The 55751-nt window shown below is 58.4% G+C and carries 58 protein-coding genes and 2 riboswitches (2 of these 60 only partly in view); of the genes, 30 read left to right on the top strand and 28 right to left on the bottom strand.

Translation table 11 applies throughout. The features are described 5' to 3' along the window. Positions 1-482, bottom strand: the 5' end (the start) of a protein-coding gene (gene cobW / locus AC0IXS_RS26350; RefSeq protein ID WP_057409016.1) for a cobalamin biosynthesis protein CobW. Its footprint begins 580 nt before the window's first position; only the first 482 of its 1062 coding nucleotides appear in the window; its start codon is at positions 480-482; its stop codon lies off the left edge, out of view. Positions 483-592: 110 nt separating this feature from the next. Beyond that, a riboswitch (cobalamin riboswitch) is annotated at positions 593-816 on the bottom strand. A 58-nt stretch (positions 817-874) separates the two neighbouring features. Beyond that, a riboswitch (cobalamin riboswitch) is annotated at positions 875-1085 on the top strand. Between the two features lie 101 nt (positions 1086-1186). Between cobW and AC0IXS_RS26345 the strand changes: the two genes are divergently transcribed. Genes AC0IXS_RS26345 through cobM form a run of 4 tightly spaced genes read left to right on the top strand, consistent with a single transcriptional unit; the run spans position 1187 to position 3310 of the window. Then, on the top strand, positions 1187-1372 hold the full coding sequence (locus AC0IXS_RS26345) for a CbtB domain-containing protein (RefSeq protein WP_057409015.1): 186 nt from the start codon (positions 1187-1189) through the stop codon (positions 1370-1372). A 10-nt stretch (positions 1373-1382) separates the two neighbouring features. Then, the gene (locus tag AC0IXS_RS26340; RefSeq protein WP_122668226.1) at positions 1383-2105 is read left to right on the top strand and encodes a CbtA family protein; all 723 of its coding nucleotides are present in this window, start codon (positions 1383-1385) and stop codon (positions 2103-2105) included. Continuing rightward, on the top strand, positions 2083-2532 hold the full coding sequence (locus AC0IXS_RS26335; RefSeq protein WP_122668225.1) for a cobalamin biosynthesis protein: 450 nt from the start codon (positions 2083-2085) through the stop codon (positions 2530-2532). The genes AC0IXS_RS26340 and AC0IXS_RS26335 overlap by 23 nt, the downstream gene beginning before the upstream one ends. A 31-nt stretch (positions 2533-2563) precedes the next feature. Beyond that, positions 2564-3310 (top strand): precorrin-4 C(11)-methyltransferase, encoded by a 747-nt coding sequence (cobM, locus tag AC0IXS_RS26330; RefSeq protein ID WP_122668224.1) that lies wholly within the window; start codon positions 2564-2566, stop codon positions 3308-3310. Here cobM and AC0IXS_RS26325 read toward each other — a convergent pair. The 3 genes from AC0IXS_RS26325 to AC0IXS_RS26315 form a co-directional block, all read right to left on the bottom strand. Then, a complete protein-coding gene (locus AC0IXS_RS26325) occupies positions 3300-3569 on the bottom strand; it encodes a hypothetical protein (RefSeq protein ID WP_122668223.1) in 270 nt (89 codons plus the stop codon). The genes cobM and AC0IXS_RS26325 overlap by 11 nt on opposite strands. A gap of 164 nt (positions 3570-3733) precedes the next feature. Further along, entirely contained in the window at positions 3734-4573 is an 840-nt protein-coding gene (locus tag AC0IXS_RS26320) for a TauD/TfdA dioxygenase family protein (RefSeq protein ID WP_471826095.1), read from the bottom strand. A gap of 98 nt (positions 4574-4671) precedes the next feature. Continuing rightward, positions 4672-5838 (bottom strand): DUF2314 domain-containing protein, encoded by a 1167-nt coding sequence (locus AC0IXS_RS26315; RefSeq protein ID WP_122668221.1) that lies wholly within the window; start codon positions 5836-5838, stop codon positions 4672-4674. A gap of 180 nt (positions 5839-6018) precedes the next feature. Between AC0IXS_RS26315 and AC0IXS_RS26310 the strand changes: the two genes are divergently transcribed. Further along, on the top strand, positions 6019-6477 hold the full coding sequence (locus AC0IXS_RS26310) for a metallophosphoesterase family protein (RefSeq protein ID WP_057409009.1): 459 nt from the start codon (positions 6019-6021) through the stop codon (positions 6475-6477). A 31-nt stretch (positions 6478-6508) separates the two neighbouring features. Here the strand turns inward: AC0IXS_RS26310 and AC0IXS_RS26305 are convergent, their stop codons facing one another. From AC0IXS_RS26305 to AC0IXS_RS26295, 3 genes are all read right to left on the bottom strand, one after another. Then, complete coding sequence (locus AC0IXS_RS26305; protein WP_471826092.1) at positions 6509-6967, bottom strand: GNAT family N-acetyltransferase; 459 nt, start codon at positions 6965-6967, stop codon at positions 6509-6511. Between the two features lie 169 nt (positions 6968-7136). After that, complete coding sequence (locus AC0IXS_RS26300) at positions 7137-7841, bottom strand: DUF2971 domain-containing protein (RefSeq protein ID WP_471826090.1); 705 nt, start codon at positions 7839-7841, stop codon at positions 7137-7139. A gap of 344 nt (positions 7842-8185) precedes the next feature. Continuing rightward, positions 8186-10252, bottom strand: a complete 2067-nt coding sequence (locus tag AC0IXS_RS26295; protein ID WP_471826088.1) for a P-loop ATPase, Sll1717 family — start codon at positions 10250-10252, stop codon at positions 8186-8188. Between the two features lie 318 nt (positions 10253-10570). Here AC0IXS_RS26295 and AC0IXS_RS26290 point away from each other — a divergent pair, with 318 nt between their 5' ends. Then, complete coding sequence (locus AC0IXS_RS26290; protein ID WP_057408994.1) at positions 10571-11146, top strand: GNAT family N-acetyltransferase; 576 nt, start codon at positions 10571-10573, stop codon at positions 11144-11146. A gap of 107 nt (positions 11147-11253) precedes the next feature. On the opposite strand, the gene AC0IXS_RS26285 is transcribed toward AC0IXS_RS26290, so the two are convergent. From AC0IXS_RS26285 to AC0IXS_RS26275, 3 genes are all read right to left on the bottom strand, one after another. After that, positions 11254-11526 (bottom strand): hypothetical protein, encoded by a 273-nt coding sequence (locus AC0IXS_RS26285; protein WP_004886613.1) that lies wholly within the window; start codon positions 11524-11526, stop codon positions 11254-11256. A 157-nt stretch (positions 11527-11683) separates the two neighbouring features. Then, positions 11684-13252 (bottom strand): TerC family protein, encoded by a 1569-nt coding sequence (locus AC0IXS_RS26280; RefSeq protein WP_057408993.1) that lies wholly within the window; start codon positions 13250-13252, stop codon positions 11684-11686. Positions 13253-13701: 449 nt separating this feature from the next. Continuing rightward, the gene (locus AC0IXS_RS26275) at positions 13702-13887 is read right to left on the bottom strand and encodes a hypothetical protein (protein WP_191957444.1); all 186 of its coding nucleotides are present in this window, start codon (positions 13885-13887) and stop codon (positions 13702-13704) included. Here AC0IXS_RS26275 and AC0IXS_RS26270 point away from each other — a divergent pair. From AC0IXS_RS26270 to AC0IXS_RS26250, 5 genes are all read left to right on the top strand, one after another. Next, the gene (locus AC0IXS_RS26270; protein WP_057408992.1) at positions 13886-14164 is read left to right on the top strand and encodes a hypothetical protein; all 279 of its coding nucleotides are present in this window, start codon (positions 13886-13888) and stop codon (positions 14162-14164) included. The genes AC0IXS_RS26275 and AC0IXS_RS26270 overlap by 2 nt on opposite strands. Positions 14165-14283: 119 nt before the next feature. After that, complete coding sequence (locus tag AC0IXS_RS26265; RefSeq protein ID WP_137203080.1) at positions 14284-14625, top strand: FKBP-type peptidyl-prolyl cis-trans isomerase; 342 nt, start codon at positions 14284-14286, stop codon at positions 14623-14625. A gap of 129 nt (positions 14626-14754) precedes the next feature. Next, positions 14755-14982, top strand: a complete 228-nt coding sequence (locus tag AC0IXS_RS26260) for a hypothetical protein (protein ID WP_004886622.1) — start codon at positions 14755-14757, stop codon at positions 14980-14982. Between the two features lie 57 nt (positions 14983-15039). Further along, complete coding sequence (locus AC0IXS_RS26255) at positions 15040-15738, top strand: YoaK family protein (protein ID WP_191954408.1); 699 nt, start codon at positions 15040-15042, stop codon at positions 15736-15738. Between the two features lie 48 nt (positions 15739-15786). Then, on the top strand, positions 15787-16749 hold the full coding sequence (locus tag AC0IXS_RS26250) for a class I SAM-dependent methyltransferase (RefSeq protein WP_069144074.1): 963 nt from the start codon (positions 15787-15789) through the stop codon (positions 16747-16749). Between the two features lie 36 nt (positions 16750-16785). Here the strand turns inward: AC0IXS_RS26250 and AC0IXS_RS26245 are convergent, their stop codons facing one another. Both AC0IXS_RS26245 and AC0IXS_RS26240 read right to left on the bottom strand, forming a co-directional pair. Beyond that, a complete protein-coding gene (locus AC0IXS_RS26245; protein ID WP_122689959.1) occupies positions 16786-18405 on the bottom strand; it encodes a methyl-accepting chemotaxis protein in 1620 nt (539 codons plus the stop codon). Positions 18406-18645: 240 nt separating this feature from the next. After that, positions 18646-19485 carry an IclR family transcriptional regulator gene (locus AC0IXS_RS26240; RefSeq protein WP_137203146.1) on the bottom strand — a complete coding sequence of 280 codons (840 nt, stop codon included), beginning with the start codon at positions 19483-19485 and terminating at the stop codon, positions 18646-18648. Between the two features lie 241 nt (positions 19486-19726). On the opposite strand from AC0IXS_RS26240, the gene AC0IXS_RS26235 reads away from it, so the two are divergent. The 9 genes from AC0IXS_RS26235 (at position 19727) to moaA (ending at position 29750) form a co-directional block, all read left to right on the top strand. After that, positions 19727-20755: an ABC transporter ATP-binding protein gene (locus tag AC0IXS_RS26235; RefSeq protein ID WP_471826084.1), complete on the top strand. Its 1029-nt coding sequence runs from the start codon at positions 19727-19729 to the stop codon at positions 20753-20755. Continuing rightward, a complete protein-coding gene (locus tag AC0IXS_RS26230; RefSeq protein ID WP_122574355.1) occupies positions 20752-21624 on the top strand; it encodes an ABC transporter permease in 873 nt (290 codons plus the stop codon). The genes AC0IXS_RS26235 and AC0IXS_RS26230 overlap by 4 nt, the downstream gene beginning before the upstream one ends. A 3-nt stretch (positions 21625-21627) precedes the next feature. Next, a complete protein-coding gene (locus AC0IXS_RS26225) occupies positions 21628-22422 on the top strand; it encodes an ABC transporter permease (protein ID WP_057408987.1) in 795 nt (264 codons plus the stop codon). Between the two features lie 21 nt (positions 22423-22443). After that, the gene (locus AC0IXS_RS26220) at positions 22444-22752 is read left to right on the top strand and encodes a (2Fe-2S)-binding protein (RefSeq protein ID WP_122416513.1); all 309 of its coding nucleotides are present in this window, start codon (positions 22444-22446) and stop codon (positions 22750-22752) included. After that, positions 22749-24110, top strand: a complete 1362-nt coding sequence (locus AC0IXS_RS26215; RefSeq protein WP_471826081.1) for an FAD/NAD(P)-dependent oxidoreductase — start codon at positions 22749-22751, stop codon at positions 24108-24110. The genes AC0IXS_RS26220 and AC0IXS_RS26215 overlap by 4 nt, the downstream gene beginning before the upstream one ends. Beyond that, positions 24107-25324: an NAD(P)/FAD-dependent oxidoreductase gene (locus AC0IXS_RS26210; RefSeq protein ID WP_449121412.1), complete on the top strand. Its 1218-nt coding sequence runs from the start codon at positions 24107-24109 to the stop codon at positions 25322-25324. The genes AC0IXS_RS26215 and AC0IXS_RS26210 overlap by 4 nt, the downstream gene beginning before the upstream one ends. Next, positions 25321-26373 carry an ABC transporter substrate-binding protein gene (locus AC0IXS_RS26205; protein WP_029242751.1) on the top strand — a complete coding sequence of 351 codons (1053 nt, stop codon included), beginning with the start codon at positions 25321-25323 and terminating at the stop codon, positions 26371-26373. The genes AC0IXS_RS26210 and AC0IXS_RS26205 overlap by 4 nt, the downstream gene beginning before the upstream one ends. Before the next feature lie 791 nt (positions 26374-27164). Next, positions 27165-28517, top strand: a complete 1353-nt coding sequence (locus AC0IXS_RS26200; RefSeq protein WP_471826078.1) for a cation:proton antiporter — start codon at positions 27165-27167, stop codon at positions 28515-28517. Between the two features lie 234 nt (positions 28518-28751). After that, positions 28752-29750, top strand: a complete 999-nt coding sequence (gene moaA / locus AC0IXS_RS26195) for a GTP 3',8-cyclase MoaA (RefSeq protein ID WP_057409225.1) — start codon at positions 28752-28754, stop codon at positions 29748-29750. Between the two features lie 13 nt (positions 29751-29763). Here moaA and AC0IXS_RS26190 read toward each other — a convergent pair whose 3' ends face one another. The 8 genes from AC0IXS_RS26190 to AC0IXS_RS26155 all read right to left on the bottom strand — a co-directional run bounded on the left by AC0IXS_RS26190 (position 29764) and on the right by AC0IXS_RS26155 (position 37365). After that, positions 29764-30303: a DUF3833 domain-containing protein gene (locus tag AC0IXS_RS26190; protein ID WP_471826076.1), complete on the bottom strand. Its 540-nt coding sequence runs from the start codon at positions 30301-30303 to the stop codon at positions 29764-29766. 17 nt (positions 30304-30320) lie between these two features. Continuing rightward, positions 30321-30842: a chalcone isomerase family protein gene (locus AC0IXS_RS26185; protein ID WP_025996100.1), complete on the bottom strand. Its 522-nt coding sequence runs from the start codon at positions 30840-30842 to the stop codon at positions 30321-30323. A 537-nt stretch (positions 30843-31379) separates the two neighbouring features. Further along, a complete protein-coding gene (locus AC0IXS_RS26180; protein WP_057409223.1) occupies positions 31380-31697 on the bottom strand; it encodes a hypothetical protein in 318 nt (105 codons plus the stop codon). A gap of 520 nt (positions 31698-32217) precedes the next feature. Continuing rightward, positions 32218-32847 (bottom strand): isochorismate family cysteine hydrolase YcaC, encoded by a 630-nt coding sequence (gene ycaC, locus AC0IXS_RS26175; protein ID WP_004885305.1) that lies wholly within the window; start codon positions 32845-32847, stop codon positions 32218-32220. A gap of 69 nt (positions 32848-32916) precedes the next feature. Then, positions 32917-34755 (bottom strand): amidohydrolase, encoded by a 1839-nt coding sequence (locus AC0IXS_RS26170; RefSeq protein WP_029242745.1) that lies wholly within the window; start codon positions 34753-34755, stop codon positions 32917-32919. Positions 34756-34900: 145 nt separating this feature from the next. Beyond that, positions 34901-35527: an antibiotic biosynthesis monooxygenase gene (locus AC0IXS_RS26165; protein WP_029242744.1), complete on the bottom strand. Its 627-nt coding sequence runs from the start codon at positions 35525-35527 to the stop codon at positions 34901-34903. Positions 35528-35662: 135 nt separating this feature from the next. Further along, a complete protein-coding gene (locus AC0IXS_RS26160; RefSeq protein WP_004885300.1) occupies positions 35663-36589 on the bottom strand; it encodes a LysR substrate-binding domain-containing protein in 927 nt (308 codons plus the stop codon). 257 nt (positions 36590-36846) lie between these two features. Continuing rightward, positions 36847-37365: a DUF4823 domain-containing protein gene (locus AC0IXS_RS26155; protein ID WP_137203068.1), complete on the bottom strand. Its 519-nt coding sequence runs from the start codon at positions 37363-37365 to the stop codon at positions 36847-36849. A 157-nt stretch (positions 37366-37522) separates the two neighbouring features. On the opposite strand from AC0IXS_RS26155, the gene AC0IXS_RS26150 reads away from it, so the two are divergent. Then, positions 37523-37945, top strand: a complete 423-nt coding sequence (locus AC0IXS_RS26150; protein ID WP_122574350.1) for a GFA family protein — start codon at positions 37523-37525, stop codon at positions 37943-37945. On the opposite strand, the gene poxB is transcribed toward AC0IXS_RS26150, so the two are convergent. The 3 genes from poxB to AC0IXS_RS26135 form a co-directional block, all read right to left on the bottom strand. Further along, positions 37942-39660 (bottom strand): ubiquinone-dependent pyruvate dehydrogenase, encoded by a 1719-nt coding sequence (poxB, locus tag AC0IXS_RS26145; protein WP_471826072.1) that lies wholly within the window; start codon positions 39658-39660, stop codon positions 37942-37944. The two genes, AC0IXS_RS26150 and poxB, sit on opposite strands and share 4 nt — an antisense overlap. Before the next feature lie 260 nt (positions 39661-39920). Further along, positions 39921-41810, bottom strand: coding sequence for a penicillin-binding protein 2 (gene mrdA, locus AC0IXS_RS26140; protein WP_471826070.1), 1890 nt, complete (start codon positions 41808-41810; stop codon positions 39921-39923). A 135-nt stretch (positions 41811-41945) separates the two neighbouring features. Then, the gene (locus AC0IXS_RS26135) at positions 41946-42386 is read right to left on the bottom strand and encodes a winged helix-turn-helix transcriptional regulator (RefSeq protein WP_122668201.1); all 441 of its coding nucleotides are present in this window, start codon (positions 42384-42386) and stop codon (positions 41946-41948) included. Between the two features lie 87 nt (positions 42387-42473). On the opposite strand from AC0IXS_RS26135, the gene AC0IXS_RS26130 reads away from it, so the two are divergent. From AC0IXS_RS26130 to AC0IXS_RS26120, 3 genes are all read left to right on the top strand, one after another. Then, positions 42474-43331 (top strand): SDR family oxidoreductase, encoded by an 858-nt coding sequence (locus tag AC0IXS_RS26130; protein ID WP_471826068.1) that lies wholly within the window; start codon positions 42474-42476, stop codon positions 43329-43331. 97 nt (positions 43332-43428) lie between these two features. Beyond that, complete coding sequence (locus tag AC0IXS_RS26125; protein WP_004885291.1) at positions 43429-43737, top strand: RcnB family protein; 309 nt, start codon at positions 43429-43431, stop codon at positions 43735-43737. 118 nt (positions 43738-43855) lie between these two features. Next, on the top strand, positions 43856-44677 hold the full coding sequence (locus tag AC0IXS_RS26120) for a helix-turn-helix transcriptional regulator (protein ID WP_057409216.1): 822 nt from the start codon (positions 43856-43858) through the stop codon (positions 44675-44677). Positions 44678-44687: 10 nt separating this feature from the next. Here the strand turns inward: AC0IXS_RS26120 and AC0IXS_RS26115 are convergent, their stop codons facing one another. Continuing rightward, the gene (locus AC0IXS_RS26115; RefSeq protein WP_057409215.1) at positions 44688-45272 is read right to left on the bottom strand and encodes a LysE family translocator; all 585 of its coding nucleotides are present in this window, start codon (positions 45270-45272) and stop codon (positions 44688-44690) included. A 199-nt stretch (positions 45273-45471) separates the two neighbouring features. Here AC0IXS_RS26115 and AC0IXS_RS26110 point away from each other — a divergent pair, with 199 nt between their 5' ends. The 3 genes from AC0IXS_RS26110 (at position 45472) to AC0IXS_RS26100 (ending at position 46552) form a co-directional block, all read left to right on the top strand. Then, positions 45472-45966 carry a hypothetical protein gene (locus AC0IXS_RS26110; RefSeq protein WP_057409214.1) on the top strand — a complete coding sequence of 165 codons (495 nt, stop codon included), beginning with the start codon at positions 45472-45474 and terminating at the stop codon, positions 45964-45966. Positions 45967-46029: 63 nt separating this feature from the next. Further along, positions 46030-46233 (top strand): hypothetical protein, encoded by a 204-nt coding sequence (locus tag AC0IXS_RS26105; protein WP_057409213.1) that lies wholly within the window; start codon positions 46030-46032, stop codon positions 46231-46233. Positions 46234-46354: 121 nt separating this feature from the next. Then, positions 46355-46552, top strand: a complete 198-nt coding sequence (locus AC0IXS_RS26100; RefSeq protein ID WP_004885282.1) for a hypothetical protein — start codon at positions 46355-46357, stop codon at positions 46550-46552. On the opposite strand, the gene AC0IXS_RS26095 is transcribed toward AC0IXS_RS26100, so the two are convergent. Together AC0IXS_RS26095 and AC0IXS_RS26090 are read right to left on the bottom strand one after the other, a co-directional pair. Continuing rightward, the gene (locus AC0IXS_RS26095) at positions 46549-48006 is read right to left on the bottom strand and encodes an MFS transporter (RefSeq protein WP_057409212.1); all 1458 of its coding nucleotides are present in this window, start codon (positions 48004-48006) and stop codon (positions 46549-46551) included. The genes AC0IXS_RS26100 and AC0IXS_RS26095 overlap by 4 nt on opposite strands. A gap of 63 nt (positions 48007-48069) precedes the next feature. After that, entirely contained in the window at positions 48070-49377 is a 1308-nt protein-coding gene (locus AC0IXS_RS26090; RefSeq protein WP_471826303.1) for an Nramp family divalent metal transporter, read from the bottom strand. Between the two features lie 315 nt (positions 49378-49692). On the opposite strand from AC0IXS_RS26090, the gene AC0IXS_RS26085 reads away from it, so the two are divergent. Further along, on the top strand, positions 49693-51111 hold the full coding sequence (locus AC0IXS_RS26085; RefSeq protein ID WP_122668197.1) for an MFS transporter: 1419 nt from the start codon (positions 49693-49695) through the stop codon (positions 51109-51111). 18 nt (positions 51112-51129) lie between these two features. Here the strand turns inward: AC0IXS_RS26085 and AC0IXS_RS26080 are convergent, their stop codons facing one another. Together AC0IXS_RS26080 and norR are read right to left on the bottom strand one after the other, a co-directional pair. Next, on the bottom strand, positions 51130-51354 hold the full coding sequence (locus AC0IXS_RS26080) for a DUF6555 family protein (protein WP_099227863.1): 225 nt from the start codon (positions 51352-51354) through the stop codon (positions 51130-51132). 112 nt (positions 51355-51466) lie between these two features. Continuing rightward, on the bottom strand, positions 51467-53020 hold the full coding sequence (gene norR, locus AC0IXS_RS26075) for a nitric oxide reductase transcriptional regulator NorR (protein WP_471826063.1): 1554 nt from the start codon (positions 53018-53020) through the stop codon (positions 51467-51469). A 359-nt stretch (positions 53021-53379) separates the two neighbouring features. Between norR and AC0IXS_RS26070 the strand changes: the two genes are divergently transcribed. Continuing rightward, complete coding sequence (locus tag AC0IXS_RS26070) at positions 53380-54831, top strand: UbiA family prenyltransferase (protein WP_122668195.1); 1452 nt, start codon at positions 53380-53382, stop codon at positions 54829-54831. Then, positions 54828-55751, top strand: the 5' portion of a protein-coding gene (locus AC0IXS_RS26065) for an FAD-binding oxidoreductase (RefSeq protein WP_057408088.1). The gene runs 393 nt beyond the window's last position; 924 of the gene's 1317 nt are visible here — the first part of the coding sequence; it begins with the start codon at positions 54828-54830; its stop codon lies off the right edge, out of view. The genes AC0IXS_RS26070 and AC0IXS_RS26065 overlap by 4 nt, the downstream gene beginning before the upstream one ends.

Here is a 55751-nt window from a genome sequence, read left to right as displayed (position 1 = left end):
TCAAGCTTGCGCTGGGCATCGACCTGATCCGGGAAGGCCGCAAAAGTGCCCGCCAGTACCGCCGGGCTGTCGACGACAGTGATGACCGCGTCGACCGTGCAGGCGTTACGGATTTCCGGCCACTGGAAAGCCTGAACCAGAGGCTTTGGCAGCGCCAGGCCGCTGGTTTCGATCAGGATGTGATCCAGATCGCCACGACGGGCGACCAGCTCACGCATCACCGGGAAGAACTCTTCCTGAACGGTGCAGCACAGGCAGCCGTTGGCCAGTTCGTAGACACGACCGTTGGCTTCCTCTTCGGTACAGCCGATGGTGCACTGCTTGAGGATTTCGCCGTCGATGCCCAGCTCGCCGAATTCGTTGACGATCACGGCAATGCGACGCCCTTCGGCGTTATCGAGCATGTGCCGCAACAGGGTGGTCTTGCCCGAGCCCAGGAAGCCGGTGACGATGGTGACGGGAAGCTTGGCCAGTGTTTTCATCAGATGCCCTTGTGGCAATGCGGCGGGCAAACAGGACGAGAGCCGCGTGCCACGCACGCGGATCAGATCGCCACCGGATCACCCCGCCCGGTTGTAGTGAGAATTCGCAGGCCTTGGCCCGGTTCGAGGCAGGTCTCCTGGCTTACGGCAGCGCATTGCAGGCTTTCGGGCCTTGCCAACGCGCGCTCATCGCGCCTTCCCGCCGGGGCAGTGGCTGTGCGATGAACATGACCGTTTACAGTTGCGGGGGCAGCTGCGGCATCGACCGCATTCCCGTCTTAGCTGCGCTTGCGCACTGGGCAGCAAGCGAAGAACCTCGAACCGGCAAGGCTACGCAGTGACCGCTGGCAGGTCAATCGCTGAGATTGACGATCCCCCGCGACGCGTGGTCTCCTGTGCGCCTTGTTACGGGTGCCCCTCACGGGGTGAAACGGGAAACCGGTGCGCTCAGATCGTTGAGCAAGTCCGGTGCTGCCCCCGCAACGGTAAGCGAGAGGAAGTCAGATCCACTGTGCTCAGGCATGGGAAGGTGACTTCGAAGGACGGACAGTGCTGTCACGTCCCCTCGCGAGCCCGGAGACCGGCCCGCTACGTTTGCAAATGACACACCCGCGGTGGGCGGGCGCCGTTGAAACCTCTGACGTTCGTCAGCGGGTATCTTTGCGCATGGCCCGCTTTTGCCCAACGTCTCCAGAGGGAACGCCATGACGACCATCAGCAGCAGCCATTCGGCCGCAGCAAGCTCCACCCGCACGCAACGTCTCACCGCCGCCATCAGCGCCGTACTGCTGGGCGCGTGCCTGGTGTACTTTGCAGGGTTCTCGCACATCGCCGCCGTGCACAACGCGGCACACGACACCCGTCACAGCGCTGCCTTCCCTTGTCATTGAGGACAACACAATGTTCAAGCGAATCGCCTCCACCGCAGGCTTCACCGGCCTGCTCGCAGCGCTGCTACTGACCTTGTTGCAAAGCTTCTGGGTCGTCCCGTTGATCCAACAGGCCGAGACTTACGAAAACGCACCTGCCGAACACGAGCATGAACAGGCTGGCGGCGTTGTGGCCGAGCACAGTCATGAACATGATAAAGCCGCCTGGGAGCCGGAAAACGGCTGGCAGCGCGTGCTATCCACCACCGGCGGCAATCTGGTGGTCGCGGTTGGTTTCGCACTGATGCTTGCCGGGCTTTACACCTTGCGCGCACCGGGCAGTCCGCTTCAGGGCGCCGGATGGGGACTGGCCGGTTTCGCCGTCTTCGTGCTGGCCCCAACCCTGGGCCTGCCACCGGAACTGCCGGGCACCGCAGCGGCCGAACTCGGTCAGCGTCAGTTCTGGTGGATTGGCACCGCAGCCTCTACCGCTGCTGGCCTCGCGCTGCTGATCTTCGGTCAGAACCTGCTGCTCAAAGTGCTGGGCGTTGCCATTCTGGTTGCGCCTCATGTGATCGGCGCACCGCAGCCGCTGGTTCATGAGAGTCTCGCGCCTGAAGCACTCGAATCGCAGTTCATCATCGCTTCGCTGCTGACCAATGCCGTGTTCTGGGTAGCATTGGGCCTGATCAGCGCCTGGCTGTTCCGCCGCAACAACGCCGATCTGCAGCATGCCGAACCGTACCCGGCCTGAGCAGACGAACGCCCTGCCCGCTTCTGTCATCGTCGCGGGCCTGGGGTGTCGGCGCGGCTGCTCTGCCCTTCAGTTGCATGAACTGCTGGAGTGCCACCTCAGCGCGCATGGACTCGACATAAGCGACATTACCGCGCTGGCCTCCATCGACCTGAAAAGCGAAGAGCCCGGCCTGCTGGCGCTGGCGCGACAACTGGCCGTGCCACTGGTGTTCTTCAACGCGGCGCAACTGGTGTACTGGGATCTTCACCTCACCCATCGCTCGGCGAATGTGCTGCAACACACCGGCTGCCACGGCGTCGCCGAAGGTTCGGCGCTGGCCCTTGCGGCGCAATTGGGTGATGGCACTGCCGGACTGGTGATCGAACGCCAGAAAAGCACCCACGCTACATTTGCCTTGGCAACCAGCCCCGCAACCGGCGGATAATTCCGACAATGAGTCATTTCAGGAGATTCCCTTGACCGTTTTTTTCATCGGTGCAGGCCCCGGCGACCCGGAGCTGATCACCGTCAAGGGCCAGCGCCTGATTCGCACTTGCCCGGTCATCATCTACGCAGGCTCGCTGGTGCCCATCGCGGTACTTGAGGGCAATCAGGCTATGCAGGTGGTCAACAGCGCCGAGCTGCACCTGGAACAGATCATCGAACTGATCAAGACCGCTCATGCGCAAGGCCAGGACGTGGCACGCGTGCATTCGGGTGATCCAAGCCTGTATGGCGCCATCGGCGAGCAGATCCGTCATTTGCGCGAGCTGGGCATTCCCTTTGAAATCATCCCCGGCGTTACGGCAACGGCGGCCTGCGCGGCGTTGCTCGGCACAGAACTCACCCTGCCGGACATCTCGCAAAGCGTGATCCTGACCCGCTACGCCGACAAGACCTCAATGCCGCCCGGCGAAGAATTGGCCAGCCTTGCTCAGCATCGGGCCACGATGGCGATTCATCTGGGGGTCAACAATCTGCACCGGATCATCGAAGAGCTCATACCGCATTACGGCGCGGACTGCCCGATTGCCGTGGTGCATCGCGCCAGCTGGCCGGATCAGGACTGGGTACAGGGCACGTTGGCGGACATCGAAGAAAAGGTGCAGGCCAAGGGGTTCCGGCGCACCGCACTGATACTGGTAGGACGCGTGCTGGCAAACGATACGTTCAGCGAATCATCACTGTATCGGGCAGGTCATGCCCATCTGTTCAGACCTTAGCGACAGAGCTCGGCAAGCAGCGGGCACCCGCAATGGTGTGGACATAGTCAGACGCGGCCCCGGCATTGCTGAAACGACGCAGGTCGTCCGGTGGCAGCTGACGTGACTGAACTGGCTGTGTACGGACCTTTTCATTCACCTGCGAATCAGGCGTGATATCGCTGCCAAAGTGGGGAAACGGCTCTTGCGCCGCCCAGCCTCCTGCAGCCAGCAACAGCAACACGAACACACCCGCGATGGGTTCCTTGGTACCGCGCATGGATCCGCACATAGGTCTTTCCTCCAGCCGACTGATAACGGCTCGTTACACCAATGACTGGCCGAGCATAAGCGCCCGAATGTCGCGAACATGTGAACGCATGGTGTGAGTCAATGCGTAAATGTACACATGAGTCTATTTTCGAACAACATCACAGTCGGGGCTCATTCAAACGGTTCCTCGCCTTGCAGCTTGGTGCGATGCATCAAACGCCCGCATTCCGGGTCATACGCCTCGGCACGATGCATGGTGCCCGTGTTGTCCCAGATCACCAGATCACCCACCTGCCATTCGTGGCTGTAGCTGAACGAATCACCCGTCGCCCACTCACGCAGTTCGACCAGAATCCGTGCGCTCTCGGCCCGGCTGACGCCCGCCACCTGCTGCGCCGTGCAGCCCAGAATCAGCGACTTACGACCTGAGCGATGCTTCCACACCAGCGGCAGTTCTTTTTCGCCAATGGCCTGCATGACCTTGAGCGTCGCCAGACTCGGCTCGGGATTGTAGTAAAACAGCGACGACCAGGGCGCGTGCACGACACGCATGCCGGCATAGCGCAGCTTGTCCGCCGAAGACAGCGCCTCATAAGCCGCATACGTATTGCAAAACCCGGTATTGCCACCCCAGGTCGCCGTCACCTTGCAGGACAGAAGCGAGGCCAGGATGGGCACATCACTGCTGGTGCCGTCGATGTGCCAATACAGCGAACCCTTCAGATACTCGGCACCCGCCGGGTTCACCTTGGCATCCAGCGTAATTTTGGTGACGTTCTGACCGTCGCTGGCTTCCGCCGAAAACGTGCCCAGCGTGCGAGTGAACGCGATCTGCTCGGCATCACTGAAACCGACTCGCGGAAAAACCAGCACGCCCCGCTGCTCCAGCAAACCGCGAATCTCGTCCGCAAGCTCGCCGCTCAGCAGCTCCTCTTTGGTATTGAGAATCCGGGTGCCGATGACAGGTTTGATCGGCTCGTGAAGCAGACGCGTTTTCGAAGTGGCTAACATGATGCGACCCTCTTCATAAGTGAACCTTACGGTACGCTTTTGATGAGTCGTGCGCAACACCCAGTATTTATAAGTTTTGCCAAGCGATACACCGGGGTTCAGCGTCTGCTCAGATAATCGGCCAACGTCTCTTGAAGAACAAAACCGAGTGCAAGCCATCCCATCAGAGCAATCACGTCCATCGCACGGGATTTGCCCCACATCGGGGTACGCTCCCGGAGTCGGAAATACCAGGGACCGGTGCAGGACACCAGCCCATACCCGAGCAGCATGAACAGCACCGTGAACAGCCACTTGTTCGGAGCCTCCGCACGGAAGCCAGCCCAGACATCCATCAACGGCTTGAAGGCCACAAAATACAGACCACCCAACGCCGCCGCGACCATCCCCAGCCCAATCGGCCACAGCGAGAAACCGGAATACTGCATCGCCCGTTGCAGGTCCGGGCTTTCACTTTCCAGTAACTCGACGAGCCTTGGCCATCCTGCACGTCTGGCCAGCATCAAGGCGCTTTCACCCTGGCTGTTGAGCGCTGAAGCATCTGCGCCCATGTAAAGCAGCGTGATGACAAAGTTGCAGTTTCCGGCGAGCGCCTCGCGATGCAACAACTGCCATCCGCCATCGTCGTAGTCAGACATCAAAGAAGGATCGTCGCGAAGGCCCTGCTCTACTGTGCTCTGAATGTTCAACGCCATCGGATGCTCGGTGCGCTCCAGCGTGTCCAGAGCCTTACCGTCTGCACGGCCATTCAGCGTGCGGGTGAACAGCACCGGCGCCTTGCCATTGGCCGGAGGAACCAGAGCGACCCGCCCTGCCTCGCCAAAATCCAGCCCCCACGCCTGATCATGCTCTGCCCTTTCTTCGGTTGACATGCCAGCTCTCAGCGCATCAATCGTGAAGCCGCCATAGACCTGACCACCACACACGTACATCCAGTCGTTCAAGTGCGCCAGCGGCACCGACACCGGATCGCCCGCACTCAGTCGGCTGACCCAGCGAGGCTCATTCATCAACACACCCGTAAGTGTGTGGCCGTCGAATCCGATATCGGTCACCCACATGTTCTCGACCGAAGGGCCGTCCGGGTCAGTCGAGTCGGTCGCAAACGATATCTTGACCGCCGCCATGTCCAGCGCCTTGACGATGCGCCGTTGCTCCCACGACAGCTCTCTCCAGAGGAACTTGAACGTACGATGAGCACTGGCTACCGCAGCCTTGAAGTCGGCGCTCTCGTCTTCGACGCCATAAATCATCTGTTCCGTCATACGAAGGGTCATTCCTTTAATCGGTTAATACGTGCGGGGAAACTCAAACTCGTCTCAGACGCAACTCGCAGCATCAGCGTTCCGTGGCACCGAGCCTATTTTCTTCAAGATCCAAACTCCAGCAGGCACACCGATCAATTCTCACGGTCATAACCCACTCAACATCGCTGCGAGGACCTCATGAAAATCGGCATCATTTCCGACACCCACGGTTTGCTCCGCCCGGAAGCGGTCGACGCCCTCCAAGGCTGCGAGCAGATCATCCACGCCGGAGACATTGGCAGCGCGGAGATCGTCGAGCAACTCGAGGCCATCGCGCCGCTGCACATTGTGCGTGGCAACAACGACGTGGATTCGCCCTGGGCGAGCGAGATTGCCGATCACCTGATTTTCGAACTAAGCGGCTGGCAGGTATTGCTGGTACACGATATTGCCGATGTGCCGGCGCTGCTTAATGAGCGCACACGGATCGTAGTCACCGGGCATTCGCACAAGCCGCTTATTGAATGGCGCGGGGAGCGGTTGTACATCAACCCCGGCAGTGCGGGACGGCGTCGTTTCAAACTGCCGGTGACCTTGGCGTTGCTCGATGTGCAGGGGTCTTCGCTGGAGCCGCAGCTGATGAGATTACTCGATTAGGCGACTTCAGATGCTTCGGATGCTTCGGCTTTTACAGATCGCGAAACATCAGCCACTGCGCCATACCCCAGGCATCAAAGCGTTCCTGCAAATGCCAGCCACGCTTGGCGTAATACGCTTGCTGATCGTGCGTGTGCAGGCACAACCGGTCTACGCCACTCCGTTTGGCATGGCTGCAAATGCTTTCGATCAACTCAGCTGCAAGTCCCCTACCCCGAGCTTCCGATCTGACGAACACGCACGCTAGCCAAGGTCCGAGCTCTGGTCGGTCAGATAGATCGTTATCGGCAAACGCTGCGCCACCCAGCAACTGCCCGTCCTCGATCGCGATGAGACATTTCCACTCATTGTTGTACTGCCCCTCGGCAAACTCTTCCTCCCAGTCGGCCAGCGATTGCTGCGCGAATTCATAGTTGAACTGCCGATGCAGCCACAGCGCCATCATGTCGCTGTGTTCCATGTGGTCGATGAGCCAGTCCAGGCTGTGCATGAGCGCACCTTATGCTGATTATGTAATGTCAGCCGGCGAAGAGTAGCCATCGCGGGACTTTTACGTGTGTATAGACGCCCCCATCAAACCGAGAGCAAAATAATAGAACATATCGCTTCAGGCAATAAATTAAATCTATGCTCAATAGCAAGCTATTAAGCTCTTTCCGCTATAACATTTCTGCGGTTATCTCTTCGCCACCCACAGTGATAATCCTAGGTATCTTATATAAGGCAGAGCGCGCAACATTACCCTGAAACTTAAGTTTTTTTTCAAAATAAAACTTGAAAGCTTCTATGAGCTCCTCAGGAGCGCGAGGATCCAGCAAAATATCATCAATCAAAAAGTGGGGATCTACGGGGATAGTTAATCCCGACTTAGGTATTTCGCGATTTTCTGAAACAGAATAAAGAGTTGCGCGCCATTCAGTCTCATGTCTAAAAGAATCTCTTTTCATATAAAGCATATCTACCGCTCTAGCGACGGTATAACACTCTTTGAGATCCGCCTCGATTTTTCTAGCCTCTTTCCCCAAGATCAATTTCGTTTTGTAGTCGACAGGCTTCAATCTGTATTTCAAGCCGAGTTTACCCGTTGAACTCCTGATAGTCTCACGCAGTTTAGTAGGTGTGGTGGAAATCCTAACACCCATACCGTTTCCAGAGTAAATGCGCCACATTGCATCCGATATACTGACACGCCCCCAACATTGCGCGAAAATCGCATGATCCATGGGATGTTTCAACATTTGTTCGTAAGGATCATCCCATACACGGGGATTAGCAAAATATAGAGTTTTACTCTCAAAAATCTTGACGACCTTTGTAAAATCCATTATTCGGTAAAGCTTGCGCGGTTCCTTAACGATTGACATTGTACTTCCTTAGAAACTAACACGCCGGTAAGGGCCATTCACAATGGCTTTATTTAAGCATATAACCCTGCATAAAACCAAAACATTAAATTTAATGCCTCAAAAATCTATAATTCTAAAAACCTGCCAAATGAGAGCCTCATACAGATCAAAGATCGCATATAAACACCTCCATTATGATAGCAATATGCTTTCAAGAAGCTGCATAAAAAATACGCTAAAAAGCGCACCCAATTAATCATCTAATGCGAATTATTAAAAAACCAGCCATTTCCACTTATGATACAACCACGACAAAAACCAGCAAGTCAAACACATATTGCCCACACCTTAAGACGTGGTCACTACCTAGCCTTATTAGTCAAATACGTTCTGATATAAAGATCTATCAACTTACTTAGTTGTTTATTGGCCTCATCATGCTTTTGCAAACTCCTCATTTTCGAAAGATGCCGCTCAAGAAATTTATGGGATATTTTTATTATTATCTTATTGTGGTTATCATATATTTCCTTAACCCAACAAAGCCCTCTATGCTTCTCAAGATTATCATTAAAATCCCGATTAATTATGAACGCGAGCCTACCGTATTCTTTGTAAAGATAGCCATTAACCTGCCTATAGTCGGAAGCAGTTAGATCGCGATAATTCTTAACCTCAAAAACAACCTGCCGAGTTTGGTAATCTGTAAGTATTCTTGACCAAACCCCAGAATCCGCAAGGTTGGTAGCCACGATGTCACGTTGCTGAAGACCATTTTTATTAGGATGCAGCTCAATATTAGCTAGGTTTGTTGCGAACAATATCCTAACTGCTTTCAAAGCCCACGCTTCGAAGTCAACAGCGCCCTCCTTTCCTTCTGGAATCTCACTAAGATCTTTTAAAAGAGATCCAATCCTCTGCTTACGTTGTTCTTCAGATACGGAGCTTACTTCGATATCATACTCATCATGAATATCCTCAGCAGCCCGACTACCAATATCAAATTCTTGCACACTTAAGGCAAGCCAGTAGCAAGGATGTATTAGTATCTTTGAACTCTCCGAAAAATCTCGTTCAGGCTCCTTACCATCATGACAAAAAACATATGACGATGACTGTGAATTGTATAACCCTAGAAACCCTATACTATACAATCGCTGAATAACCTGTATCGCCCCCTCCAGAAGAAGTATATCTTGCGCCTTAACTTTAGTAGTAAGCAACGGCGAAGCGATTGCCTTATTTATAATCTCCGCAGCCTCTGAAACCTGGTAATCCGGCTTTTTATTTGAAAACAGAGAAACAAAAAGATCCAACGCAGGAAAAACAGTCTCATACTCTTTAAGCAAATCATTCAACCGATTTTGAGATATTGTATTTGCCGTAGCATTTATATCTTCCATTATTATTTTATCGCGATCTTGAACGAACGCCCGAAGAAAAGCATCATTCAGCAATACTAATATATCCCTAGGTCGATAAAGCGTAAGCTTTAGAGCCTCTCGAAATCCAGTACTAGACTGCAAAGTGTTAGCAGTATAAGCATTCCAGAGCCTAGTATTGTTTTCAATTTTTGAATCAAATGCGGAGCGAACTCTATTACATACCAGGTTAAAAAGGTTGTATTCATCCCAATGCAGACGCAATACCTGCCCTTCAATGTTTCTTGTAAAATCCGGATCCATTTTTGATATTGCGCGATGAATATTATCTCTTACAAATGCAAAAGCAATGACTTTATTCTTTAACACATGCTTTATATCGATAATTGATTGAATAAAGCCATCAACGATGGCAACACCTAAATTGTCTGGCGTATAACCTTCATCAAGCCTGTCGGCAAAAATTACAAATTGATATTTGTTTTTTTCTAGCGACTCTGCGATCGCATCCTCTAACTCATCAAGCTCAAACGCGTCTGACAAGTCAGAGATTCTAGTCGCTGGAGCTTGATCTTTAGTAGCTTCTAATATTGCGATCAGTTTTTTTCTTATCTTCCCACTGATGTTTTGACGTTTTACGCCCCATGTACTCAAGTGCTTTAACGCCACAGGACTGGTTAGATGCCCTTGCAGTTTATAATGACTATTTATTTCGTACAAAATCTCCATATATATAGCGTAACGCCAAGCTAGCTTACTCCCCGCCTTGATATGAAGATAGTTATCACCAAACAAAGTGACGACATCTCTCAATCCTATTATTTGTTCTTCAACAGGAGTGATCGTAAGGGTATGAGTTTTAGGTTTGCTATGCCAGTGTTTCGAAAGCATATGGACAAGCGCGCTTTTTCCGGTCCCACGACGCCCCACTACGATTGATCTATCGTGCGATTCTAATAAGGCTTTGTAATCTGAAGTCTGCCAAAAAGACGCCTCTAACATGGCGTCATGCTCCGCACGGATATCGCCTAGAACGTTCCCTTTCATTTTGCTTTCCCTGCAATATTTTTCTCAAATCTAGCACAGCAAAATTTCACTCTCCAGTAATCTTTATGATTTTGTTCGTCCGACCCATTTAGCAGACATCATCATTTCATATAGATTTAGTTCCTGAAAACACTGCTAGATACATCCAGATTAGGCAAGCAAAATTCGATCCACCGAGGAACCTTTTCAAAGCTCTAAAAATACCATCATACTATTTACAGTTACCTTGTTAATCAGGTACTTGCACCCTCCCCACCCAACGAATAAGGTGCTATCCGTCGCACCAAGCCCACGAAATACGTTTACCAAAGGCCTCCAATGATCCACATCCGCCCCATGACCCCAGACGATTTCGACCACTTCTGGCCGACCTTTCACTCAGTCGTTCAAGCCCGGGAAACCTACGCCTATGACCCGGCGCTGACGTTCGAGCAGGCTCGTGACTTGTGGCTCAAGCTGCCACAGCACACGCTGATTGCGGAAGAGGATGGCAAGGTGTTGGGCAGTTATTACCTGAAGGCGAATGCGGCAGGTCCGGGCAGTCATGTCTGCAACTGTGGCTATATGGTGACGGACGCAGCACGAGGTCGTGGGGTGGCGCGGTTGATGTGTGAGCACTCGCAGCAGTTGGCTCGCGACAGCGGCTTTCTGGCCATGCAGTTCAATTCAGTGGTTGCCACCAATGAAGTGGCGGTCGCGCTGTGGCACAAGCTCGGTTTTGAGACAGTGGGTCGCCTGCCCAAGGCTTATCGGCATGCCCACCTGGGGCTGGTGGATTGTCTGGTGATGTTCAAGTGGCTAGGCGATGCCCCTGAAGTTCAGGAGCCTGCGCGGACCCTGCTGATCGGTCGCAAGAATATCGAGTCTGTCGTGTCACGCCCCCGCCGCAAATAAGCTGGTGCAGGCTCCCTCACCTCAGGTCCGGTTGCGACCTTGAAGGGAGCCATCTTCCCTGCATCCCTCAGCTTTTTATCCCTTGAATCTGCATTGTGCCTGGCGACTCATTCCTTGACCTCGCTCAGCGAGAATCGGTGCCCCTTGGTGTCCCGCACTTCGGTCCCCACGATGTAGGCGATGGTCTGCCCGTCATGGTCGACCAGCCGTTGCGGGGTCCCCAGGCTAAGCGTGCCTATTTCGCCACTCCAGTCGCGTCGCGGATCATGTTCGAGGTAGGCGTAGACCTTGCGTTCGCGAATGCGCCACACCGGGTAGCGTTTGCGGCTGGAGATGACGTCGTAGGTCAGGTTGGGGTTGAAGATGAAGGCAGCAGTCATGGCAGTCTCCGCTATGAAGTGGCTGACTGCACGGTGAAGCCACGTGGTTGACGCAGAATAGACCACGCTCGAAAAGCCTTCGTTGCGACCGGACGACCAACCGCAACGCCAAGAAAAACGGGCCTTTCGGCCCGTTTCTCACTCACGTTTCATATCGCTATTTGCCAGCCCCCATTTCGGTTTGGCGCTGCAGCAGCACACGGGTGACGCGGCGCTCTTCAACACCGACCACTTTGAGGTCCCAACCCTGCCAGTGGAGGCTGTCGCCCAAGGTAGGCAGACGGTCCAGCAGGCTCATGACCAATCCGGCCAGCGTCTGGTAATCGTTGGTGGCCTTGGCCTGGAAGCCGGTCCGCTCGCGGATCAGGCTCAGGTTCAACGCGCCCGAGACGATGAAGTCATCGCCCTGCGCCACGATATCCGGCCCTTCCACTTCGCTGGCATCAGGCAACTGGCCGGCGATGGATTCCAGAATGTCGGTCATGCTCAGCACACCGATGAAATCACCGAACTCGTTGACCACGAACGCGATATGGGTCGATTCCTTGCGCATCTGCTCCAGTGCATTGAGGATCGTGAAGTTGTCGAGCAGGTTGATGGCCTTGCGTGACAGCAGCTTCAGGTCAGGCTCGTTACCGGACAGAAGCTCCTTGAGCAGTTCCTTCTTGTGAACGAAGCCCAAAGGTTCATCAATACCGCCCTCGCCGATCAACGGCAGGCGCGAATAGGATGAATGCATCAGTTTCAGACGGATCTTGTCGGCGTCTTCGCTCAGGTCGATGTAATCGATCTCGGCGCGCGGCGTCATGACGGTACGGATCGGACGCTCTGCCAATTGCAGTACACCGCTGATCATCACCCGCTCGCGGCGGTCGAAAACCGGCTCGGTGCTTTCGCCTTCCATCATTTCGATTATTTCTTCGTCGACATCACCCGACTCCAGCCGGCGACCACCCAAAAGACGCATGACCGCATGGGCAGCACGTTCGCGACGTGGAAGATGACCATGAGCGGACTTCTTGCTGCGCTTGCGGGCGATCTGGTTGAAGACCTCGATCAGGATCGAGAAACCGATGGCCGCATACAGATAGCCTTTCGGAATGTGGAAGCCCAGGCCTTCAGCGGTCAGGCTGAAGCCGATCATCATCAGGAAGCCCAGACACAGCATGATGACGGTCGGGCGACTGTTGACGAACTTGGTCAGCGGCTTGCTGGCGATCATCATCAGGCCGATGGAGAAGATCACAGCAATCATCATCACCGACAGGTGCTCGACCATGCCCACCGCAGTAATCACCGCGTCGAGCGAGAACACCGCATCAAGCACCACGATCTGCGCGACGATAGGCCAGAACAGCGCGTATCCGGCATTCCCGGCCTTCTGGCTGACGTGCCCTTCGAGTCGTTCGTGCAGTTCCATGGTGGCCTTGAACAGCAGGAATACACCACCGAACAGCATGATCAGGTCACGGCCGGAGAACGTCTTGCCGAATATTTCGAACAGGGGTTCGGTCAGCGTCACCATCCAGGAAATACTGGCCAGCAGGCCAAGGCGCATAATCAACGCCAGCGACAGACCGATCACGCGTGCCTTGTCGCGCTGAGCGGGCGGAAGCTTGTCGGCCAGGATGGCAATGAACACCAGGTTATCGATACCCAGTACCAGTTCCAGAATGATCAGAGTCAGCAGGCCAAGCCAGGCGGTGGGGTCAGCAATCCATTCCATGGGAGTTATTCAGCCTTCTGAACAGAATAGTGGGCGGGAGCGCCTGATGCGTTGAGCTGCGCACGGAGATTCAGCGCCGAATGCAGGGATGCATCCAGACAGGCTGAATAGACTTGGGCAGAAGCAATACGCAAGAAAGGGGATGAAGCAAGGCTTGAATTAGGCTTTATACCGCATGGGATGCAGATGAAGGGCCAGCCTGATGCTGCAGAAGGAAAACGACTCGGAGGTTCCTGGAGGGTGTTCATACGGTCCTGAAATTTGATACGGGCGATGATCCTACAATACACAGATCGAATCCGCGCGCGGAATAAGTATTACAAGAGTTGACTGTTGAACCACTGCCCTGCTTCTCGCAAGCCCTGCCGGGCGACGTTTTGTCGCACCCGAATCCGCGACCAGTTGTCTGACGACGCCCGATGTACGGTAGATGGCGCCGAGCAATTGTTTTAAAATATTGCAATAACGTCACACTTGCGCAGGGCTAATCCCTGACGCCACCTGACAAGAATCATAAAAAGAAAGCCCGTCATAGACGGGCTTTTTTCGTTTTCAGCTTTTTGCACGCCATGCGGCCGATGAATCGCACCCATGGCAACCAACCCGTTTTCTGACCTTTGAGGATCTTGCTTCATGTTGCGTATCGTTGTTGTACATCTGTTCCAGTGGCTCAAGCGCCTGTCTTCCGGCCTGCTCTCCCGCGGATCGCAGTACGGCGAATCCCGTGATTTCACTCGTGAAAACGATGAAGGCCGCTGGACCTTCGTTTCCGTCGCTATCATTCTGACCTTGAGCCTGTATTGCCTGGCAGGTCTGGGCTACTACGCCAAGGTCAATGTCTGGGACGGCTTCACTCAGGAACAGAAAGCCAATATCGCGCAAGCGATGGTGGTCAGCTCGCAGAATCTGTAAGCGGCCAGCCTGCAACACCGGACGGGGAAGCTGAGGCTTCCCCGTTTGCGTTTCAGCGCTTGTCAGATGCTTAAGTTTCTGAGAGAAAGCTGCCCGCATAGGCAAGGAGATATATGGCAATGAACAACGAACTACTCATAACCGATCTGCAGATTGGCGACGGCAAGACCGTGGTCAAGGGTGCATTGATCACTACCCACTACACCGGCACCCTTTCCGACGGCACGGTGTTCGACTCTTCCCACGAGCGCGGCAAGCCTTTTCAGTGCGTGATCGGCACGGGGCGCGTGATCAAGGGCTGGGATCAAGGCCTGATGGGCATGAAAGTCGGAGGCCGTCGCACGCTGTTCGTTCCGGCTCACCTCGCCTACGGCGACCGGGAAATGGGCGCTCACATTCAGCCGGGATCCGACCTGAGCTTCGACATAGAACTGCTGGAAGTCCTGACACGCGACGATTGACCGTGCGGCCGGGCGTGCTGCGTGTTTATTCTCAGCATCCCGATCACACTTCGTTTGTCGGATTGCGCACACACGCAGAAAAAGCCATGCTCAGGGTATGGAATTCAACGACTTCTGACAGGACACCCCATGGCGCTCAACAAGTCGACCCAGGAGCTGAAAAAGCACCTCAAGGGCACGGCCACCAACCTCGAAACCACCGCAGATGAAATTCTCAAGCTCGCCTCTCAGATGAAAGAGGTCGATGTCACGGCCGTTCTGCAAATGGTCAATCGCCTTTACAGCGACGCCGACCAGCTCAAAGCTTATGCCGATGAGGTCAGGGCGAAGCGAATCGTCCGCGCCAAACTGCCTTGAATCGCTGACCCAAGTAGCCTGTTGATCCCGCAGTCCTAACGTTTCAGAGAGCCGTCGATGCCGTCAGCGTTCACTCATACCCGTGTTCGATACCTGGCGTTACAGAAACGGCGGACCGGGGTCGGCATGACTCTGGCCGCCAGTCTTTCGGTTCTGGCGGGCATGACGGACGCCATTGGCTTCATGGCAACGGGCGATTTTGTTTCCTTCATGAGCGGCAACACCACGCGACTGGCAGTGGCGCTAAGCGAAGGAGACATGGGCATGAGCGCTCGCCTGGCGCTGGCGATCGGCGTGTTCATTGCGGGCAACGCGCTGGGTATTGTCATCGCCCGGCTGGGCAATCGTCGTGCATTGCCGCTGTTGCTGGTTGTCGCGACGCTGTTGTGTGCAGCCGCTGCCTGGCCAATGGAGAAGAATCTGCTGGCGCTGGTCTGGGCGATTCTGGCGATGGGCATGCTCAACGCTGCCGTTGAGCAGGTAAACGGCCAGTCGGTGGGGCTGACCTACGTGACCGGTGCCCTGTCCCGCTTCGGACGTGGCCTGGGTCGCTGGTTGATGGGTGAGCGGAAGAATGGCTGGCAGGTTCAACTGATTCCCTGGTTCGGCATGTTCGTCGGCGCCGTCGTCGGAGCGCTGATCGAACGCCGGCTCGGGCTGAACGCCCTACTGGTCAGCGCCAGCCTGTCGGCATTGCTGGGGCTCGCCTCGCTCGGCATCCCGCATCGATGGCAGCGCCTGTACATGCCGCGGTGAAGCAAATAGGTTTACCATACGCGCCATTTTTCAGACCGACCCTGCCCCATGACTCCCGAAGCGCTCGCCATTCTGCAACAGCATCTGCTCAACGCCCTGAGCGACGTCCCGACTGAAACCCGCCGGTTATTTCACGGCCGCGGGCGCGTCTGGCCCGGGCTGGAGCACATCACTGTCGACTGGATGCAACGCGTGGTGCTCGTGTCGCTGTTCAAGGAGCCGCAGGAATCCGAGCTTGCCGCACTGAATCATCTGTTGCTGGCGCTGATCGAAACGCCTCAATGGCAACAGAGTCAGGCTCATACCTTGCTGCTGCAACACCGTTACCTGCCGCAGAGCACCACCCAGTGGCTGACGGGTGAGGAAGTGGATGAATGGGTCATCACTGAAAACGGTCTGCGCTACAAAGTCGATTTCGGCAAGAAGCAGAACAGCGGACTGTTTCTGGACATGCGCTATGGCCGGGAATGGGTGCAGGCTCAGGCCAGGGGCAAGCGCATCCTTAACCTGTTCGCCTACACCTGCGGCTTTTCAGTCGCAGCGATTGCCGGTGGCGCCGACCATGTGGTGAATCTGGACATGGCCCGCGCCGCGCTCAATCGAGGCCGCGAGAACCATCGCCTGAACGAACATGACCTGAGTCGCGTCACGTTTCTGGGCCACGACCTGTTCAAGTCCTGGGCCAAGGTCACGCGCTCCGGCCCTTATGATCTGATCATCATCGACCCGCCTTCTTTCCAGAAAGGCAGCTTCATGCTCGACAAGGATTACCAGCGTGTCCTGCGCCGCCTGCCGGAGTTGTTGGAGGAAAACGGTCTGGTGCTGGCCTGCATGAACGATCCGGCGGTAGGGCCTGAGTTTCTGATCGAACACACGGCCACCGAAGCACCCTGCCTGCGCTACGAGCAGCGTCTGGAGAACCCACCCGAGTTTCCCGATGCGCGTGTGGACGGCGGTTTGAAAGCACTGGTGTTCAAGGCCGAAGGATTAAGCCGGTCAGGCTGGGCCTGACCGGCTTTCAACGCTTGAGGAAGCGTGTCGGAATGATCAGGCACTCAGCCGTGAAATCACATCATTGAGCCCGGTCGACAGGCCTTTCAAGTCCTGACTCGCGCTCTGTGTGCGCTTGACGTTGTCCTGATTGGTCACCGCGATGGCGGTGATTTCTGTCAGGTTGCGCGAAATGTCCTCGGCGACCGACGTCTGTTCTTCCGCCGCCGTTGCGATCTGACGGTTCATGTCGCGGATGTTCTCCACGGCCACGGTGATTCGCTGCAGGGTTTCACCCGCATGGGTGACCTGCTCCATGCTTTCCTCACTGCGCGCCTGGCCGCCCTGAATCGCTTGAACGGCGTCGGTAGCGCCCGTCTGCACTGACGTGATGATCTGATTGATCTCCGCAGTGGACACTGCAGTACGTTGCGCCAGGGTGCGAACCTCATCGGCAACCACTGCAAAACCGCGCCCGGCATCGCCAGCCCGTGCGGCCTCGATTGCCGCGTTCAACGCCAGCAGGTTGGTCTGTTCGGCAATGCCGCGAATCACTTCCAGCACCTTGCCAATGCGCCCGCTGTCCGTTTCCAGACGCTGGATGACACCGGCAGTGGACGTTATCTCGGAACGCATCCGGGTAATGGTAGCGATGGTCGATTGCATGACCTTTTCGCCTGTCTGTGCGTTTTGATCAGCCTCATCTGCCGCGCGAGCTGCGTCGGCCGCGTGCCGAGCCACTTCCTGAGCCGTCGCCGACATTTCGGTCATGGCGGTAGCGACCTGATCGGTGCGTTCGAACTGTTCGTGCGTGCCTTGGGCCATCAGCGCTGCAATGGCGTTCAGTTCACCACCTGCAGCATCCAGATCGCTGGTGCTGCGTTTCAGACGGCTAAAGGTGTCTGCCAGAAAATCACGCAGGGTGTTGGCGGCAATTGCCAGACGTCCCAGTTCATCCTGACGGGTGACCTCGACGCGGTCGGCGAACTTGCCTTCGCTCAACTGAGCCACGTATTCAATTAGCATGCGAATCGGCGCAACGATGTTGCGGTTGACCATCCACAGTGCAAGCAGACCAACCAGCAGAGCCGAGGCCAGCATGACTGAGGTGCCCACCAGAATGGTCCGCGCAGCTTCATCGCTGATGATGATCGACTGGTCGGCACTGAGCTTATGCAGTTGGTCAACCAGAGTGGCCATTTGTTCGCTGGTCGGACGGTCCACGCCTTTGACGGCCAGATCACCCGCCGTGGCGTCACCTCCAGAGGCAATGAACGCATCGCGACCGGTGCGATAGGCCGATCCAAGTGTGCGGTGTTCCTGAGCAAGCTTCTGAACCTGACCCTTGAGCGCGGCATCAATGCCTTTCAACTCGGCAAGCTTGCCCAGCGTGCTCTGAACCCGGCGCTCCTGCTCTTCAAACTGCGCCCAGTATTTGTCACGCTCGGCGGGCGTCTTGCCGCGCAGCAGTACGTTCTTCCACTCCTGGACCTGAACCTTGAACAGCAGATTGGCTTCGTCGATCATTTGCGAAGATTGAACGGGGCCGTCGAGCAGGCTCCGATACGCCTGGATGTTGTTGGAGAGGAAGCTGAAACAGGCCAGGGCGATGAGCAAGACCAGTACGAGGCTACCGCCCAGCAAGGCAAGAATCTGAAGCTTCAGGGATTTGGACATGGGTTGCGTCTCTGGAAAAAAACGGACCTGCAAAGGCGTGCAGATAGAAGAACAGGCCACCTCCCTGTACAGCCGTTCGAGGGAATCGGCATGTATGGCCTCATGATATGACCATCGGCATATGCCAATTTTTCTTGAGTGACCCGTAACAAAACAGCTGTCGAGTTCCAGTGCGTCAATAAAGCGCCGTCAGGTGCTCATTCGAATCTGCCCCAGAACAGATTCAATGAACATCGGCTGCTACTCAGCCTGCCCGAACACCTGACTCGGACGCCTCAATGACGGATCGAACGGGTTGATGCGCGCACTGACCGCCGTGGCCTCGCGCTTGAGCAATTCGACCACTGTCGTCAGCCGGTCCGGGCCCAGACGGTCAGAGATAGTGGCGACACTGAGCGCCGCGACGGCGCGGCCGTTACGGTCCAGAATGGGTACTGCCAGCCCGGCCATTCCCGGCAATGCACCGGTGTTGCGCGCGGCATAACCCAGACGCCTGACGTTCTCGACTTCAGAGCGCAGGAAGACCTCGTCGTACAGATGAAAATCCTTGAGCCTGGGCAGATTGTAGGCGATCACCGTTTCGCGCTCGTCTTCGGGCAGAAATGCCAGAATGGCCAGGCTGCCCTGCCCCACGCCCAAGGCAACGCGCCCGCCGATGTCGCCGGTAAACGTGCGAATCGGGTACGGTCCTTCGCTGCGGTCCAGACAGATGGCATCAAAACCGCTGCGCGCCAGCAGAAACAGCGAGTCACCCAGCGAGGCGGACAACCGAAGCAGGCTGGGCCTGACCAGATCCCGCAGGTTGCCGGTATTGCCTGCCTTCGCGGCCAGCGCAAAGAACTCAATGCTCAGCCGATAGCGCTTGCTGAGTAGATCCTGCTCGACCATGCCCTCGTCCATCAGGCTGCGCAGCAAACGGTGAGTCGTGGGCTGGGACAGGCCGACGCGCTGCGCCAGTTGCGTCACCCGCTCGCCGCCCTCATCGCATTCACCCAGGCAACGCAGTACCGCGAACAATCTGGAAACGGCTCCGACACCAACATCCTTGCGCTCATGATTCCGATCAGTGGAATCTTTTATTCCCTTTCTCATACAGTTTTTCACTCAATGAATGAATTTGAAAAAATATGTTATTCAGTGAAATTCCTGATTGAGCGCATCCTAGCCTTCGTCCTACTCTCAGTCCACAGGGGCGATTTGAACAATCAACCGGTAGCCGACCCAGATCGAGCACCAACGTCCAATGCTGCAAAGGCTCACTTCGCATCTGCCCATAACAAAAGCGTGCCCCGGCACGCCTGTATATAAGGTGGAAGCAGGCATGGCATTTCTGCAGCTCGAAGGTCTCTCCAAACGCTACGGCTCGATCAATGCCGTGGTTGCCACTGACCTGAACGTGGACAAGGGTGAATTCGTTTCGCTGCTGGGCCCGTCCGGTTGCGGCAAAACCACCACCCTGCAGATGATCGCCGGCTTTGTCGACGTCAGTGACGGACGCATCGTGCTCGACGGACGGGACATCACTCACGCCAAACCCAGCAGCCGTGGCCTGGGCGTGGTGTTTCAGAGTTACGCGCTCTTCCCGCACATGACGGTTGCCAACAACGTGGCGTTCGGCCTGCGCATGCGCAAGGTGCCAGCCGCAGAGATCCAGAGCCGGGTCAGCAAAGTGTTGAAGCTGGTGCGCCTGGATCAGCACGCAGAACGTTATCCACGCGAGTTATCCGGCGGTCAGCGCCAGCGTGTGGCCTTGGCGCGTGCGCTGGTGATCGAGCCACCGGTGCTGCTGCTCGATGAACCGCTGTCCAATCTCGACGCCAATCTGCGCGAAGAAATGCAGTTCGAGATTCGCCGCATTCAGAACGAAGTGGGCATTACCACGCTGATGGTGACCCATGATCAGGCAGAAGCGTTGTCGATCAGCGACCGGGTGGTGGTCATGCAGGCCGGACGTATCACTCAGATCGATGAACCCTACACACTCTACGAGCATCCGCGTACGCGCTTCATCTCCGGTTTCGTCGGCAAGGCCAACATGTTGCAGGGTGACCTGGACGGCAGCGGCGTGCCGCAGATACGTCAGTTGCCGGGCGAAGGTGCGTTGATCCTCAGTCTGCGGCCGGAAAAGATCGATCTGGTCGCGCCTGGCTGTGGTCGTCTGTCGGGACGCATCGTCACCCGCTACTTTCTCGGCAGCCAATGGCTGTACAGCGTTCAGACCGGCGTTGGCGAGTTGACCGTAGTGCGCCGCAACGACGGGCAGCCACCGCTCGAGCAAGGCGCAGCGGTCGGTCTGAACTGGTCGTCCGAACTGTTGCGCGTGCTGGACGCCGACGAGGTGCGCGCATGAGCCTGCTGACTCAAATGCGTCAGGGTCGGCGCGGCTACTGGCTGTCCGCCCCGGCGCTGGCCTTGTATATCGGCCTGCTGGTACTGCCGCTGGGCCTGACGCTGCTGCTGTCGTTCAACGTGTTCGACTATCAGGTGGGCGTCAAAAGCGACAGCTACACGCTGGATAACTATGGTGCGGTGCTGACCGACAGTTATTTCTACGAAATTTTTCTGCGCACCTTCTGGATCAGCGCGCTGGTCACTCTGCTCTGCGTGGTGATCGGTGTGCCTGAGGCTTACATCCTGAGCCGCATGGGCACGCCATGGCGTTCGATCTTCCTGATCCTGATTCTCACGCCGCTGCTGATTTCAGTGGTCGTGCGGGCCTTTGGCTGGAGCCTGCTGCTGGGCGCGGACGGGCTGGTCAATCAGGGCATCCAGGCCCTGGGCGGACGTCCGGTCAAGCTTCTGTATACCCCGTTCGCAGTGGTCATCGCGCTGGTGCATGTGATGCTGCCGTTCATGATCATTCCGGTCTGGACCTCGCTGCAGAAGCTTGACCCCACCGCAGAACAGGCGGCGCTGTCACTGGGTGCCAGCCAAGCGAAAGTGATGCGCCTGATCGTGCTGCCACAGGTCATGCCCGGCGTACTTTCCGGGTCACTGATCGTTTTCGGTCTGGCTGCCAGTTCGTTCGCGATTCCCGGTCTGCTCGGCGGACGCCGCTTGAAGATGGTCGCCACGGTGATCTACGACCAATACCTGTCCGAGCTGAACTGGCCGATGGGTGCGACGCTGGCCGTGGCGCTGTTGCTGGTGAACCTGCTGGTGATGCTGTCGTGGAACCGCATGATCGAAGGCCGTTACAAGAAAACCCTGGGGGAATGATCCATGTCCAAGAACGGTCCTCTGGCCCTGTCGTTTCATGCGTTGGTCGTGGTGTTCATGATGGCGCCACTGGTGGTCGTCTGCCTGGTGGCGTTCACCCCTGAAAACACCCTGAGCCTGCCGACCACGGAGTTTTCGCTGCGCTGGTTCAAGGCAGTATTCGAACGGGCCGACTTCATTGACTCGTTCTACAACAGCCTGATTCTGGCGTTTGTGTCGGCAACGCTGGCCACGCTGATAGCGGTACCTGCCGCGCTGGCAATTACTCGGCACAGCTTTCCGGGACGCAACTTTTTCAACGCCCTGTTTCTGTCGCCCATCATCATTCCGCATCTGGTGCTGGGTGTGGCGATGCTGCGCCTGTTTGCCCTGATGGGCGTCAACGGCAGCTTCACCTGGCTGATCTTCGCCCACGTGCTGGTCATCACGCCCTACGTGCTGCGCCTGGTATTGGCCGCTGCCATCGGCATTGATCGCAGCGCCGAACACGCCGCCCAATCGCTGGGGGCCAGTCGCTTCACGCTGTTTCGCCAGATCACCCTGCCGATGATTCTGCCCGGCGTTGCAGGTGGCTGGCTGCTGGCGTTCATCAACAGCTTCGACGAGGTGACGTTGTCGATCTTCGTCACTTCGCCCGCGACACAGACCCTGCCGGTGCGCATGTATGTGTACGCCACCGAATCCATCGACCCGATGATGGCTGCCGTTTCGGCGCTGGTCATCGCCCTCACGGCCGCCACCATGATCCTGCTCGACCGGGTCTACGGACTCGACCGCGTGCTGGTCGGCAAACATTGATTCCGGGCCTGGAGCATAGCGATGGCACTGCTTAAACGATTGGCCGAACAAGATCGCCCGGCGCTGTCCTTCACCCTCGACGGGCAGCCGGCCAGCGGCCTGCTGGGCGACACGCTGCTGACTGCGCTGCTCACTGCGAGTGATCACTTGCGCGGCAGCGACTTCAGCGCCGAACCACGCGCAGGTTTCTGCATGATGGGCGCCTGCCAGGATTGCTGGGTACGCCTGGGTGACGGTCAGCGGGTACGCGCCTGCTCGACATTGCTGGAGGCTGGCCAGACGATCAATCGTGAGCCGGGGCGGCGTCTTTCCGGGGAGCCACGCTCGTGAGCACTGAAAAGGTTGTGGTCATCGGCGCCGGCCCTGCAGGCATCCGGGCAGCGCAAACGTTACAGACTCATGGCATCAAGCCTTGCCTGATCGACGAGGGGCTGCGCGGGGGCGGACAGATCTACCGTCGTCAACCCGAAAATTTCAAACGTTCGCCAAAAGCGCTCTACGGCTTTGAAGCACACAAGGCTGTCGCCGTGCACCAGACGCTGGATGCGCTGACGGACAGTATCGACTATCGGCCCCAAACGCTGGTCTGGAGCGCCGAACAGGGTCGACTCGACGTTCTTCAGAACGGGCTTTGCGGCCATGTCGACTACTCCCATCTGATCGTGGCCACAGGCGCGACCGATAGGGTCCTGCCTGTACCTGGCTGGACCCTGCCGGGCGTTTACAGCCTGGGCGCAGCGCAGATTGCCCTGAAATATCAGGGCTGCGCCATTGGTGAACAGGTGGTGTTCTGCGGCAGCGGACCGTTGCTGTATCTGGTCGCTTACCAATATGCCAAGGCCGGTGCCAAGGTGTTGGCGGTACTCGACAGCGCGCCGTTCTCCGCGCAGTGCCGTGCGCTTCCCGCGCTGCTCGGCCAGCCCGCGACGCTCGCCAAAGGGGTCTATTACCGAGCCTGGCTGACGGCGCACGGCATTCCGGTGCATCAGGGCGCGCAACTGACGCGAGTCGAAGGAGAACAACGGGTTGGCGGCGTGAGTTGGCAGCGCGACGGTCAGACCAGACACCTGGAGTGCGACGCTGTCGCCTTCGCTCATGCCTTGCGCAGCGAGACGCAACTTGCCGACCTGTTGGGCTGCGGGTTCGACTGGAGCCCGCTGAACCGCGCCTGGCTGCCGGTTCGCGACGATGCCGGACGCAGCAGCGTGGAGCATGTTTATCTGGCGGGCGACGGAGCCGGAATCATGGGCGCCGACGCAGCCGAAATGGCCGGAGAACTGGCCGCGTTGAGTCTGTTGCAGGATCGTGGTCGCAACGTGGACGAGCATCGCATCGACCGGCTGAAAGCACAACTCAAGCACATCACGCGTTTTCGTCACGGACTGGAAACTGCTTTCCCGTTCCCGGATGACTGGGCGGCCAACGTTCCCGATGAAACGCTGATCTGCCGCTGCGAGGAAGTCAGCGCAGGCGATATTCGCCGCACGGTGCAGGAAGGCCATTGGGAGATGAACCGCGTCAAGGCCATGTGCCGGGTCGGCATGGGACGCTGTCAGGGCCGCATGTGTGGCCTGGCGGCGGCAGAACTGGTTGCCTGCGAGAGCGGGCGTCCGGTGCAGGAGGTCGGTCGTCTGCGCGGGCAATCGCCGATCAAGCCGATTCCGTTTGGTGTGGAGACACAGGCATGAGCACGCTGATCGAAACCGATGCGTTGATCATCGGCGGCGGCATTGTCGGTGCTTCGGCGGCGCTGGCACTGGCACTGAAAGGCAAGCACGTCGCCCTGCTCGAGCGTGACTTCTGCGGCTCGCACTCGAGCGGCGTGAACTACGGCGGCGTTCGCCGTCAGGGTCGTCCGCTGTCACAGCTCCCGCTGTCGCAGCGCGCCCATCAGATCTGGGGCAATCTGCGTGATCTGATCGGCATCGATGGCGAATATCAGCGCTCCGGGCATCTCAAGCTGGCCCGCTCCGAACAGGACATGGACGCGCTACGCGCCTATGCCCAGGCCAGTCAGGGTTTCGGGCTGGACTTGCAGTTGCTGGATCGCGCCGAGCTTCGGGCGCGTTTCCCCTGGGCCGGTGATGTCGCGGTCGGCGCGTCGTTGTGCGCCGATGACGGACACGCCAACCCGCGTATGGTCTCGCCCGCCTTTGCCCGCGCCGCGCGTCTGGCCGGTGCTCAGGTTTTCGAGCAGGCGCAGGTGACGCAGGTCAATCACGACGGGCAGGCGTTCATCGTCGAAACCGCCAACGGCCTGAAACTGCGCGCACCCTGGCTGCTTAATTGCGCGGGGGCCTGGGCCGGTGAGCTCGCCGCGCAATTCAACGAACCGGTCCCCATGTATTCAGGGCACCCGGCCATGCTGGTCACCGAGCCGCTGCCCATGTTCATGGACGTCAGCACCGGCGTCGAAGGCGGCGGTATCTATGCACGTCAGGTAGCGCGAGGCAATTGCGTGCTGGGTGGCGGTCAGGGTTTTGCACAGGGTCCTGCGCGTGCGCGGCCGGGTCAGGCTGCTGTGCTGGATATCCTGCGCAACGCCGTTGAACTCTATCCCCCGCTCAAGGGTGCTCAGGCCATTCGTACCTGGAGTGGTACCGAGGGCTATCTGCCGGATCGTGAGCCGGTGCTTGGTCCAAGCCTTGCCCAACCGGGCCTGTTGCATGGCTTCGGCTTTGCCGGGGCAGGCTTCCAGATCGGGCCTGCAGCGGGCGAAGCACTGGCTGAATGGGTCTGCGCCGGTCACTCGTCGATATCACTCGATGCCTTTTCAATCGGCCGGTTCCGGACCGAACAGGCTCTATCCGTTGCCGACTCAACGCTCATCGTCTCACCCCGCTCTGCTCCCGAACCCGTTTCGAACGTCATCCCATTGCACAGAGGAAGGTCGCCTTTATGAACATCGCCAAACGTGTCGCCCTCACCGGTCTGTCTTGCCTGCCCTTGGCGGCTTTGCTCACGTCCATGCCCGCCAGCGCCGAAACCACGCTCTATCTGGGGATGAATGGCGGGACGATGGAGCGTCTTTACGCCGATCAGGTACTGCCCGCCTTCGAGAAAGCCAACAACGTGAAAGTGGTGATTGTGCCGGGCACCTCGGCGGATATTCTGGCCAAGGTTCAGGCCAGCAAGGACAACCCGCAGATGCACGTCATCTTTCTTGACGACGGCATCATGTACCGCGCCATTTCCATGGGTCTGTGCGACACCCTGCAGCCCAGCGCGGCGCTCAGCGACTTGCCGGACAAGGCGAAGATCAAGGACCAGGCTGCAGCGGTCAGCCTCGGCGTGACTGGCCTGGCGTACAACACGCGCATGTTCAAGGAGCAAGGCTGGGCTGCGCCGACCTCGTGGATGGACCTGGCGGACAAGCGCTTCAAGGACAAGGTGGTGTTTCAGTCGCTGGCCTCCTCGACCTTTGGCCTGCATGGTTTCCTGATGTTCAACCGCATTCAGGGCGGCAGTGAGAAGGATGTGGAGCCGGGCTTCAAGGCATGGCCGAAAACCGTCGGGCCAAACGTGCTGGAGTACATCGCCAGCTCGGCGAAGATTTCCGAGATGGTGCAGACCGACGAAGCCGCGCTGTTCCCGCTGACACCGACCCAGGTAACCGCCTTGAAAATCAAGGGCGTTCCGGTGGAGTACGCAGCGCCGAAGGAAGGTGGGGTGGTATTGAACGTGGCGGAATGCGCCATCGCCAACAACACCCAGCCGGAACTGGCTCAGAAACTCGCGGCTTATCTGCTGACGCCCGAAGCGCAGGCCCCGGCGCTGGAGTTCGGTGATCAGATCCCGTCCAACCCGAAAACCCCAACCACCGACAAGACCCGCACTCAGGTCGAGGCAATGAACAAGTACCTTGAAACAGCCGTGACCATCGACTGGGATCAGGTGAATCAGATTCGTCCGGAGTGGAATGCGCGCTGGAGTCGTAGTATCGAGCGGTAGTAATGACTGACGCAGAATGATGAGTCTGCCTCAACCCTGATCGTGCCCATGCTGCGCGCTCGTTGTTATACACAAGTCCGGAAGAGGCGCAAAACCGGGCCAAAAACGAAAGTGACTGAGTGAATGCCTCCCACAGTCCGTGGTCGCAGCAAGACTCGGGTATAACTCGGAGCACAAGCATGGGCATGATAGGCGTGCTTGAGATCACGCTGATCGTTCCTACGCTCCGCGTGGGAATGCCGCTCAGGACGCTCCGCGTCCGCACTTGAATGTGGCGCAGATGCGTGGCCAAGCTCCAGCGTTACCCATGTCATGCGCTCGGCTCACTGAGTCCGCAATCTGTGCCATTTGTGACGCGGAGCGTCACGGGAGGCATGCCCACGCGGAGCGATGGGCACGATCAGTGTTGAGGCGGACTTATGTATAACGCCGAGCGCTCTGCGTGGGAATGCCTCCCAGGACGCTCCGCGTCCGCTCTCGAATGTGGCGCAGATGTGTGCGAAAGCTCCAGCGTTTTCCACGTCATGCGCTCGGCTCACTGAATCCGCAATCTGTGCCATTTGTGACGCGGAGCGTCACGAGATGCATGCCCACGCGGAGCGATGGGCACGATCAGTGTTGAGGCTGACGTGTGTATAACGATGAGCGCAAAGTGGGAACGATCAGAGTGACCTGATCAGCGAAAAGCACGCTCATCAACCCGTGAACAAATTATTTCAACTTATTTCCCCGGAAGGCAGTCCCAAGGTTACGCCCTCTTTTCAAGGCGCTTTCACGGCGAATCCTCCATTATGAGTTTCATTGTCTGCATGAGCGTGCTCGGCGCGCTGTTGATGCTGTTGGCATTAACGTCTTCCTATTTGCGCTGGATGCCGGTCACCACCTCGGCGGTGTGCCTGGCGTTTGGCTTCGGCATTGGCCCCATGTGGCTTGGCGTTCTGGATCTGGACTTCAAGGAGTCCTACGAATGGCTGGAGCGCCTCACTGAAGCCGCGGTGCTGTTTTCGTTGTTCAGCACCGGCATCAAATTGCGTCTGCCGTTGCGCGGCAAGGCCTGGCATTCGGCCTATTGGCTGGCGGGGCCGGTGATGCTGGCGTCCATTGCTGGTGTGTCCATCGCCGCGCATTACCTGTTCGGCCTGACGTGGGGGATCGCGTTGCTGCTGGGCGCGGTGCTGTCGCCGACCGACCCGGTGCTGGCCGGGATGGTGCAGGTCAACAATGCGCAGGACCAGGACCGGCTGCGCTTCGGGTTGTCCGGCGAGGCGGGGCTGAACGATGGCACGGCGTTCCCCTTTGTGATCTTCGCGCTGCTGTACCTGAGCTCTGGCGAGAGCACGGCAGACTGGGTGCAATTGTGGTTCTTCAAGCACCTGATCTGGGCCGTCCCTGCCGGCTTGCTGATTGGTTACGGCATGGGCCGTGGCGTGGGGCATTTGATGATTTTTTTGCGCATCAGAAATTCGGACAGCACCTCCTCGCCCAATGACTATCTGGCGCTGGCCCTTATCGCGCTGTCCTACGTGGTCGCGCAAAGCGTAAACGCCTTTGGCTTTCTCTCGGTGTTCGCGGCCGGGGTTGGCTTGCGTCAGGCAGAAGCGCGCATCACTCGCTCGGAGGTGCCTTCCGAACACGTCGCGCAACCGGTGCTCGGACACATGACCGGCTCGATCGAGAAAGGCACGGTGGCTGAAGCCGAGGAACTGAGCGACTCACAACTGGCTGCAGGCGTCATGATGGGCGACATGCTGGCGTTCGGCAGTCTTGTCGAGCGGGCCATGGAAGTGCTGCTGATCACCTTGTTGGGCGCAGCGCTGGCCATTTACTGGGACTGGCGCGCCATCGGTCTGGGGTTGGCGCTGTTTTGCATCATCCGGCCTGTGAGTGTCTGGCTGCTGATCAGCAAACGCCTGCTCAATAAACGACAGAAAGCGCTGGTCGGCTGGTTCGGGATCCGCGGCATCGGCAGCCTGTATTATCTGTGTTTTGCCCTGTCCCACGGCCTGGCTGAAGACGTAGGCCATTTAGTGATCGGCATGACGCTGTCAGTCGTGGCGCTGAGCATTCTGGTACACGGCATCAGTATCCAGCCACTGCTGGAGCGCTACGAGCGCAGTTCCAAGGCCGGTATTGCCCCGGAATAAAGGGCACGGGGGATGCCATAGATCAAGTCGATCAGGCCATTGGAACAAGCGATTGGACTGCGGCATTTCGACTCGGTAGCGTTGCTGGCATGAAGCCAGTTCAATAGCAGTGCAATAATCGGGACCTGTGGCTACTATGGGTCTGTACGGCACGCTCGAAAAATCAAACTCCTTCCGTGCAGTGGCGTCCAAATCGGGCAGCCACTTCATTGATCGATCAAGTAAGAAGGTTAAATGTCAGAACCCGTCCTGATGGACCGCTTTGCCCGCAAAGTCGATTATCTGCGCATGTCAGTGACCGACCGGTGCGATTTCCGCTGCGTGTATTGCATGGCCGAAGAGATGACGTTTCTGCCTCGGCAACAGATCCTTTCGCTGGAAGAAATTCTCCAGGTGGCCGAGCGCTTTGTTGCGCTGGGAACGCGCAAGATTCGTCTGACCGGTGGAGAGCCACTGGTGCGCGCCGGCGTGGTGGGCCTGTGCGAGCGCATCGCTGCCCTGCCCGGCTTGCGCGAACTGTGCATGACCACCAATGGCTCGCAGCTCGACAAACTGGCCAAACCTCTGTTCGACGCGGGCGTTACGCGTTTGAATATCAGCCTCGACAGCCTGGACCCGGCCCGTTTTCGTGAGTTGACCCGGACCGGCGAACTGAACAAGGTCATCGCCGGTATCGATGCAGCCAACGCCGCCGGTTTCACCCACACCAAGCTCAACTGTGTGGTGATGCAGGGTCGCAACGATCATGAGGTCAACGATCTGTTGGCCTTCGCCATCGATCGCAATCTGGATGTGTCGTTCATCGAAGAAATGCCGTTGGGTATCATCAGCGAGCACAGCCGCGCTGAATCCTTCTGTTCCAGCGACCAGGTACGTGAGCGCATTGCCGAACGCTACACGCTGGTGCCTTCCACGGATTCGACGCAAGGCCCGTCACGCTACTGGCGGCTGGCCGAGGCGCCGGGCATTCGTATCGGTTTTATCTCCCCGCACAGCCACAACTTCTGCGGCACCTGCAATCGGGTTCGTTTGACGGTAGAAGGTCGCCTGTTGCTGTGCCTGGGCAACGAGCACTCGGTTGACCTGAAGTCAGTGTTAAGAGCCAACCCGGGTCAGCCGCACAAGCTGGAAAAGGCAATCATCGATGCCATGCAGATCAAGCCGTGGAGCCACAACTTCACCCATGACGATGGCGTGCAGGTGGTGCGCTTCATGAACATGACCGGCGGTTAATGCCGGTTCACAATTATTTCGGCATGTCCTGCTTGCGGAAAAACAGAGTGATCTGACCGACTTCCACGCCCAGCTTGGTCATGGATGAACGGTTGGCCATGGTCTGCTTGTCGATCATGTACATCCAGTCGTCCAGGCTAACGTCATACTCGGTGCCGTTCACCGGCAGTCTCAGCACGTAGCGCCAATGAAAGCTGTTGCCAGACACCTCGCCACTGGCCACGCCTACTACATCACCCGCTGTACCCGTCCAGTGCCCCGGCCCGTCCGGACGCAGGCGCCATTCGCGAACCTGCTTGGTGCCATCGCTGTAACTGAAGGCCTCATGCATCACTAGCACTTCGCCTTCACTGTGGCCATTGATGATCACGTGAAAGCGCTTGGTGACCTCGCCCGAGCGCTTCTGAAACATGCCCCAGGCTTCTGTGCGGCCGGTGAAGTATTCACGAAGGTCGAGCTTCGGTGTTTCCTGACTGTATCGGGTAACCGGAACGCCACCACAGCCCGCGAGGACTGAACCGAGACACAGCAACAACAACCACTTTCTGAGCATGAGCCCTCCATGAATTTTCAAGATTCCGCCTTGCCCAGCAAACGTTCCCGGAGTTCAGGATTGCGGGTTTTCGGGTCGAGCCAGATGTCGAAGAACGCTTTGGCGAACGCACTGTCCGGCACAACGTGCTGAAGCTTCTCGCCCACGTAGAACCGCGCCTCGCGTCCAGGCAGATAGACACCGGTAATTTTCATGCCTGGCTGGACGTCGACAAACGCCTGACTCATCTGCTGCCGCCAGGCTTCCAACTGCTCGGCCGTGACAGACTTGCCGGAAATGCGCTTGATTTCATCGATGCTGGCGTCGACCAGATCTTGCCGGTCAATGTCGCGGTGGTAGGTCAGTTCAAGCGCCATGGGCGAATTGACTGTGAAAGGCGTGGCGGGACTCAGAAGTCTGGCGGTGTAGATCCGGAACCCGAACAGGGTGAGCTCGCCGGAACCGACGACCTGAGCATTCGGCAGCGCTTCACGCCAACTGGCCTGAACACCGCCACTGAGCAACAGCACCACGATCAATAACCATCTCGGCGCAACCATCGTCAGCCTCTTGCAGGACCGTTGGCAAGGACGCCAGCGGTTGAAGAAAGTCAGTAGAGTCAGCGGTGTGGTCTATACCGAAACCGGCAAAAACAGCGCCAAACACGCTGACTCGTGATAAAAATCTATAACAGTGACACCGCTTTGTACAACAATAAGACGAGATTTTTTTCAGATTTGAAACAGGCAGTTAGCCGGGCTGGTACAAAGAGACCGCTGGAAACACCGGAAATTGGCAAGCTTCACTGCTGAGACGTGTCTGGACCGTGAAAAAACGGCGAGGAAGCGATAAACGCAAAAAACCGTCGACAATCGCGACCGGCAGCAACCACCTTGCAAGGAAGTTAGACAAGGATTGGGGATGTACAACGTGGAGAAGAACACTCTTTCAGTTGAACGAAATGTTCCCTGTCAAAGCGTCGTTAGTTAATTGGCTGATCAGTGGCAAGTCCGCCACCCTGCCTGACAAGGAAGCGGACCTGTTCTTCAGCTGGCAACGTTTACCGGTAAAACTTCCCGGTCGAAACTTCAATCGTTTCAGGCCACTCGACTGTGCGCCTGACGGCGGCTGTTCTGCCACTCGTTCTTCAGCGCCTGCAGCGTGCTTTCCATGTAGGACCGGTCAGCGGCCGCCTTCTTGCCGACGTAGCCCATACCCCGGCGGAACATGCCCAGCGCGGCGCGCAACTCGGGATGAGCGTCGCGGAACTCATCTTCCTGAGTGTGCGGCGTCATGGGGTCCACATGAACTTCGCCGGAATTGGAAATCCAGGCAATGTGGTTATCCAGCGTATCTTTGCGGGCCGCAAACAGACGAGCCAGTTCATCAATGTTCGGTTGATTGTTCATGTTCATGTTGATGCTCCTTCGCTCGTAAGCAGTTCAATGGTTGATACATCAAGTTCATGTGCCAGACGATTCATGCACGAAACACGATGGAGTGTTCGTCGAATACAGATCCAGCCCTCAAGGAATTGCAGGTAGCCTTGATGTAAAGCCGCTACATGGCAGCGTCATCGAAGAGAGAAGAAGTAGCGAAACCCAAAGGCCTGAAGATCATCGGACGATCAACCACAAGCTTCATGAGAACGTTTCGCCAGCCTCTCGCCTGCTCATCAGGACGATCATGCCAGTTCAGCTTCATCAATCTGCCTTGTGGGCAGCCTACATCCGGGAACATCTCGACGGCTTGCCGAGCCTGTTCAATACATCTTTGCGGCGCTCCCGATCAGGGAGACAGCTGCATAATGCAAAAGGAAACCGGGGTCGTCATTCATTATGTAGTGATTATTTTCACGCACTACATAATTGTCCGACAAGGCAAAAAAAAACGGCACAGTGACCGTATAGTCACTGTGCCGCCTGGAACCGCAGGTTATTTGGCGGTAAAAGCGCTGTAGCTGTTCATCAGGTTGCGGTAGTTCGGGATGCGCTGGGACAACAGGTTGGCCAGGCCTTCCATGTCGTTGCGCCAGTCGATCTGCAGCTCGCAGGCCACCGAGAACCAGTTGACCAGTTGTGCGCCGGCCGCGCTCATGCGTGCCCAGGCCGCTTTCTGAACGGTTTCGTTGAAGGTGCCGGAAGCATCGGTGACCACAAACACTTCGAAGCCTTCAGCCAGCGCGCACAGAGTCGGGAACGCTACGCAGACGTCGGTCACGACACCGGCAATGATCAATTGCTTGCGGCCGGTCGCCTTGACCGCTGCGACGAAATCATCGTTATCCCAGGCGTTGATCTGGCCTGGACGCGGGATGTAAGGCGCGTCCGGGAACATTTCCTTCAGCTCAGGCACCAGCGGACCGTTCGGGCCGGATTCAAAGCTGGTGGTCAGGATGGTCGGCAGGCCGAAGAACTTGGCCAGATCGCCCAGTGCCAGTACGTTGTTCTTGAATTCGTTGGGCGAGAAATCCTGCACCAGCGAGATCAGACCGGTCTGATGATCGACCAGCAAAACGGCGGCGTCGTCTTTGTTCAAACGGTTGTAAGGGGTTGCGGTGCTCATGGTTGACTCCTTTAAGGTTGTCGCTAATGGCACGGGGCCCTGCGGCCCCGTGCGTCCTGGGTAATCCGATCAGAAAGCGAAGCAGGAACAGCCGAATGCGCCCCAGAAACCCTGGAAATCGCTGACCGGCGCGTTGGAAAGTCGCGCGCGCTCATGGCTGTGGGAGTGCACGGCGCAAGGGCCGCTGCACTGATGCACCTGGGCGACCATCGGCGAAGTCGGACGCCAGTGACCCGGAACCTTGGCCACCGGCGACCAGTCCGGCAGCACCGGCAGAGTTGGCGGCGCGAGGGTTTCGAAATCGCCGCTGCCGTATACGACCTTGCCGTCAACCACGGTCAGCACCGATTCGATCCATTTGATGGCTTCAGGCTCGACGCTGAAGTAGTCCGCAGAAAGCGCCACTACGTCGGCCAGTTGCCCGACCTTGATCTGGCCTTTCTTGCCCTGTTCCGACGAGAACCAGGCGCTGCCATGGGTAAACAGTTCCAGCGCCGTCTCGCGTGGCAGCCCTTCGGGGTAGAGCTCCAGACCGCCGACGGTGCGGCCACTGACCATCCAGTACAGCGAGGTCCACGGGTTGTAGCTGGACACCCGCGTGGCATCGGTGCCCGCGCCGACCGGCACGCCTTCGGACAGCATGCGCTTGATCGGCGGCGTCATTTCGGCAGCCTTGGCGCCGTAGCGCTCCACGAAATACTCGCCCTGGAACGCCATGCGGTCCTGAATCGCGATACCGCCGCCCAGCGCACGAACACGCTCGATGTTCTTCGGCGTAATGGTTTCGCAGTGGTCGAAGAACCACGGCAGACCATTGAACGGGATATCGCGGTTGACCTTCTCGAACACGTCCAGCATGCGGCTGATGGATTCGTCGTAGGTGGCGTGCAGACGGAACGGCCAGCGATGCTCGACCAGATGCCGCACCACAGGCTCCAGATCGCCTTCCATGCCAGGCGGCAGGTCCGGACGAGGTTCGAGGAAGTCTTCGAAGTCGGCAGCCGAGAAGGTCAGCATCTCCCCTGCCCCGTTGTGCCGCAGGAAGTCATCGCCCTGATGCAACTTCACGCTGCTGGTCCAGTTCTTGAAGTCGGCCAGCTCTTCCTTGGGCTTCTGGGTAAACAGGTTGTAGGCAATACGCACTGTCAGCTGTTTTTCACGCGCCAGTTGCTCGATGACGGCGTAATCATCGGGATAGTTCTGGAAGCCGCCACCGGCGTCGATGGCGCTGGTCAGGCCCAGACGGTTGAGTTCACGCATGAACTGCCGCGTCGAGTTGACCTGATATTCCAGCGGCAGCTTCGGCCCCTTGGCCAGCGTCGAATACAGAATCATCGCGTTGGGCTTGGCCACGAGCATGCCGGTCGGATTGCCTTGCGAATCACGCACGATCTCGCCACCCGGCGGGTTCGGCGTGTCGCGGGTATAACCTGCAACGCGCAACGCAGCGCGGTTTAGCAACGCGCGGTCATACAAGTGCAGGACGAACACCGGCGTATCGGGCGCAGCCTGGTTCAGCTCTTCAAGCGTCGGCATGCGTTTTTCGGCGAACTGGAATTCGTTCCAGCCACCCACCACACGCACCCATTGCGGCGTCGGCGTGCGATCAGCCTGATCCTTGAGCATGCGCAGCGCATCGACAACGGATGGCACGCCTTCCCAACGCAGTTCGAGGTTGTAGTTCAGGCCGCCACGAATCAGGTGCAGGTGAGAGTCGTTGAGGCCCGGGATCACCGTGCGCTGCTTGAGGTCGATCACCTGTGTCGCACTGCCGCGCATGGCCATGACTTCAGCATCACTGCCCACCGCAACAAACCGGCCACCGCTGATCGCCACAGCACTGGCTTTGGGCTTTTCGCGGTCAACCGTATGGAATTGACCATTGAACAGAATCAGTTCGACATTCATCGCTACACCTTTGGCGGAAGATTGAGAGGCACCGGCGAGGCCGGAGAAAGACAGAGAAGGAAGAATTGCCGCAGCCGCGCTCAATAACGAGCCTTTGGCAATGAAACGGCGCCGTTGCAGATCGGTTTTGTCGTCTGTCATCGGATCACTTTCCCTGTGATTTTTTCGCGGACGCGTTGAGCCATGGCGCCATCAGGCGGGTCGCGGCCGGCATCATCAGGTACACCACCAGCAGCACGATGGTGATGGTTACCAGCGCAGTACTGACGAAGTAGCTGGACAGCCACGATACGCGGGCAAAGATCGGTCCCCAGAACAGCGGCACGAACAGTGTCAGTGGCAGAATGACCATGAACGACACGCACGCCTGCTTCCAGCGCGGCGGCGGACTGCCTTCTTCGGTGGTCGGGGTGAACCAGAATTCGTTATGCGGATTGACCAGGGTCTGGTCGCCATCGGCAAGCATCGGCTCGGCCTCCTGCACCAGCTTTTTGCGTTCATCAGAGTCGAGCCAGTCCTGCATGGCCTGCGTCGAATGAAAACGCAGCACGCTGGTGAACATCTGCAGTCCGCCTTCCTTCGCACGGATCACATCGACGCCCAAGTGACCGGGTTTGCCGCTGGCAATTGTCACGATGCGGCGCAGCCAGCTCTCGTAGGCACTTTCCTGCCCGGTCTTGACCCGGTGCTTGATCACCAGGGTGACGACTTCATTGAAGACCGCACTGCCGACGACACGAGCTTCGGTATCAAGACGGATGGGTTCGGACATGGCCAGAGGCTCCAGAAACAGAAATTGAATTCGGATCCTGGCCAGTCGAATCTGTACGGCTCAGGATGTCGACGATACTGCCGTCAAACCAGCGTCAGAAATTGAACGTATGTGCTGTCTTTGTTTTGGCCTGCCTTACTGCGGCGTCTTGATGTCCAGCGGCCCTGCCATGTACTCGGCAATACGCCCACGCAACCAGCGCTCGGCCGGGTCGTTGTCATGCACCCCGCTCCACACCATCGACAGCTCGGCGGGGACGATCGGAAACGGCGGCTCTTCAGCGCGCAACTGGCAGCCTTCGATCAGCGCACACGCAGCGTAATCCGGCACCGTGGCGATCAACTCAGTACCTGCCAGCAACGCCCGCAACCCATTGAACTGGGGCACCGCCAGCACCACCTTGCGTGCGCGTCCGACGCGAGCGAGGTCCAGATCGATATTGCCGCTCAGATCGCCGGAGAACGACACCATCGCGTGCTGCCGCTCGCAATACTCGTCCAGCGTCAACGGCTCCGGTCGAGCATCGCCCCGGATCACCTTGCAACCGATGTCCCGCAGCTTCTTGCGCTTGGCATTGGCCGGCAGATCGACGGTGTAACTGACCCCGACCGAAATCTCCCCAGAGGCTAGCAGCGCAGGCAACAACAGGTAGTTGGCCCGACGAATCACCACAATGATCCCCGGCGCCTCTTCCCGCAGACGCGAGAGCAGTGGCGGCAGCAAACCAAACTCCGCGTCATCGGACAGGCCGATGCGGAACACGTCGTTACTGGTCGAAGGGTCGAACTCCTTGGCCCGACTCACCGCCCCGGAAATGGTGTCCAGCGCCGGGCGTATCTCCTTGAGAATGTCCAGCGCCCGCACAGTCGGCTCCATTGCCCGTCCGTTGCGCAGCAGCAACTGGTCATCAAACAGATCACGCAACCGCCCCAGCGCCGCACTCACGGCGGGCTGACCGATAAACAGTTTTTCCGCCACACGCGTGAGATTGCGCTCGAACATCAACGCTTCAAAAATCACCAGCAGATTGAGGTCGACGCGGCGCAGGTCGTTGCGATTCATGAGAAGGATTCCGTGGGCTTATGATCAAAGTGCCTGCGAGGCGAGGCTTTGACGTCAGTAGGCACGAATGTGGGGCGGGAGGATTGTATGGGTGTGCCGTAAGAGTTCGCGCGACGTGTTCAATACTCCTTCGAACCAAACCTCCAACCGTTGGAGACGCGCTGCCAGCTATGGACAGTTCCAAGCCGGCTCTCACTGTTGGGGTTCATCGTATCTGGCATTACCGAGCAGCGGAGGGCCTGAAAAGCCCCCCTCCATCAGAGAAAAAGCGAGTCCACAAACTCAGCAACCGGCTCGGGCAACAAGTCTTGTGGATGGTCCCCGCCCAGCGTCGACAGCCCGCTTTTTCCCTTGATGATTCCAGAGCTGATTACATCGCCCGACGACACTTGCACCACATCGACCTTTATCTCGACCTTGTCAGGAATCATTGACCACTCTGTTGCCCGGTCTTCCCAGTGCAAGATCGTCGGATAGATCAGAACATCCTGCCCAATGCTCTGGGCCTGTGCGAGAGCGTCCTGAAAATTGTCGGCAACGGCGCCTACGCGCATCCAACGAGATCGTTTGCTGACAGCGCCGGAAATAATGCCGGACGTATTACGGCCAGAGCCAAGGTAAACGTGATCGCCGTATTCACCATCAGCAGGCGTAGAGATGTAGATTTTATCGGTCTTGGCAATTCGGGCCGAACCATTTTGCAAAGGCGACCATTGGTGAGAGTCGGCACAGCCGGACAGCGCTACAAGCAGAGCGAGTGTGACGGGAATACGCATAATGGACATCCTTGTTCTGCTGACATGGCAATTCGATATCTAATAGTACCGCGAAGCAGTACTTCGCTCGCAAATGGATGATCAGCACGAATCGACCATCGGATTGGGCAACCTCCCCCTCAAGCGTTAACCTGAAAACAACAAGGAGGGATCCCCCATGATCAAATCAGTCGGCCCAACCGAGATCAAACCCACTCATCTCGCATCCTGCCACTGCGGAGCAGTCGTATTGGAACTGGATTTGCCGGACGGCATTGTAGACCCCAGGCGCTGCGACTGTTCGTTGTGTCGACGCCGAGGTGCCATCGTTGCGACGGTGGCGGAAGATGGTGTTCGCGTGATCCACGGCCAGAAAATGCTGAAGCTGTATCAGTTCAACAGCCGCACGGCGGAGCATTATTTCTGCGGCCGGTGCGGGGTTTATACGCACCATCGGCGACGCTCCAATCCGCATGAGTTTGGCTACAACGTCGCTTGCCTGGAGGGTGTAAACCCGTTCGATCTGGGACCGGTGCAGACCAGTGACGGAGTGAATCACCCCGCCGACCGGCCTGACGAGCCCCTGCCCTTGTGTGATTAACGCAGGTTGGTTTTGGCCAGTTCCAGCACTTCGCTGCCACGGCCGCTGAACACGGCGCGCATCATGTACAGGCTGAAGCCTTTGGCCTGGGCAAGTTTGATTTTTGGCGGGATCCCCAGCTCCTGCTTGGCGGTCACGACGTCGATCAGCACCGGGCCGGGATGGTCGAAGGCTTTACGCAAGGCACCGGGCAGTTCTTCGGCACTTTGTACGCGTATGCCCAGAATACCGGCGCCCAGCGCCACACCGGCGAAGTTGGTTTCGTGGAAATCGGTGCCGTGGGGCACGTAGCCAGCGGCTTTCATTTCCATGTCGACGAAGCCCAATGAGCTGTTGTTGAACACGACCATTTTGATCGGCAGGTTCAATTGACGAATGCTCAGCAGGTCGCCCATCAGCATGGACAGCCCCCCGTCGCCGCACAGCGCCACAACCTGACGATCCGGGTGTTCGGCCTTGGCGCCCAGCGCCTGGGGCAGTGCGTTGGCCATGGAGCCGTGGTTGAACGAACCCAGCAGGCTGCGCTGGCCGTTCATGTGCAGGTAGCGCGCCGCCCACAGTGTCGGCGTGCCGACGTCAACGGTGAAGATAGCGTCAGCGTCGGCCTGTTCGTCGATCAGGCGCGTGAGGTACTGCGGGTGGATCGGCGTGTCGGCGGGCGTGGGCGTAGCCAGTTCGTCCAGTTCTTCGCGGGCCTTGGCGTAGTGCTTGAGGACCTTGTCGAGGAAACGGCGGTCCGAGTGCGGCTTGAGTTTGGGCAGCAGCGCGTCAAGGGTTTCCCGCACGCCGCCGGTCAACCCCAGGGTCACGGGTGTGCGACGGCCGAGCTGGGTCGGGTCCAGGTCGATCTGGATGACTTTGGCGTTCTCGGGATAGAAGTTTCGATACGGAAAGCTGCTGCCAAGGATCACCAGCGTGTCGCAGGACAGCATGGCGTGGTAGCCGGAGCTGAAGCCGATCAGCCCGGTCATGCCGACGTCGAAGGGGTTGTCATACTCGACATGCTGTTTGCCGCGCAGGGCATGCACGATGGGCGCGCCGAGCTTTTCGGCCAGCGCAACGACCTGTTCGTGGGCACCCGCGCAGCCAGCGCCGCACAGCAGCGTCGTGGCTTTGGAGTCATTGAGCAGCTCGACCATGGCCTGCAGATCGTTTTCAGCAGGAACGACAGTTGGTGGCGTGGGTTCAACCCATTTGACCGGTACGTCGGGCGCAGCACTGAGCGCGACGTCACCGGGCAATACGATCACCGCCACACCCTTCTGGCTGATCGCGGAGCGCATCGCACGCTCCAGCACACGTGGGAATTGCTCGGGATTGCTGACCAGTTCGACGAAATGGCTGCACTCCTTGAATAACTCCTGCGGGTGGGTTTCCTGGAAATAGTCCAGGCCGATTTCCGAGGACGGGATGTGGGCAGCAATGGCAAGAACCGGGACGCGGTTGCGGTGGCAGTCGTACAGGCCATTGATCAGGTGCAGGTTGCCGGGTCCGCAACTGCCGGCGCAAACCGCCAGTTTGCCGCTGCTGGCAGCCTGAGCGCCTGCGGCGAAGGCGGCGACTTCTTCATGGCGGGTGTGCATCCAGCGAATCGAATCGGTGCGTTCCAGGCTGTCGGTCAGGCCGTTGAGGCTGTCACCGGAAACGCCCCAGATGTGAGAAACACCTGCCGCTGCGAGGGTTTGCGCGAGATGGTCGGCAATGGTCTTGGACATGCTGGGTTCCTTGTCGAGGCAAATAGGGTTCAGCTTCCGTACTGGAAGAAACATGCGCAGCGCTCTGCTACGCCTGTTGTGGTCGACCTGTTGCGTTCTCGACAGTTCCGGGAAACTGAGGGGTGTTCAGATTGGGCGCACCAGTGCCTGAGAAGCCAAGTGCCAGGCTCATTGGATGTGCAGTCTGTGACATTTGTGACGCGGAGCGTCACGGGAGGCATGCCCACGCAGAGCGATGGGCACGATCAGTTGAGGCACGATCAGGCGTGCGGGTTGCCTGCGGGCTTGGTCGGTGCGGCGTATTGCGGTTTGAGCTTGCCGTCGTTGTCCAGCAGCCAGGCGTCGAGGATTTCGCGCACCACGGGGCCTGCCACACGACCACCCGCCTCGCCGTTTTCGATGGTCACCGAGACGACAATTTTCGGATGCTCTGCCGGGGCGAAACCGACGAACAGGGCGTTGTCCCGGTTGCGTTCCAGCGTCTTGAGGCGGTTGTAACGCTCGCCCTGCTTGATCGCCACGACCTGCGCCGTGCCGCTCTTGCCCGCAATGCGGTATTGCGCACCCTTGGCCGCATCGCGCGCAATACCGCGCGGGTCGTGCATGACCATCTGCATGCCTTCGTTGACCTGCTCCCACTCACGCGGATCGTGCAGCACGATGTTGGGCATCGGGTGCTCGTCCACCGGTACCACATGGCCCACGTCCATCGCCAGGTGCGGACGGTGCCAGACTCCTTTGCTGGCGATCAGCGAGGTTGCCTGGGCCAGTTGCAACGGTGTGACCTGCATGTAGCCCTGGCCGATACCGAGAATCACGGTCTCGCCCGGGAACCAGGCCTGACGGCGTGTGGCGCGCTTCCATTCGCGGGACGGCATAAGGCCCGCAGACTCTTCGAACATGTCCAGCGAGACCTTCTGGCCGATGCCGAACATGGTCATGTAGTCGTGCAGACGGTCGATGCCCAGCTTATGTGCCAACGTGTAGAAATAGGTGTCGTTGGACCGCATGATCGCCGTGTCCATGTCCACCCAGCCGTCGCCGCTGTGGTTCCAGTTACGGTACTTGTGATCGAAGTCCGGCAGCTGGAAATAACCGGGGTCGAAGACCTTGGTCGAGGCATTGACCACCCCGCTGTCCAGCCCGGCAATCGCCACCTCCGGCTTGACCGTCGAGCCCGGTGCGTACAGCCCGCGCAGTACGCGGTTGAACAGCGGCCGGTCGATGGAATCACGCAGCGCGGCGTACTGCTTGAAGCTGATACCGGTCACGAACAGGTTGGGGTCGAAGCTGGGTTTGCTGACCATCGCCAGCACCTCGCCCGTCTCTGGATCCAGCGCCACCACCGAACCGCGACGATCACCCAGCGCTTTCTCGGCAGCCTCCTGCAGATGCACGTCCAGACTCAGGGTGATGTTCTTGCCCGGTACCGGATCAGTATGTTTCAGAACGCGCAACACGCGGCCCTGGGCATTGGTTTCGACTTCTTCGTAGCCTACGTGGCCATGCAGTTCGGACTCGTAGAACCGCTCGATCCCGGTCTTGCCGATGGATTGCGTGCCGCGATACTCGTTGTCCAGTTGCGAGGCTTCTTTCTCGTTGATACGCCCGACGTAGCCGATGGAGTGAGCAAAGTGGTCGCCCAACGGGTAATGGCGCACGAACTGCGCGGCCACATCGACGCCAGGAAGCAGGTACTGATTGACGGCCAGAATGGCGATCTGCTCTTCGGTCAGTTCGTACAGCAGCGTCGCAGGCTCGAAAGGATGGCGAACCTGTTTCAGTTCCTTGTCGAACAGGATGCGGTCTTCATCGGGCAGTTCCAGCAGGGTCATCAGTTCATCGATGACCTTGTGCCAGTCGCCCGCGCGCTCGCGGGTCAGGGTCAGGTTGAAGCTGGGGCGGTTGTCGGCCAGGACCTCACCATTGCGGTCGTAGATCAGCCCGCGTTCGGGCGGGATCGGCAACACGTGCACCCGGTTGTTTTCGGAAATGGTCGAGTGATAGTCGAACTCGGTGACCTGCAGGAAATACATCCGCGCGATCAGAGAGCCAGCCAGTACGGCGACCAGTATGGCGCAGGCGATCAGGCGCTGATTGACCAGTCGCGTCTCTTTTTCATGGTCCTTTAAAGGAATCGGTTCGGGCATTTCTACAGCTTCTCGGCAAAAGTCACGATACAACGGAACATGTAAATGAATGTTTCGGCGCGCACCATACCAAGAAGTAGTGATTGCAGGGGGCCGACCTGACTGTCACTGGATGAAAAATCTGTCAGCGAAGCGTCATGCAGGCTCGGCTTGTGCGTGCGTATCGGCCCGTTCCGACGCAGCACGTGCCTGCATGATCCGTGGCAGGTTCGTCTCGACCCAGACCGCCAGCGTCTCGACCTGCAACGCCACTTCCTCCCCCATCGCAGTCAGTCTGTACTCGACATGGGGTGGCACCACCGGCAGCGCCCTGCGATCGACAAACCCGTCGTGCTCCAGCTGTTGAAGGGTCTGCGCAAGCATCTTTTCACTGACGCCGCCGATCTTGCGCCGCACTTCACTGAAGCGATGCATGCCACCGCGCAGCACGATCAGCACCAGCACACCCCAACGGCCACACACGTGGTTGAGGATGATGCGGGATGGACAGTCAGTGGCCAGCACCTGCCCCTGACGGATATTCGCCAGCATGGACTCGCCATCACTGACTTCGACTGGGCCGTTTGACTCATGCATGGTACTTACCTTTTTGTACGTACTTACGAAAGGTAAGCACTGTCGCTATGCTCGCTTTTCTTTCAAACCAATACAAGGACACTCTTCATGATCGTCGTCACTGCTGCCAACGGCCAACTGGGTCGCCTCGTCATTGAAAAACTGCTCAAAACCGTTCCTGCGAGCGAAATCGTCGCGGCGGTACGCAGTCCGGAAAAGGCCGCCGACCTGGCGGCGCTGGGTGTGCTGGTCCGCAAAGGCGACTATTCACAGCCCGCGACGCTGGACAGTGCATTCGCGGGCGCTGACAAGGTGCTGCTGATTTCATCCAACGAAATAGGTCAGCGCTTCCCCCAGCACCGGGCCGCCATTGATGCTGCCAAAAAGGCTGGTGTCAAATTGCTCGCGTACACCAGCATTCTGCGTGCGGACACTTCTGCGCTGGGACTGGCCGATGAACATGTCGAGACCGAAGCTTACCTGCGCGCCAGCGGCGTGCCGTTCACCCTGCTGCGCAACGGCTGGTACACCGAGAATTACGCCGCCTCTATCCCCGGCGCACTGGCTCATGACGCATTCATCGGCAGCGCGGACCAGGGCCGTATCAGTTCGGCCGCGCGTATTGACTTCGCTGAGGCCGCCGTGGCTGTGCTGACGTCTAAAGAAGATCAGTCAGGGCGCGTTTACGAACTGGCTGGTGATGAAACTTACACCTTGTCCGAGTTTGCTGCCGAACTGTCAAAACAGAGCGGCAAAGACGTGCCTTACGTGAACCTTGCGCAGGCTGAGTTCAAGGCAGCGCTGGTGAAGGCTGGTTTGCCCGAGGTCTACGCCGATCTGTTCGCCGACTCGGACGTTGCAGCCGCCAAGGGCGCGCTGTTCGACGACACCCGCCAGCTGAGCCGCCTGATCGGCCGCCCAACTACACCGCTGTCCGTCACTATCGCCGACGCCCTGAAAAGCTGAGGCGGAAAAACCTGATCGAATGATTTTCACCGCTGAGGGTCCCAGTCTTTACGAGGCATAAAGCCATCGCATTACGACAAAGACTGGGAGTCTTTACATGAAAAGCAAATCGTTGATCGCCTGCATGACTCTGCTCGGCTGCTTCTCGGTCGCCACCCTGCCCGTTCACGCTGCCGATGCGCCCGAGCCGAAAGTGGCCGAGTCCAAGGACAATACCCACGAGCTTGAAATGGGTTCGCGCGTGCCCGAGAAGTACCGCCGCAGCGACTCCAGCATCAAGGACTGGAAAGCCAAGGGTCTGGAAGAGCCTGCCAAGGAAAGCGAGTGGGTACAGATCAACGACAAGTACGTGCGTTTCCAGAAGGTCAATGGACAGATCGTCGATATCGTACCGGTCAAGAAGTAAGCAGCAGGTGCACGGGAGCGGCCGCAGGTCGTTCCCGCTTCATCAGGTTCAATGGCCGTGCCCGGCCCAAATCAGCTACCCTCGGCAGACAAGAACATCAAGCCGAAGGGACATCAGCATGACCACCCATCCTCTCAGCCCGTCTGACAGTACGCCGTTCTTCTGGCGTGACGAGCGCTTGCCGTTCATCGAAGCACGTTCGGTTCAGGACGGTCGCAAGGTGTGTTACGCACGTCATTCCCACGACATTTTCTCGATTGGCGCGATCACTCGCGGCCAAAGCACCTACCTGCACGAAAAAACCTCCCGGCGTGTGACTGCGGGCACCGTGGTGCTGATGAATCCGGGGGATGTGCATGCCTGCAATCCAATCGAGGATCAGCCGTGGTCATACCTGATGCTGTACGTCGACAGTGACTGGCTGGGTTCTGTCCGGGACGAACCCGGCGCGGCCTTTCGACCGCTGACACCGACCCACAGTCGCGCCCCCGCGCTGTTCGCCGCACTGACAGCGCTGTATGAAACCCTGATCGATACGCAGGCCGATACGCTGCAAAAGCACTGCACGGCCGTGTCATTCTTCGCCCTCATGCACAAAACGCTGGGCGGCGAAACAACCGTCGTCGAGCCGCGCTCACCCAAAGTGACCCGCGCAGCCGAGTACATCAACGAGCACTTCACCAAGGCCATCAGGCTGTCCGATATCTGCGAAGCAGCCAACCTATCGGCTTCCTACCTGATTCGTGCGTTCGAGCAGCGTTATCACATGACACCCCACGCTTACTTGCTGAACCGCCGGATTCAACACGCCCGAAACCGGTTGCGTGAAGGGCGACTGATCGCCGATGTGGCGCTGGAAACCGGCTTTGCCGATCAGGCGCACTTCCAGCGCGAGTTCAAAAAACACTTGGCTGCAACGCCCGGGCAGTACCGGTTCTGAGCCACCGGCTTCAGACGACCAGGTACAGAGCACACCCCGCCAGCATCAACGCCATGAGCCGGTTGAACACCCGCACACCTCTGGCACTGCGCAGGTAATGGCTCAAAAAGCTGCCCGCGTAAGCCCAGCAGCCCAGAGACAGGTAACACACAACGAAATAGATCGCCGCAAACTGGCCGATCAACAATGCCTCGCCATTGGCGACGAACACGCCCATGCCCGCTATGGATGCCAGCCACGCCTTGGGGTTGAGCCACTGCATGATCGCTCCGTGCAGCATCGATGGAGCCTTCTCCAACCCGGACACAGCCAGTTGGCCGTCGTCCATCGCCAGCCGCACAGCCGTGTACAGCAGAAACGCCACGCCCGCCCATTGAATGATCCGGGGCAAAAATGGCCATTCGCGCAGTGTTTCGTGCAGGCCGAAACCGATCAGCACCAGCAACAGGGTGAACCCCAGCGTCGCGCCCAGCACGTGGCGCATGCCGGACCAGAATCCATAATGTGCCCCGGTGCTCAGGGCAACGATATTCACCGGCCCAGGCGTGATGGACGACGCCAGCGCAAAGGCTGCCATGGAAATGAACAGGCTCATGAAAGCTCCTCGACCACGATCAGAAAGACCGGGCCAAGGTAAGCCGACCGAACCACGGGCGTATTGAAGGAAATTACCCTCCTTGACGCTCTCGGGCGTAACGCGCGCATAGAACAAAATGATTGCTTTTTTGACCGCGTGGACTACAAATGCGATGTCATCACCTTGCAATCAACTTATCTCACTGCGAGTCCGCTACATGTCCCGACCTCTTGCGCTCGTCCTTGCCTGCCTGCTCTCTTCCACTGCGCATGCAGCCTGCCCGGCCACCACACCGGCTGATACGGGCCGATGGATCTATGAGAAACATCAGGACTTCTACATCAACGGTAAAGGCGCGGCGGACTATCTGTCCAAACCGCTGTTGGGCCTGTTGAAGCGAGACTGGACGTGCCAGGGCCCCAGTGGGGATCAGTGCGCCATTACCGCCAATCCATGGACCGACGCGCAGGACGGCGACGTGCAGAAGCCCATCGAATGGAAGCTGGTTTCCAACGAAGACAAACAGGCTGTGGTCGAGATGACGTACCTGCTGGGCTACAAGGATGCGCCGCAACAGGCGCCTGCGAGTCAGACGTCACGCCTGCGACTGGTCAAGAACCCCAATGGCTGCTGGGCACTCGACGACCTGCAGGGCCCGCAGGAAGTCGCGCTGACGCAGACCTTGCAGGACTTCCCGTACGAAGGGGACTGATGGCTCTTGAAACAATAGGTCATTGTCTGTATCAAAGTCTGCCGGATACCAAGAGCGAGCTACATGAATACCTTTGAGCAGTCGATTATTGAAGCGGCGCAGGATGCCACGCCCAATAACACTGATGCCGAACGCGAAGCCGCGAGGATTGCGGCGACACAAGCAGTGGCTGACATCATGTCCAGCATGAGCGGACTGAAACGCACCCTGGCGCTGGCAGAGCTGCTCGATTCGTATTCGGAGCAGGACGATGAGGACGTAGATTAGATGCATCGATTTATTTATCGCCAGGCCTAAAGCAACCCGCCATCAGCGCCGATAGGCTGTCAGCAGTGTGATAAACCCTCTTCAATCAGTGCGCTCGGATGCGACCTACAGGAATGCATTCGTGCACATCGAGCAGCTCAAAGACATTCAGGCTTATGTACAGCGCACCGCTGACGACCTTGAGCGCGTTTCGCGCAACATGTCCGGCCACCTCGCCTACCTCCAGAACAATTCACGGTCGAATGAGGCTCAGGCGGTCAGCGAGCAGATCCAGGGCCTGAAAGCGTCCGTCATGGACCTGCGGGGCGTTTTCAGCTAGTCATCCCTCGCCTGAGACAGCGGTCGCGCCACTTCTTCCAGCGATTTGCGTTCGGCCGCCGCGCCCCAGATCGACTGCACGAACGCCGCCAACAGCATCAACCCCGCCCCGATCAGATAACCGATCAGCACATTGCTGCGGTCGTGCGTTTCGATCAGCTCACCAAACAGGGTCGGACCTATGATTCCGCCCAGTCCCGTGCCGAAGGCGTAGAACACGGCAATGGCCAGCGCGCGTATTTCCAGCGGGAAGGTTTCGGCCACGGTCAGGTACGCCGAGCTGGCGGCGGCCGACGCGAAGAAGAAAATCACCATCCAGGCGATGGCCTGCTGGGTGACGTCCAGCAAGCCCTGCTGAAACAGATAGCCGCTGATCGCCAGCAGGACGCCCGACAGTCCGTAGGTCAGGCTGATCATGATCCGCCGTCCGACCACATCGAACAGCCGACCCAGCAGCAATGGCCCACAGAAATTGCCCAGTGCCAGCGGCAGCACGTACCAGCCGACACGCTCGGAGGGCACGTCATAGAAGTCGGTGAGCACCAGCGCGTAGGTGAAGAAGATCGCGTTATAGAAAAACGCCTGAGCCGTGAGCAACGTCAGGCCGACCAGCGAGCGCTGACGGAACGACACGAACAGCGTATGGAAGATCTCGCCCAGTGGCGTGTGGTCGCGGGCATGCAATCGCAACGGCTTGCCTTCGACGGCTGGCAACACATGTCCGCGGCGCTGCATATCGGCTTCGATCTGCTCGACGATCTTGCGTGCTTCCTCCGAGCGACCATGAATCATCAGCCAGCGCGGACTCTCCGGCAGCCACAGGCGCATCAGCATGATGAACAGGCCAAGCACTGCGCCGATGCCAAAGCACAGCCTCCAGCCCAGTTCGGCGCCGACCCACTGCGGGTCCAGCAACACGATGGAGCCGACCGCACCCAATGCGGCGCCCAGCCAGAAGGTGCCATTGATGGTCAGGTCCACCCAGCCGCGATAACGCGCCGGGGTGAACTCCTGAATGGTCGAGTTGATGGCGGTGTATTCACCGCCGATGCCCATGCCGGTCAAAAACCGGAACAGCATGAAGCTCCAGACACTGAACGAGAATGCCGTGGCGAAGGTCGCGCTGATATAAAGCGCCAAGGTGATGAAGAACAGCTTGCGCCGCCCCAGACGGTCGGTCAGCCAGCCGAAAAACAAGGCCCCCAGCACCGCCCCGGCGATATAGGCGGCGCCTGCCAGGCCGATCTCGCTGTTGCTGAGGTTGAGTACCGGACTGGCCTTCAGCGCACCGGCGACCGAACCGGCGAGGGTCACTTCCAGACCGTCAAGCAGCCAGGTGATGCCCAGCGCTATCACCAACAACGTGTGAAAACGTCCCCAAGGCAAGCGATCCAGTCGAGCAGGCAAATCCGTCTCGAACACCTTGCCCTTTTCCGGCGTCTGGATCGTTGTCATGTCGGGATTCCTTCACGGCGGACCTGAATGTCAGGATTGAGAGCCGCACCCGACACCCTAAGTTCAGCTGATCCAGAACCACAACAGCATCAGGTTGGCAGCAGAGATCAGACCAAACAGGCCCCAGGCCGCGATCTGTACCAGCCGCCCGTTGACGAACGGGCCCATTAAACTTTTGTCACTCGTGAACCGGATCAGCGGCCACAGGGCAAAAGGCAACTGCAGACTCAGCACCACCTGACTGAGCACCAGCATCTGCCCTACCGAGCTGTCACCCAGCCAGACCACACCGATCAACGCGGGAATCAGGGCCAGCGCACGGGTGATCAGACGTCGCTGCCAGCAGGGAATCTTCGCCTGCAGAAAACCTTCGAGCACCACCTGTCCGGCGATGGTCCCAGTAAAGGTCGAGCTCTGCCCTGCCGTGAGCAAGGCTACGCCGAACAGCACGCTGGCAATCGCGCCGCCCACCAACGGATCGAGCAGGTGGTAGGCGTCCTGAATCTCGACCACGTCGGTATGGCCGGTCTTGTGGAAAGCGGCGGCAGCCAGAATCAGGATCGCAGCGTTAATGAGCAGTGCGAGGCTCAGCGAACCGATGGTGTCCAGGCGGGCGTAACGGATGGCGGTGGCCTTGCTCGCCAGATCAGAACCGTTGACGCGTGTCTGCACCACAGAGGAATGCAGGTACAGGTTATGCGGCATCACCGTCGCGCCGAGAATGCCGATGGCAATGTATAACGGCTCTTGGCTGCTCAGCACATCCCAACTGGGTTTGAGACCTGCGGCCACGTCCGGCCAGAACGGTTTGATCAGGATCAGCTCTACAGCAAAGCATGCGGCGATGGTGGCGATCAGCCCCAGCACGATGGCTTCGAGGCGACGAAAATTGGCGCCCTGCAAAGCGAGCACGATCAGCGTGTCGAAAGCCGTCAGGCCGACACCCACGGTGATCGATACGCCCAGCAGCAGATGAAACGCCAGCGCGGCGCCCAGCACCTCGGCCAGATCCGTGGCGATGATCGACAGCTCTGCCAGCAGCCACTGGCCCTTGGCGACGTTGCGGCTGTAACGGGCCGCAGACAGTTGCGCCAGATCCCTACCCGTGGCAATGCCCAGACGCGAACACAGGTTTTGTAACACCATGCCGGAAAGACTCGCCAGCATCACCACAAACAACAGTGAGTAGCCAAAACGCGACCCTGCCTCAATGGCCGTGGCCCAATTGCCGGGGTCCATGTAGCCGATCGACACCAGCAAGCCGGGGCCGACGAATAACATCATCTTGCGCAGTGGCGAAGCATTGGCCGGGATAGAGACACTGTCGGTGGTCGCCGAAGGGCAGAACGGCGCTGTCGCCGTGGTAGGCAGTTTGTACGTCACGAGAATCCGGGAGGGCAAAAAACGATGCGCCTATCCTAAGGTTTTGTTACACATCTTGATACATGAGCGGCCGGTAACGGTCGGTTCCCGTCGTTTGATATGCCGTTGATCATGCATTCAAGGCCAAATCAGCTACTACGGGATTTGTAAAAAAATCTTTATCGCGCCTTCAGAAAAAATCGCGATTCTAAGCCTAAAAGCAATAATTCGCCAAAACTAGCACTAAAATCGCTTTATTTCGCAACTATTACCAAATGTAAAACCAGTACGATGGCGGTCCCTATCCTGCCGGACGGTCCAACGATGGCCTCTTCCAACTCAAACAATAATACGCACGCCGACCCAGCTCGCGCCGCCCTCATCTCGGCCCGGATCGACCGACTGCCCGCCGTCGCCACCATCTGGAAACTGATTGCTCTGCTCTCCATCGGTGGCTTCTTCGAGCTGTATGACCTGTTCCAGACCGCCTACATCAGCCCCGGTCTGATCCGCGAGGGTATTTTTGCCACAGGCAGCCAGGGACTGTTCGGCTTCTCCGATCAGGCAGCCTTCGCTTCGGCGACCTTTCTGGGCCTATTCTTCGGCGCCAGTATGGTCAGTCCGATTGCCGACCGGTTCGGCCGTCGTGCCATCTTCACCTGCGCGCTGATCTGGTACACCGTGGCGACTGTCATGATGGGCCTGCAGACCTCGGCAATGGGCGTGATCGGCATGCGCTTTCTGGTCGGCATCGGCCTGGGCGTTGAACTGGTCACTATTGATGCCTACCTGTCGGAACTGGTCCCCAAACGCATACGCAGTTCAGCCTTCGCGTTCGCCTTCTCGATTCAGTTTCTGGCCGTGCCCAGTGTGGCGTTGATGTCGTGGTGGCTGGTGCCGCAGGATCCGCTCGGCTACGCAGGCTGGCGCTGGGTGGTGATCAGCAGCGCAGTGTTCGCGCTGTTCATCTGGTGGCTGCGTTCTTCGCTGCCTGAGTCGCCACGCTGGCTGGCGCAGCATGGGCGCTTCGTCGAAGCCGAACGGGTCGTGGATGATCTCGAAGCACGCTGCCTGAAGGATCACAAACAACCGCTGGATCAGCCTGAACCGCAAACCGTTGCAGTCGAGGGCAAGGGCCGCTTCGCCGATATGTGGCAGCCGCCGTTCCGACGTCGTGCCCTGATGCTGATCGCCTTCCACATCTTCCAGGCCATTGGCTTCTTTGGCTTCGGTAACTGGCTCCCGGCGCTGTTATCCGGCCAGGGGGTAAGCGTGACCCACAGCCTCAGCTACGCCTTCGTGATTACCCTGGCGTATCCGCTGGGTCCACTGCTGTTCGTGAAGTTTGCCAATCGGTTTGAAAACAAATGGCAGATTGTGGGCTCGGCCATGAGTTCGATGATCTTCGGCACGCTGTTCGCGTTTCAGACCAGTGCCGCGGGGCTGATCTTCTGCGGCATCATGATCACGTTCAGCAACGCCTGGCTGAGTTTCAGTTATCACTCCTACCAGGGTGAGCTGTTTCCCACCAATATTCGTGCGCGCGCCGTGGGCTTCTGCTACTCATTCAGTCGCCTGTCGACGGTTTTCAGCAGTCTGCTGATCGGGATATTTCTGGAGCATTTCGGCACACCGGGCGTTCTTGCATTCATCGTCAGCAGCATGCTGATCGTGATCATCACCATCGGTGGTTTCGGTCCTCGTACCCGCAATCTGGCGCTGGAAAACATTGCCCATCGCTAAATCACGCAGACAGTGGGCTCAGGCCTGAGCCCACTCCACATCGGTCACGCCAAAGTGTTCTGCGTAGGGTTTGGAGACGCGGGGCACTTTCTCCAGGCGGTATTTCGGGATACGCGCAAGGCCTGCGTCGACACTCGCATAATGCCAGGCCTCAACGTTATCCATATGTTCGGTTCGTATATAGAAACTCTTGAAAGAGCCGTTCAATAAATAATCAATTCGATAGTGTTTGGGCAATGCCATTGAAAGCCTGATCCTTTTTCAGTGGTGGCTTGAGTAACAGGTGACCCAAGTCGTTATGAAAAAATTCAGTCTTTTTCAACGTTCAGCGACCAGTAACACGCATCACGCTATATCAGCGGATCCCCAATCGTTTCGAAAGCCGGTTGAGATTGGCCCGATCTACCGATAACTCGCGGGCAACTTCGGTCCATCTTCCCTGATGTCGATCCAGTGCAGTGGCGATCAATGCACGTTGATAGGCATCCACCGCAGCCTTGAGCCCCTGTCCTTCGACTCCGGCGGTAACATCCAGGGCTTGTGGCAACAGCGGCAGGCTGTCGACGGCTTCATCCAGGCCGAGGGATTGAGGCTCGATGGTCAGAATACGCGGCCGTTGTGCATGGCCGGACAACGCCTTGAGCACAGCACGGCTGATCAGATGCTCAAGCTCTCTGACATTGCCGGGCCAGGCATGCGCCAGCAGCATCCGCTGCGCCTCGGGGTTCAGACGCAGGCTGCGCAAACCCATGCGCAGACGGTTTTCCTCAAGAAAGTATCCGGCCAGCAGCAACACGTCACGGCCGCGCTCGCGCAATGCCGGCACCTGCAACGGATACACGCTCAGGCGGTGATACAGATCGGCGCGAAAGCGACCGGAGCGCACCTCTTCGGCCAGATTGCGGTTGGTGGCAGCGATAATGCGCACGTCCACATGATGTTCCTGATCCGAGCCGACCCGCTGCAACTGGCCGCTCTGCAGCACTCGCAACAGCTTGGATTGCACGGAAAGCGGCAACTCGCCGACCTCATCGAGAAACAGCGTGCCACCATCGGCCAGTTCGAACTTGCCACTGCGCCCGTTGACCGCGCCTGAGAACGCACCTTTGACGTGTCCGAACAGTTCGCTCTCGACCAGAGTTTCCGGGAGTGCCGCGCAGTTGAGGCTGATCAGCGGCTTGTGAGCCCTGGGAGAATGCAGGTGGATGGCCTCGGCAACCAGCTCCTTGCCGACGCCGGTTTCACCGGTCACCAGCACGGTGAGCGGGCTATTGGCGACCAGCTGGATTTCCTGCTGCAAGCGCTCCAGCACCTCACTCTGGCCAATCAGTTCGCGAGGCGCCCGTCCGCCCGCAGCACGCTTGTAGACCTCGACCAATTGCCGCTGATCCTCGACCCCGCGCGACAGGTGCTGAATACGCTCGCTGGCCATGACCGTAGCGGCAGCCAGACTGGCAAACGCCTGCAGATTATCCAGATCGACCTTGCCGAAGCTCGACGGATCCAGAGAATCCAGTGTGATCAGCCCCCACGGCCGCTCCTGGAAATGCAACACGCAGCCAACGCAGTCGTGGACTTCCAGCGGACCATGTCCCTCCACCAGACCGTCATAGGGGTCGGGCATCGGACAGTCATAGGAAAAGCGCACCGGCACCGGGCTTTCCAGCAGGGCCTTGAAGCGAGGATGCTCTTCGACCCGAAAGCGGCGACCCAACGTGTCGGGGCTCAGGCCATCCACCGCCAGCGGAATCAGCACGCCCTCGTCCAGTCTGAGCAGCGCGGCGGCATCGCAGTGCAACCACTGACGCAATGACTGCAACAAGCGTCGATACCGTTCCTCATCCGGCAGTTCACGGGACAGATCGGCAACCAGCGGCACCAGCGCACGCAGCAGTGGATGGGTCATCATGACTCCAGGACAGTGAAAGCGAAGGTGTCATTATGACCCGATTTTCTATCACCACGACACCTGTCTCAGCGGCCTTACATCCGTGCTCCCGATGCCGCCAGCGTCGTATCAAGAGTGAGACATATATTCCGTTCAATATCCCGCCGTCACGGGCGTTTATAGCGTTCAAATAACGGGCACTGTCCGATGAAAGTGTAACTTCGATGAAACAATAGAGTCAGCGCTCTAATGGCTCAATAACACGGACATTTTCTGACGTCATGACGACGGCAATAAATTCCGTTGTGTTTAATTTTATTCAAGAGGCGATTGTCCGTTTTCGTTCCATAGTGCGCTCACTTTCACAGGAGCCACCGTCCATGTCGGGAATTCAGGGAAGAGTTCTGCAAACCCACCCACCGCTGGTGGTCGATCTGGATGGGACACTGTTGCGTTCAGACTTGCTGTTTGAAACCGCCATGGCATTCATCCGGCAACATCCACTACAGGTGTTCAAATTGTTGCTCTGGCTGTTACAGGGCAAAGCCTCCCTCAAGCGCGGGCTCGCGTTGGCCACCCGGCTCGACATCGCCCTGCTGCCTTACGACGCGGAGGTCCTCGAGTACATTCAGGTGCAGCGCAACACAGGAAGACTGATCGTCCTCGCGACCGCTGCTCACGAAACACTGGCCACACGAATTGCCGGGCACCTCAATCTGTTCGATCAGGTGTGGGCGTCCGATGGCGAGACCAACCTGTCGGCCCATCGCAAGCGTGACCTGCTGATCGATCACTACGGTCAGAGCGGCTTCGACTACATCGGCAACTCCACGGACGATCTGTGCATCTGGGCGGCAGCGCGAAAAGCCATCGTTGCCAATCCGCACGCTGGCGTACAGCGGCGGGCGCAGGCGCAGGGCAATGTCGATCAAGTGCTCAATGCGGGCGCAGCAAGCCTCGGGGACTGGCGCAAGGCGCTGCGCCTGCATCAATGGCTCAAGAACGCACTGATCTTCGTGCCGCTGCTGGCGGCGCATCAGATTCAGCAATCGCAGCAGGTGATTGATGGCCTGCTGGCGTTTCTGTTCTTCGGCCTGTGTGCGTCGAGCGTGTACGTGCTCAATGATCTGCTGGATCTGGCGGATGATCGTCACCATCGCAGCAAACGCAATCGCCCGTTTGCCAGCGGCCGTCTGCCCATCAAATCGGGGCTGATTGCCGTACCGACCTTATTGCTGCTGGCCTTCGGCGGTGCTGCGGTGTTCCTGCCGTGGCAGTTTTCGGCCGTGCTGGGCGCCTATTACCTGTTGACGCTGGTGTACTCGCTGTACCTGAAGCGGCACATGGCAGTGGACGTCATCGTGCTCGCGATGCTCTACACCACACGCATTCTCGCAGGCGCGGCAGCGTTCCATCTGCCACTGACGTTCTGGATTCTGGCGTTCTCCATGTTCCTGTTCCTGAGCCTGGCGCTGGTCAAGCGTTATGCCGAACTGCGGGAAGCGCGGGTGCGCGAGGTGGAAGGCAAGACTCGCGGCCGTGGTTACTACCCCAGCGACCTGGACATGATCGCTTCCCTCGGCGCGTCCTCCGGCAATCTCGCGGTAATGGTTCTGGCGCTGTACATCCACGAAGGCGCCACCGTCGCGCTCTATCAGCACCCGCATGTCATCTGGCTGGCGTGCCCGTTGCTGCTGTTCTGGATCACCCGCATCTGGATGCTCACCCATCGCGGGCTGATGAACGATGACCCTGTGGTCTTCGCCATTCGCGACCGCATCAGCCAGGGGATCGGTGCGCTGTTCCTGCTGGTGTTCTGGATTGCCGCATGACAGTGCCTCTCTATCCGTGGGGTCGCTATCCCCAGGTCGCGCAGCAGGGCCATGCATGCACGTGGATCGACGACCTGCCACGGCACCTGACGGCCACACTGGACCGGCATGAAACCAGCCTGCCGTTTGGGAATGGCCGCAGCTACGGCGACAGCTGCCTGGCCAGCAGCGGCCATGTGCTGCACATGCATCGGCTGGACCGGTTCGTCGCTGCCAATTGGAAAACCGGCATCGTCCGCGTCGAAGCAGGCATGACCCTGGCCCAGCTGCTCGCGGCGGCCATTGCGCACGGCTGGTTTCTGCCGGTCACACCAGGCACCCAGTTCGTTACTGTCGGCGGCGCGATTGCCAACGATGTGCACGGCAAGAACCACCATCTGCGTGGCACGTTCGGCTGCCATACCCTGCGCTTCGGCCTGCTGCGTCACGGCGAGCAGGCGATGATCTGCTCGCCCGTGGAAAACCCGCTGCTGTATGCCGCCAGCATCGGCGGACTGGGGCTGACCGGGGTGATTCACTGGGCAGATATTCAGCTGATGCCGATCCGCACCAGCCAGATCGACAGCACGGTGGTGCGTTTCGCCAATCTTGGTGAATTCTTCGCCCTCTCTCGGGAACTCGACCATCAGCATGAATACAGCGTGGCCTGGGTCGATTGTCTGGCGCGGGGCAGCAACAGCGGGCGCGGCGTATACATCGTGGGCGACCATGCGCGCTTCGGTTCGCTCGAGGTCGAGCGGCGCAGCAAACTGAGCGTGCCGGTCACCCCGCCGTTGTCGCTGATCAATAACCTGTCGCTGCGCCTGTTCAATTCGCTGTACTGGCATGCCCACCCTGCCCGACCGACGCCGAAGCGCAGCGATTACGAGCCCTTTTTCTACCCGCTGGACCGCGTGCTGCACTGGAACCGGATCTATGGG

Source organism: Pseudomonas sp. AC016, assembly GCF_979253365.1.
The sequence above is the reverse complement of the archived record's forward strand: the minus strand, read 5'-3'. Positions and strand labels throughout refer to the sequence as shown.

Coding starts and splice junctions, on each gene's coding strand:
- AC0IXS_RS26345 (WP_057409015.1), top strand. CDS start 1,187: ATGACGACCATCAGCAGCAGCCATTCGGCCGCAGCAAGCTCCACCCGC.
- AC0IXS_RS26340 (WP_122668226.1), top strand. CDS start 1,383: ATGTTCAAGCGAATCGCCTCCACCGCAGGCTTCACCGGCCTGCTCGCA.
- AC0IXS_RS26335 (WP_122668225.1), top strand. CDS start 2,083: ATGCCGAACCGTACCCGGCCTGAGCAGACGAACGCCCTGCCCGCTTCT.
- AC0IXS_RS26325 (WP_122668223.1), bottom strand. CDS start 3,569: ATGCGCGGTACCAAGGAACCCATCGCGGGTGTGTTCGTGTTGCTGTTG.
- AC0IXS_RS26320 (WP_471826095.1), bottom strand. CDS start 4,573: ATGTTAGCCACTTCGAAAACGCGTCTGCTTCACGAGCCGATCAAACCT.
- AC0IXS_RS26315 (WP_122668221.1), bottom strand. CDS start 5,838: ATGACGGAACAGATGATTTATGGCGTCGAAGACGAGAGCGCCGACTTC.
- AC0IXS_RS26310 (WP_057409009.1), top strand. CDS start 6,019: ATGAAAATCGGCATCATTTCCGACACCCACGGTTTGCTCCGCCCGGAA.
- AC0IXS_RS26305 (WP_471826092.1), bottom strand. CDS start 6,967: ATGCACAGCCTGGACTGGCTCATCGACCACATGGAACACAGCGACATG.
- AC0IXS_RS26300 (WP_471826090.1), bottom strand. CDS start 7,841: ATGTCAATCGTTAAGGAACCGCGCAAGCTTTACCGAATAATGGATTTT.
- AC0IXS_RS26295 (WP_471826088.1), bottom strand. CDS start 10,252: ATGAAAGGGAACGTTCTAGGCGATATCCGTGCGGAGCATGACGCCATG.
- AC0IXS_RS26290 (WP_057408994.1), top strand. CDS start 10,571: ATGATCCACATCCGCCCCATGACCCCAGACGATTTCGACCACTTCTGG.
- AC0IXS_RS26285 (WP_004886613.1), bottom strand. CDS start 11,526: ATGACTGCTGCCTTCATCTTCAACCCCAACCTGACCTACGACGTCATC.
- AC0IXS_RS26280 (WP_057408993.1), bottom strand. CDS start 13,252: ATGGAATGGATTGCTGACCCCACCGCCTGGCTTGGCCTGCTGACTCTG.
- AC0IXS_RS26270 (WP_057408992.1), top strand. CDS start 13,886: ATGTTGCGTATCGTTGTTGTACATCTGTTCCAGTGGCTCAAGCGCCTG.
- AC0IXS_RS26275 (WP_191957444.1), bottom strand. CDS start 13,887: ATGAAGCAAGATCCTCAAAGGTCAGAAAACGGGTTGGTTGCCATGGGT.
- AC0IXS_RS26265 (WP_137203080.1), top strand. CDS start 14,284: ATGAACAACGAACTACTCATAACCGATCTGCAGATTGGCGACGGCAAG.
- AC0IXS_RS26260 (WP_004886622.1), top strand. CDS start 14,755: ATGGCGCTCAACAAGTCGACCCAGGAGCTGAAAAAGCACCTCAAGGGC.
- AC0IXS_RS26255 (WP_191954408.1), top strand. CDS start 15,040: ATGCCGTCAGCGTTCACTCATACCCGTGTTCGATACCTGGCGTTACAG.
- AC0IXS_RS26250 (WP_069144074.1), top strand. CDS start 15,787: ATGACTCCCGAAGCGCTCGCCATTCTGCAACAGCATCTGCTCAACGCC.
- AC0IXS_RS26245 (WP_122689959.1), bottom strand. CDS start 18,405: ATGTCCAAATCCCTGAAGCTTCAGATTCTTGCCTTGCTGGGCGGTAGC.
- AC0IXS_RS26235 (WP_471826084.1), top strand. CDS start 19,727: ATGGCATTTCTGCAGCTCGAAGGTCTCTCCAAACGCTACGGCTCGATC.
- AC0IXS_RS26230 (WP_122574355.1), top strand. CDS start 20,752: ATGAGCCTGCTGACTCAAATGCGTCAGGGTCGGCGCGGCTACTGGCTG.
- AC0IXS_RS26225 (WP_057408987.1), top strand. CDS start 21,628: ATGTCCAAGAACGGTCCTCTGGCCCTGTCGTTTCATGCGTTGGTCGTG.
- AC0IXS_RS26220 (WP_122416513.1), top strand. CDS start 22,444: ATGGCACTGCTTAAACGATTGGCCGAACAAGATCGCCCGGCGCTGTCC.
- AC0IXS_RS26210 (WP_449121412.1), top strand. CDS start 24,107: ATGAGCACGCTGATCGAAACCGATGCGTTGATCATCGGCGGCGGCATT.
- AC0IXS_RS26205 (WP_029242751.1), top strand. CDS start 25,321: ATGAACATCGCCAAACGTGTCGCCCTCACCGGTCTGTCTTGCCTGCCC.
- AC0IXS_RS26200 (WP_471826078.1), top strand. CDS start 27,165: ATGAGTTTCATTGTCTGCATGAGCGTGCTCGGCGCGCTGTTGATGCTG.
- moaA (WP_057409225.1), top strand. CDS start 28,752: ATGTCAGAACCCGTCCTGATGGACCGCTTTGCCCGCAAAGTCGATTAT.
- AC0IXS_RS26190 (WP_471826076.1), bottom strand. CDS start 30,303: ATGCTCAGAAAGTGGTTGTTGTTGCTGTGTCTCGGTTCAGTCCTCGCG.
- AC0IXS_RS26185 (WP_025996100.1), bottom strand. CDS start 30,842: ATGGTTGCGCCGAGATGGTTATTGATCGTGGTGCTGTTGCTCAGTGGC.
- AC0IXS_RS26180 (WP_057409223.1), bottom strand. CDS start 31,697: ATGAACATGAACAATCAACCGAACATTGATGAACTGGCTCGTCTGTTT.
- ycaC (WP_004885305.1), bottom strand. CDS start 32,847: ATGAGCACCGCAACCCCTTACAACCGTTTGAACAAAGACGACGCCGCC.
- AC0IXS_RS26170 (WP_029242745.1), bottom strand. CDS start 34,755: ATGAATGTCGAACTGATTCTGTTCAATGGTCAATTCCATACGGTTGAC.
- AC0IXS_RS26165 (WP_029242744.1), bottom strand. CDS start 35,527: ATGTCCGAACCCATCCGTCTTGATACCGAAGCTCGTGTCGTCGGCAGT.
- AC0IXS_RS26160 (WP_004885300.1), bottom strand. CDS start 36,589: ATGAATCGCAACGACCTGCGCCGCGTCGACCTCAATCTGCTGGTGATT.
- AC0IXS_RS26155 (WP_137203068.1), bottom strand. CDS start 37,365: ATGCGTATTCCCGTCACACTCGCTCTGCTTGTAGCGCTGTCCGGCTGT.
- AC0IXS_RS26150 (WP_122574350.1), top strand. CDS start 37,523: ATGATCAAATCAGTCGGCCCAACCGAGATCAAACCCACTCATCTCGCA.
- poxB (WP_471826072.1), bottom strand. CDS start 39,660: ATGTCCAAGACCATTGCCGACCATCTCGCGCAAACCCTCGCAGCGGCA.
- mrdA (WP_471826070.1), bottom strand. CDS start 41,810: ATGCCCGAACCGATTCCTTTAAAGGACCATGAAAAAGAGACGCGACTG.
- AC0IXS_RS26135 (WP_122668201.1), bottom strand. CDS start 42,386: ATGCATGAGTCAAACGGCCCAGTCGAAGTCAGTGATGGCGAGTCCATG.
- AC0IXS_RS26130 (WP_471826068.1), top strand. CDS start 42,474: ATGATCGTCGTCACTGCTGCCAACGGCCAACTGGGTCGCCTCGTCATT.
- AC0IXS_RS26125 (WP_004885291.1), top strand. CDS start 43,429: ATGAAAAGCAAATCGTTGATCGCCTGCATGACTCTGCTCGGCTGCTTC.
- AC0IXS_RS26120 (WP_057409216.1), top strand. CDS start 43,856: ATGACCACCCATCCTCTCAGCCCGTCTGACAGTACGCCGTTCTTCTGG.
- AC0IXS_RS26115 (WP_057409215.1), bottom strand. CDS start 45,272: ATGAGCCTGTTCATTTCCATGGCAGCCTTTGCGCTGGCGTCGTCCATC.
- AC0IXS_RS26110 (WP_057409214.1), top strand. CDS start 45,472: ATGTCCCGACCTCTTGCGCTCGTCCTTGCCTGCCTGCTCTCTTCCACT.
- AC0IXS_RS26105 (WP_057409213.1), top strand. CDS start 46,030: ATGAATACCTTTGAGCAGTCGATTATTGAAGCGGCGCAGGATGCCACG.
- AC0IXS_RS26095 (WP_057409212.1), bottom strand. CDS start 48,006: ATGACAACGATCCAGACGCCGGAAAAGGGCAAGGTGTTCGAGACGGAT.
- AC0IXS_RS26085 (WP_122668197.1), top strand. CDS start 49,693: ATGGCCTCTTCCAACTCAAACAATAATACGCACGCCGACCCAGCTCGC.
- AC0IXS_RS26080 (WP_099227863.1), bottom strand. CDS start 51,354: ATGGCATTGCCCAAACACTATCGAATTGATTATTTATTGAACGGCTCT.
- norR (WP_471826063.1), bottom strand. CDS start 53,020: ATGATGACCCATCCACTGCTGCGTGCGCTGGTGCCGCTGGTTGCCGAT.
- AC0IXS_RS26070 (WP_122668195.1), top strand. CDS start 53,380: ATGTCGGGAATTCAGGGAAGAGTTCTGCAAACCCACCCACCGCTGGTG.